Below are 56,479 nucleotides of genomic sequence, written 5' to 3'. Positions count from 1 at the left end.
TTTACCGAAGAAGCAGACACATAAATATCCGACGAGGTAACCGTATCAGTGAGTTCCACTTTTCGGTATTGATACACATTGTTTTCGGATGTATTTTCATATATTTCCTTTTGACCTTCCGTGCTGACCACTTTCCAGTATAGGTTAGCGTTCAAGCCACCTTGAAAACTGCCTTCCTCCACCCTGTAAACTTCCCCGTTAATGGCTATATAACCTTCTTCCCAGCTATAAGTCGTCGGATGTCCGGCAATAGCGATAGGAGGCGGCACATTACACCCGGAAAGAATGACATTGCCGTATGTACTGACTATTCCTTTCACAGTGTCCGCAAATGCGCTTTGCATAAAGTCCAAATCATCCAAATAAAATGGCTGCCCGCCTTCTTTAAATAACAGTTTATTCATATTCGTATATTTTAAGGACGTAGGTTCGTCCGGCTGGTTTATAATAGTCTATCAAATTTTTAATTTCACCCTCATACGCTGACAGGAACGACGGTATGTTCACCATGTAATTCCCTGAATAGTTTCCTTCACCGCGCTGCTGGATATATTTTATTTCCGCCCCTTCGCTCCGTTTATGCAGATAGGACGGTATTTGCTCTTCCCTACGGTGATACAGGTACGACTCCTTTCCCGCAATATCGGTGATGTATATTTCCCTGTTTTTTAAGAAAAACCTGTCGTTTAGAACTTTCTCGATATATATCACCTGACCGTTTATATTCAGCTTGTCAATAGCCTGTTTACGGTAACTTTTAAACAGGGTGTAAATGAAGATTAAAGGGAGAAGGAAGATGGATATAATTGCAAATATCTTCCTTTTCCTTAATGATGGACGAAGCACATACTGCGCGTATTTGATAATGTCAAAATCATACCACATAAGTCAGAGAAGTTTCAAGGCTGTTCAGGATGAAGCACCCGGCTACAGCCGTATAGTTATTATTTTTAATTACGTTATATTCCGTAGCGGATGCCGCTTTTGCGGCACATTCTCCAAGTTCGATATCCAGTACTCCTTCAACCTTCTGTATCGCGTCAACAAGTTTTGTCTTATTGAATTTACCTCCATACTCGATGCCTTTCAGATAATCGTTGATGGCGGCAAGTACTGGCTTGCTGCCATCCGTCAGGCGGACACCGGAAGCATTGATAACCATCGGGTCGACTTCTATGGTGGCGTTGATACGGATGTCATCCGCTTTCATTGATTGAATAGAGAGAATCACCCCGGCAATCTTAATCGAATTCATATAGCTTTTAAATGCCGTTAGAACGTCCCCGGTCAAAGGACATGGAAGCCCGCCTTCGTCTCCGGACACGAGTATCTGAATACTTCCCCCGCGATCTTTGACCGCCACATACTTGACAAGCTGTTTGGCTTCGTCGATAGCGGAATACCGGAACTGGTATTTTTCCAGATCATAGACCAGCGGATCACCATACTGAAAAGCCAGCGCACTGCTATGATACCAGCGCACCGTCGGTATGATATTAGCGTCAATTCGTTCCTCTACGTCCGTCTTGAACTGGTCAAACATTTGCTCTATGACGTGCGCTGTTGCCGCAAAAATGTAGAACAGGGTGCTTTCTATTGACACGGGAGAAAACACCGAATCAAAGTCGGCATCACCTGTGATACCATATATGTCCCGGATAATGCTGTTAGACATATAGGCATCCGTCATTTCTTTCTTTATTTCTGCGATTGTTCTAGCCATTACTTAAATTGTTCGGTAAATTGTTCAGTGAAAATTCTCAATCGTATTGCATTCGACGCGGTTTCAGAAGTAGCCGGGCAAACGGAGTTCCTCCGGCAGTAATCAGCTAGTTCACTGTTATACACCTTCTCCGGTATTTCGATTTGCTGTCCGGCTTGAAGGGAGTCTGTTATGCTCATATCGTTTGCCTTTGCAAGCATAAATACCGCTTCAATTGTACCATATTCCTGCACGGCTATATCCAGCAGGGTTTGTCCGGCTTGTACTACTGTTTTCATCTTACATTTTTATAAATAAAAAATACAAATGCAATAAAAAAGGCTGCTATTACGGCTTTTGCCCACGGAGGAATGTACGCGACCTTTTCAACGATCTTTGTATCATTCTTCTCCTGTTTCTCTAATTGTTCCTTCAATGTCAGCAGGGTTTCCTGAATTTCTTGTATTTGCACCTGTAACTGTTCGTTATATGTTTCTTTCTCCTGCTTGGTTGACGTTCCTGTCGCTGTTTCCGTAGAGGTCGGGTATTGTTTCCCTGTGCTATCCGGTGGCGAATAGTTCGTCTTCTGCCAGTTGAATTCCATTTGCTGCATCATCTCGATAATTCGCTCAACGTTCTTGTTTACGTCGACCTGCGCTTTGTCTGTAGAAACTTCTTCCTGTTCCGTCTGTTTCTGTTCCGTGTTATCCTGATGGACGGTCGTGTCAATTTTTGACGAACGACAGGAACAGACAGATAACACCACGATTGAGAATAAAAAAACGAGTATCTTTTTCATTACGGTCGAACGATTACAGGTGGTAAAAATGAGGTAAATTCACTCTTTACGTCGAAGCAGGGACATTCTTTCATCCACTCGCATTTTTCGACGATGCCGTTCCCGTTTTTGTCCGGGCTGGTATCGCGATGTCCGAGGATATCAATAATGTCGTGGCGATGACAGATGTCCTGAACGAGCTCGCGCATGGCTTTCTTCTGTGCGTCTGTCCGGGTATCCTTTGCCTTACCGTTTTTATCCAGTCCCCCCTCATAGCAGATACCGATTGAACATCGGTTATAACTGGTATTCGTACCGGGAACGATAAAGTTGTCATGTGCTCCGACTTCGTTTTCCGCCCGCATGGGGATCACGCGACCGTCTTTCCGGATATAATAGTGGTATCCCCATTTACCGAAGCCACGGGCTACATGTGAATCGTTGATTTGTTTCTCTGTGAAATCCTTGTCCTCGCGTGTTGCGGAACAATGGATGATAATGTATGTAGGTTTATTCATCTTTCTTTTCCTCCTTATTTTCTGTTTCTTTATCTAATGTTTTTTTGATAATATCCAGCATCTGCTGTTTTGTTAATGCTGACTGTAAAATGTTTACTACATCTTCAGCCGACCGTTTTGTTTTATCTTCCGCTTTCTCCCAAATGCTACGGAATTCCACTGCCAGCAGAAATGCGGTTACGACGGAACAAAAGACGGGAAGGCATTTCAAAACAGGAAGATGTACAAATTCAAAAAAATGGCAAACATAGAAGGTTGAGTCTAAACATAGAGCAATAGTCAAGCTTCCGAAATACAGAATAAACTTACTAACAGTTCTTTTCATGCCGTACGAATTACGTTTTTCTTTACGCAGTTTCGCTTTATGCCATCCTGATGCAAAATCCCACCCCATTGCGATTGATGTCACTATACATTCAAATAAACCGATGATTAACAGGGTTGATATGCCATTGAAGTTATCAAATATTTCCATGTTAGAATAATAGTTTAATAATCCATATTGCACTCCATATCAATAGAATTATGCTAACTGCAAGGTATGCGCCCCGCATGGTAGCCCGGATGTCTGCCGTGTCCGGGACATCGTCTTTTGACTCTTTCCATTTTCCGGCTAGATATGCCACGACAGTTCCCAATACCATGCCGCCCAATACACTAAGGAAACTCACTCCAAACAGGAAAACGGATGCTACTACGCATACGGCTAAAATGAGCATCCCAATCAGTCCGTGAATGATTTTGTCCACTCCGAACTTTTTAATCAAATCGTTACTTGCTTTCATTTTCGTTAATTTTAATCGTTAGTAATTTCAATATTTATTTTGTCCACCAGTTCCGAATAGTCAATGCCTGCTCGTTTCAGGTGGATTTTCATTTGTTTCTCAATGGCTGTTTTATCAGCCTTTGACCGTATATACCGGATCAGGTTCGCGCCCAGCACCGGGTCTTCTTTCAACTCTCCCTGATTCAGTTCCAGCACGGTTGCCGCATTCTGAATCAGCGTGTCACCGACCACGAATCCGGTCAGCCCGTCTTTTCCCGTATGGGGAACAATCCGGATGTCACCGTCCTTGTCAAGTAATAGTCCCTTCATTGCTTCACCTTTTCGTTTTCAATATCCCCGACCTGTGTCTCTTTCAGTGATTCTGATGTGTAGGAGGACAATGCCGTTTTCAAAGCCGATCCCCCGTCGTTCGGTACGGGCGTCCAACCGGACAATCTCTGTTTCAATGAATTGATGTCCTTTTCAATCAGGTTCAGCCGTTCCGTCAGCTCCCCGACTTTTACCAGTCCGCCCAACGTCCCGCCATTCAGCACTATTTCGTCCACTTCATTTGCGGAAATCAGGAAGGCGTCAGTCTCCTGTCCCTCGACGATTCCGACCAGACAAGTCGTTCCCGGTTTCGGATAGATGCATAATGCCCCCATTCCCAACTGGACGTCATAATATTCAAGCCGATCAATGACTCCGGTCACGTCCATTGTCCCGTTGTCCTTATCAACCGTGTCAACCGTTACCCAGCGCAGTTGTGCCTGTCTAACCCCTTCGCGCCATTTTTCAAGCGCATCACGTAACTGTTCGTCCGTTGTCATTCCGCGCGTCCTCCCAACTCTAATTTTTGCCTGTATGTAGCATCGTCACTGAAATCCTTTGTCACTTTCTCAACATAATAGTATCCGTTCATTTCCGGTGTCACCTCACTTTTCAGATCAACCGTCATACCATGATGTACGACAGGTATTCCGAACAGTTCGACACCCCCGCGATACTTCTGCTTTTTTAGGCTTTCGTAGAAATCTTTGGCGAACTTCTTCAGGTCTTCGACCTTGATGGACTTTCCCTTCTCATTGTAAGTAAGGTTATAAACCTCGCTTCCTTCCGTTCCGGCTTTTGCTTCCAGTTTCTTGCCACCAGCCCCGATGCTGACTACCTTGACCTGAAATTCACCGTTGGTTTCGTTCAAGTCCTGGCTGACAGCGTTTCTTTCCAGTACGATTTTTACCTTTTCGGTATCGACCTTTTCGGAATACACATTTCCGCAATACAGGGTTTTGCCGATGAAATAGCAGTGAAGGTTGGTTTTCTTCCGGATGTCGTTCAGAATTTCCGCGACTGTCTTGGACGAATACCGCACCGCACCCAGTTCCGCGTCATAGTTGGTTTTTACCTCATAGCCTTTGGCGACGTCTGCAAGCAGTTTCTTCAGTGTGACATTTTTTGCGGAATAGGACACTGTTTTTCTTTTTAGGTTATACATTTCGTCTTCGCACCGGATCGTCACGGGAACACCCCAGCCGATCAGCGATATATATCCTTCAAATTCCGTGTACAGGTCGGAATCATATCCGAGTTCAATCTTCACCTGATCCCCGGCAGACAGCAGTTCCTTCAGGTCTTTTCCCGCAAAGTATCTGATACGTCTCGGAAGGACTATTTCAGCGGAGTCCGTCAGCATCTTCCATGAACTTTCAATGTGAACCGATGAAACCGTATAGATGACCAGTTCCCCGCGTTTCATGTTTGCCGGGAATGTGATCCGGCTGCACATCATATAACTCATAGTGTCAGTTCATAAGGGTTATCACTCGTTGCTTCTATCGTGAACGGGACTACGCTGCTGTTTCCCTGAATCGGGTTGAACGAAATGTTATCAATGACAATGGAGTAAATTTCCTTGTTGTTGAAGATGCTTCCCGTAACTCCGACCGCTTCCGTCACTTTACGGAACTTGCAAAGTGCGTTCACTTGTTCGGCAACCGTCTTATAACCTTCCCGGTTCTTGTCTGCTATGCAAAATCCCCGAATATTGATTTTCCAGTCGTCGAGCCCGTAGACCTCCTTTACAGTTCCGTGAACGCCCAATACCTTCGTCTTTGAGCAGTTCATTGAACGTGAAAAGTCTACAATCGTTGCATACGGCATCGGAAAGCTAGCCATATTCATCGTTCCGCGTGATCCGTCCGGATTATAGGTACTGTATTGCTTGTTACCGTCAAGGGTAAACGTCCCGATGACCGGAGTCCCCATCCAGCTGTACGCTTCGGCTTCGGCATCCGGGATGGTTGTCACCCCGGTGTATTTCCCCGGATCATAATCCTGCAGGGTTCTTCCCCACGGAAGATAAATCGGGGATGAGATTCCGAAAACTTCCGTGAACAATGCACCAATATTTAACGCTGTATTTCCTGTCATAACTTTATCCTATTGCTGGTACTGTATCGGTTATCACCGCTAATATTTCCCGTTTGACCTTATCCGCAACATCGCGCATGTTCGCACCTGCCGCAACCCTGAAATGATTGTTGAATGTCACATTCATAGTGATATTCCTTACGCTGCTTCCGCCTTTTCCGCCAAGACCCACATCCTTCCCGGAAGTTCCTCCGGTTGCGGTTACAGTGGTCGGTTTGTTGACTGCCGCTGGTGCGGTGTCCAGTTGGAACTTGTCAAGTCCGGGGACTTTGTCTTTGTTACGCCAACTTTCACGTCCTTTTTCCTTGCCTTCTTCCCATGCCCGACCGATTGCCACAGCGTTGTCAAACACTTCTTTCTTTACCCGTTCAAATACGTCGTTGATACTCCAGTCATCTCTGAACCAGTTAACCGGATTCAGGATTTCAATGATTCCCATTTGGATGGTATGAATCGTCTTGAAAAAGGAAAGAAAGCCAGTTTTAAGGACTTCCCACAATCCAAACAGGAACACACGGACTCCTTCAAACTTATTATAAAGGAAAGCCACGAAAGCGATGACAGCCGTTATGATTGCGATAATCCAGCCGATGACAGGGATGCCCATGATAGCGACGGAAATTAGCCGACTATTAATGATTGTAGACAATGCCATCTTAGCCATCGACGCAATCCATACTCCGGCAATCTTTGTTATTCCAAGTGACATGATCTGCGAAATAGACCATGCGACAGTTCCAAGCGTGACAAGCGCGCCTACAAAGATTCCTACAACTTCAATGGCAGGGGCGATAGGTTCCACAAATTCAAAGAAACTGATTTTCAGGTCGTCAATAAACGCTTGCATACGTTTCTGCTTTTCGGCATAAGTATCCATTTGTTTATTTGCAATGTCGACCGCAGAAGTAGAACCCTGTATCGCTTCCGTCCATGTGTCAATTTGGTCTACACCCTCAATCAAAGCCATCGTTGAAGCAAGGTTTTCACTTCCGAACAACGCGGACATGATTGTGGCGTTATGCATGACCGGAGTCAGGGCACGCAGTCGGTCGGTCAGTGAAAGGGACTGGTCTTGCATCGTTTTTATATTGACCCCTGCAGCTTTCAGTTGTTTGATCGCGTCCGTAGTCGGAGCCTGTAATTTGACTATCGTGTTACGCAAAGCGATACCGCCTTCAGAACCCTTTTTCCCAGATTTGTCAAGCAACTGGATCAGGGAGTTTGTTTCGGCAAATTCAACCCCGAATGTTTTTGCAACATTACCCGTTTGTTTCAATGCTTCCGCGACCTCCCTGATTTCGGCAGAACCTTCGACAGTTCCTGCCGCCATGATGTTCATATAATCCGTCATAGTTTGTGCGGCTTTCATCGGATCATCAAGGGAAACCTTGTATTGGTTCATTGCGGTGGACATGGCGGCTGATGCTCCGGGAACATCATTTGACATCGTCTTGCTAAGTGTCATTACATTGTTCGACATGATTTCAAGCGCGTCCGGTGCTTTTTTCAGTTCCGGAGTAATCTTTGAAAGCAAGTCCTTATAAACGACCATAGCGTCTGCCGCATCGGTACCGAACGCTTTTGCCGTGTTACGGGCTTTGGTGGCGAGAACGTCCAGTTCCTTCCCCTCCATGTTGGTGATACCGGACATTTCGGCAACAGCGGTTTCAAACCGGATACCCGGTTCGATGGCATCATTAAAGGAATCACGGATATTGTCGACACCTTCTTTCAGCTGGTTGAGAAAGAACATTCCTTTTCCCAACCCTTCCAGTTTTCCGGCTGCTTTTCCCGATGTCTCCCCAAGACGTTCAACCACTTCTTCCGTGTCATCAATCACCCGTGTAGCTTCTTCGGCTGCATCGGTTGCTGCGTGTAGCGGAGACGTGATCCTGTCAACCAGTTCCAATATCCATTGAGTCACTTGCATTGTCTTTTGAGAATAATCGGTTTACAACTTTAGCGAATGCGTTGTGCATTACTATTTCAATTTCTTCCAGCTCCGTTTTCCGCAACATGCGGTATTCGGCATAGAGCCGGAGCCATTCATCTTCGTCCAGTTTGTCCGGGATGTCAAAGCCATATACTTTTTTCAGGATGGCATCTATTCCCTCGACAAGACCGAACGCTGATGAATATTCCTCTATGCTTTGCTGATAAAAGCCGCCTGTCCGGCGATCAGTTGTCCGATGGCGGTCAGGACTGAAGTATAGACAGCGGAATCTTCCAACGCCTCCATATTGCCTGCCGCCACGCAGTTCCGGATCAGGATGTCATTTGCTTCTTCAAGATCATCCTTTTTCTTTGCCATAGCCAGCAGGATATTTTTATTCGGACGGACAATCAGGTAGTCGTAGCGTTCATCCTCGTCCACTTGTACGGTGACATGCTTCAGGCGTTTCCCGTATTTCAGTTTCATTCCTGCATGTTCTTCTTCTGTGAAATCAACTATCAAAGCTTTTTCCTCCTTTGTCAGTTCCTCGTAAGGTTTCCCTGTCTTGATTTTCTTTTCTTCTACTTCCATTTTAAAAGTCTTTTAAACGGTTATTAAACTACATTGCCACATTCCAGTCGATATGGCTGGGAAGAAGGGTGAATTGTGTGGCAATACTTTTATCACCCTGTTTAACGTCGACACCATTGTCCATAAATTCGACGTTCCGGATCACGTCTTTCATGACAAGTCCTTTATACTCATACATGACCGGAATATCAAACGGTTCAATATCCGTAAGACGCTTCCCCGCACCGAGTGCTAACTGCAAGGCATTCACCTCTTCTTTCAGAAGGGTGATCGACGCTTCAGCCTTGTAATTCCCCTCACCGCGACCGACAGGAAATTCTCCAGCACCGTAGATGTTTTCTTTCTCTTTGCTATCCTTGTAGGAAAGGGCTGTGATGCCCTCTACCTGACGACCGAGCATAACGACCTTGACGCTGTTCCATCCGGCTATTTTTCCGAACTTGTTGATTAATGTTCCTAACAATGACATATTTTCAGATTTTATTTGTGAAACCCAAGTCAATCTCAAACTCATGGACAATACCGTCTGCAACAAGTTTTACCTTGATATTGAAAGGCTTGTCGCTGACAGCCATTTGTTTTGGATTGATGTAAATGTCGAAGTCCGCGATATCCTCCGAATTGACCATGCTTTCCAGCGCGGATTTGACAAGCGCGTCCCAACTGCTGATAGTGGTGTTGCTGATGTATCCGGTTGACGGGTCAGCCTTCACTTTGCCTCTTACACGTGGCAACAAGGTATTGCGGATGATTCGTGCCGCCTTGTTCCAGACAGCGTTATATTCAATATATGCATAGTCGCTGCCCGCTTTCGTACAAGTACATGAATTGCTGAAAAAGAACCCGGCATACCCTTGAAAGCTGCCGACGAAGTTATATCCTTTGTCAGTCAGTTTTTTCTGGTCGGATACGCTCAACTGTGAGAAGGGTTTGCCATTGCTCAAAGCTGCATCCAGCCAAAGCCCGTTCAGTTTGTCAGTCAATGGATAGTCCTTTGTCCCTTTTGCCGTCCGTGGGTGGTTTTCAATATCAACGCTGCCCATATTTTCATGTACGTAGCGGACAGACAGCATTCCGAGTGCACTGCCCACGGCAGCGTGTGTCCGGTATGCTTCGTCCTTTGCCGCCCATGCCGGGTCTTGTGCAATCACGACAGAGACGTTTTCAGCATCCAACTGCCGGAGGTCGACAGCGTCGGCAATGGCATTGATATACTTGCCGACACCTTCCAATATCACCGCATCGATATACAGGTGGTCTTCCCTGAATTTATTGACCATCTTCTGTGCCTCTTGTACGGCTACGGTAATTGTTTCGTCCGCAGTCAGTGAGCAGATACCGATGGTGTTTACTCCGTTGATGGTACGTACCGCATTAACAAAGTCTTCCTTCGTCAGCAGGCTTGACACCTTTTCAGACTTCGGAACCAGCATAAAATACAGTGAACGTTCCGGAGACAGGCGGAAGACTTCGCTGGTATGGTAATGCACCAGTTCCTTGTTTTCAAGGTCGATGTCAGCGTCCCATCCCAACGCTTCCAAATCGGTGATATCGTTCAGGGCTTCCGGCTTGTAATATTCAAGTTTTCCGATCTCCGAACCACCGACTACGAGCAGAATGACGCGGTCACTGGTATCGGTATCCCGTACCAGCCCGCCATTTGCTTTGTTGATGATTACTCCTGTAAAATTTCCCATAAAATAATTCGTTATACGGATTTACCTGATAAAATTGCACCAACACCAAAATCTTCGATACGGTCTACAATACCGTAAGTTTGGGTACGGTATTCGGATGTAGGACTCTTGCTGCGTGTATCGGTCGTTTCCGGACGATACAGGGATTTTACGGATTCGATGTGGTAATACGTATTCGGAGCATAGAAGAAAGTGCTTGCCTGAAAGTCCGTTTCGGCAGACGGTTTTGTGCCTTCCGCCACCTTCTTTGCTGTTTCCGCATTATAAAACGGGCAGTCGTTATTCTCAAAGAACTTGATGCCCATGAAGCCTTTCGGTTTTCCGGTTACCGGATCAAGGTAGAAATTACGGTCATAGAAGTACTTGGACGCATCCTTATCCAGCAACAAGTCACCCATATGCAGTGGGGAAAGTACTATGTACAAGGCATCGGTAACGGGAAGGTTCCATGTTTTTGCGAGCGTTGCAAAATCGACCAGATCCTTATAAGACAGTCTCAAACGACCGTTAATATCTTTCTCACCCGTTGTCCGGATAACAGGCATTTCTTCGTTTGAATCATCCTCCGGAGCCAGTTTGTGCAACACATGGTTGCGGATACCGACTTGAAAGGCTTCATTGTGCTTCACACGGATAGCAGCGCGCTTGTCAAAAGCGAGATAACGGATTTCGTCATCCGTACAGGAACTGGGTTCCGTATCGTAGATTTCCCACGGTACGATATAATTCTTTCCGGTCATTTGCTTCGGCTCGAAATCTTCCGTGTTATTTACGCGAAAGCCGACATTGTTAATCAGTTTGTTTCTGCGTACACCGTCCGCAGCCAAAGCTCCGGCAGGAACAGAGCCTAAAACTTGCATGAAGTCCGCCCTGTAATTGCGACGTTCGATCAACAGTTGGGGATCGACGTACTTGTTCAAATAAAGACCGTCTACTGGTTGTGCCATATTCTTTTTTTTAAATGGTTAGTATTTTATTTTCCGTCACGTTTCACGTAGTCGTTCAAAAGACGTTCGTATTCAGCCGGATTCTTTTCCATAAGGTTTTTCAAGGCTTCCGGATCGTTTTGAAAGTCTTCGAATTTCTTGTTTGTGGTATCCGTCAGACTGGGAGCATGAACTTCCGGCATTTCCACGGGTTTGATGGCGTCGAGCAGCTTCTTTGCGGTATCGAAATTGCTGGTCAGGTTCGCTTTCCAGTCATCACGCACGTCGGCTGTGATTCTTTTTTCCTTGATCGCACTGTTTAGGATGTTTTCGATTTCCTGTTCCTTGCGTGCCTCCTCCTGTCTTTCGAGCATGTCGACGCGGTCTGCCTTACGTTTCCACACGTCTACCTGTGCAATGAATTGTGCTTCCGTGGTACTTGCGTCCATTCCGAAGCGGGTAGTCAACATTGTTAAATCCATGTCATTTTTTGATTTTTCGTTATTAATAGAGTCAGTAATCTCAATTTCACCTGTGTAGCCGCAATTGGTAATCATTTGTGCCGTAGCCTTATCGACCTTTGCCTTGCCTGTAACTTCCGTCACAAAGCCGTTTTCCTTCGCTTCCTGCGCGCTCATCCAGTAGTCTCCCTTCTCCCAGGCATCCCGGATTTTTTTCTTGTCTGTGCACTTTGAAAGAAAGGCATTCAGATAGTGCTCATTCAGTTTGCGCATGACCTCCAGAGTCGATTCAATATCAGCGACTCTCCCGCATGCCCCTCCGCTGACCTGATGGATCATGAAAAGCCCGTTGGCAGGCATGGAGAACGATGTACAGTTGATAGCGATGTAGGTTGCCGCACTGGCTACCAGTGCACCGCCTTCACCCGTAATTTTGCCGGGAAACTTCTTGATCACGTTCACGATTTCGTTGGCTTCGAAGCATTCACCACCCGGACTGTTGATATAGATGTGCACGTCCTTGATCCCTGATTTGATCAGTTCCTCAACTTTGGAAGTGAATTCAGCTTCCGTTTCCCTCCATTTTGATATTGTGCCTTTGAGTTCGATCCGGGCACGTCCGTTTTCCGCTGTTGCAGTCAGATTCATTTTCGCGATATTTAAAATTCATGCTGCAAAATTGGAAAAGGAAAGGCGGGTACGGAAAAAGCGTTTTCAAGTTGGAAAAAAAACAGTGTTAACAAGGACGTATTTTTTCCAACTTGGAAAGAATACGTTCCAACATGAAAAGCCATTTTCCACAGGTGATGATGAAATATGACCTTTGCCCCAGTAAACGAAAGGAAGCGATATGCCAAGTAAAGAGTACTACCGTAAATTGAAGAAGGAAGCGCACGACCTTTATGTACGTGAAGGAATGACGTGCAAGGAGATTTCCACACGCATAAACGTGTCGGAAAGGTCTGTTTCAAGCTGGATTAATGAGAATGACGCACTTTGGAAAAAAGAACGTCAGGCATCTGTTATTTCGTCACAAAAACAGGGTGACAACCTAAAACAGATTATCAACATTCTTGCAGACCAAAAACTGGAGCTGCTGCGCATGATTGACGAAGCCATTGCGGAAGGTGATAGCGACAAGGTGCTCGAACTACGGAAACAGGCGGCTACACTTGACAACAGTGTAGCGCAATGGGGGAACCAGCTCAAAGAGGTGGACAAAAAGAACCGGATTACGCTCGCTATTTACATTGATGTCATGAGCCGGATATTTGATGCGATGAAGGTGTACGATGCAGACCTTTATTTTAAAACACTGGACTTTCAGGAGAACCACCTTTATGAAGCCGCAAAAATGTTGGGATAATGAAAGTCGAAGATAGCAAAGCCCTCAAGGAGTATCAGGAGAAGTTAAAACGTGCGCGGTGCACGGGCAACCTGATTGATCCGGACGAATCGCTGACAGTTCGGATGAACCGCATACAGCGTGCGAAGCGGGATGTCAAGTATCTTGTCGAAACCTATCTTCCCCATTATGCGACCGCAGACTGTGCGGACTTTCAGATCGCTCATGCCAATAGGGTGATGAACGATCCAATTTATAAAGGATATGCCGAATGGGGACGCGGACTTGCAAAATCGGTATGGAACGATGTGATCATTCCCCTATGGTTATGGATCAATGGCGAGACGCATTATATGTGTATCGTTTCCGACACATTTGACCGCGCTTGTGACCTGCTGGAAGATTTACGTGCGGAATTCGAGGCAAACGAACTTTTGAAACACGACTTTGGCGAGCAGTATAATCCGGGATATTGGGAAAAGGGAAACTTCGTAACGATGAACGGCTTTATTTGCAAGGCGTTCGGTGCGAAGCAGAAGGTTCGCGGGCTTCGTAAAGGCGCACACCGTCCTGACCTGTGGATAATTGACGACTTGGAGACACCGCAGACCATCAAAAACAACCGGATGCAGGATGATTATGCGGACTGGATCGAAGCGGACGTGCTGGCAACCATGACGGGAAAGCGCAGACGTCTGATAGGTGCTAACAACCGTTTTGCATCCCGGATGGTACAGACGATTCTCAAACAACGGCATCCCGACTGGGACTGGCATCTGGTGAAGGCTTATGATCCGGTAACGTATGAACCAGCGTGGAAATCGATGTATTCCCCCCAGTTCTATCGTCAACAGGAAAAGGACATGGGTATTCTCGCGGCACATGCGGAATATAACCACGTACCGCTTGTCAAGGGTAAAATATTCAAGCCCGAAATGGTGAAGTGGGGAAAGCTCCCTGACCTTCACACGATGAATGCGATCGTGGCACATTGGGACATTGCGTATGCCGGGACAGATACGAGTGACTTTAACGCATGTAAGATTTGGGGACGGCATAAAAATGATTTTTGGCTGATAGACGGATTCGTAAAGCAGTCAAAGATGAAACTCTGCGTACAATGGATGTGCATGAAGCAGGCTGAATTCAGAGCAAAGGACATTATTTGCTTTTGGCAGTACGAGTCCCAATTTTGGAACGACGAAGTCAAGCGTATCATAGGGGAAGCCGAGACGGAGACAGGTGTAGAGTTGAACCTTGTTCCGGTACAGACGCCTAAAACAACGAACAAGATACTTCGTATGATAAGCATGCATCCATATTATCAGAATTCCCGGATGCATGTCAACGAGGAACTGAAAGCAAGCCCGGACATTACTGTCGGCTTGAAACAGTTGTATGCTGTTGAACCGGGCATGACAGAGCATGATGACAGCCCGGACGCTGACGAACAGGCTGTGAGGAAACTTGAAATATATACTGATCCTCCACAGCCAGAGGACGAGCCCGCGACACGCCCGTGGAAGGCGGGAAGATATAAACGTAAATACACTTGGTAACTATGAAGTATATCAACATGGATGACCTGACGACCGTCATACAAAATCGGTTGCTGGTTGAAAGTATCGAAAAAGACGAGGAAGTTTTGAACGGGATTGAAGATCTTGTCATCAGTGAAGTGTCCGCCTATATAAGCGGTCGTTATGACGTGAAAAAGATATTCGGTATTCCCCCAATACGAACGGGGTTATTAATCCGGATAATATCCTGCATTACCGCTTTCCGTGCGGTAAGTCGGAACGCAGCCCGGAAAACGGGAAATAACCCGTTATCAGACATGAACGACTGGGCTGACCTTATACTTGCCAAGTTACGTGACGGAATCATGTCACTGCCACCTGAAATTCCTTTGGTAACAGATGAAGAAGGCAATGTTGAATCTCCCATTCTGTTTGGTCATACACGGAACAACGGATGGTTTCTTTAAATAGTTTTTAAACCGCTTTTAAAAGGTATGTTATGTACAAGAAGTTAAGAGAAATATTCAACTGGTTTCAGCAGAAAGCAATTCGTCGAATGAGTCTGAAGAATGTACTTAATGAGTATTATTTTCGGATGGATAGCAGTGGGACACAATCTTCGTCAAGTGCTGCTTATAAAAGGCAGGCTGTCGTCTACCGGGAAAAGACCATTGATGATTGGATTATGGCGGTAACTTCGGCAACCGATCCGGATGATCCGCGACGTGGCTTGCTGTACAGGTTCTACCAGTCATTGTATAATGACGAACATTTACAAACGACGATTGACAATCGTGTATTACCTGTACAACAGGCAGAATTCAACCTTGTCGATGACAATGGCAATGAGGACGAGGAGGCAAAGAAACTGCTGGATCGTCCGTGGTTTCACCAGCTTATCAGAATTTGTTTTCTACATCAGTTACAGGGAGTATCGCTTGCCGACATTTCCCATCTTGATGAAAACTTGGAAATCAGCCATGTAGAAGAAGTTCCCATGTCCAACTATATCCCGCAACAGATGATAATCGTCAAGGAAGAGTCAGACAAAACCGGATGGTCATATAAGGACGGTGCACTTGAACCCTATTATGTCCAGTTCGGAAACGCATGGGCTTTGGGGATGCTCAATGAACTGTCAATTATCATCCTTGCAAAGAAACTGGGTTTGGGATCATGGATGAATTACATTGAAAAATATGGCATTCCTCCTGTTTTCGTTACTTCAGACCGACAGGATAAAAAACGGTTGGACGAATTATTCGAGATGATGTTGGATTTCAGGAATAATTTCTTTGCAGTCCTGTCCGGAAATGAAAAGGTCGAGTATGGGAAAGAAGCCGGAGGAAATACAACCAATGCCTTTTTACCGTTAGAGGAACGATGTGACAACCAAATCAGTAAACGTCTGCTTGGTCAGACGGGTACAACTGAAAACGGGGCGTGGGAAGGTACGGCAGAAGTCCATGAACGTGTTGAAAAATCACGGCACGAATATGACAAGATGATTTTCCAGTTCTATTTTAACTATATTATCATCCCTAAACTGGTAAAAATAAGCCCGGTATATAAACCACTTGAAAGGCTGAAACTGAAGTGGGACGACACGGAAAGTTTGTCTATCACGGAATACATCGAAGCGATCAACAAGCTGGCTTATACCTTTGAATTTGACCACGAAGAGGTCGCAAAGAAAACGGGGCTTCCGATCATTGGTCAAAAGAAAAATCCCGGTGGTGAGCAACAGGGAGGAACATTGCCGAATCAGCCAAAAACAGACCCTCAAAAAAAAAGGCCGAACCGGACGATGAAGCGGTAACGTCACCCGTCATGGAAGCCGGGGAGTATGATTTCAGCGGCATCATCGGCAGGGTGATGAAACAAGTTTATGAACGAAAAGTCAAAACGGGAGATATTGATGAGGAGTTATTCAGGAAGACATACGGGGAACTGAATAAGAAGGCGGCTGAAGGATGGGGAAAAGACGACTATAATGATCCGGAACTGGCGGAAGATACCCAGCGGATACGTGACAACTTGTTCAAGTTCTCCGGAGCGAAGACGTATCAGGAAATTAAGGAGATGAACGATGCCCTTTATGATGATAAGGGGAAAAAACTTTCTTATGAGGACTTCCGGGAAAAGGTTATGGCAATTCATAAAGACTATAATGAAAATTACCTTCGCACGGAATTTGAAACGACAGAAACAAGCTGCAGACGCGCCAGTGAATGGCAGGAATTCAAGGAGAATGCGGATATAATGCCTAACCTGAAGTATGTGACTGCAGGGGATGAACGGGTAAGAGAATCACATAGGATACTGGATGGTGTCGTAAAACCTATTAACGACCCGTTTTGGCTGCAGAACTACCCGCCAAACGGATATCGGTGCAGGTGTTATGCCGAACAAACGGACGAACCGGAAACGCCTGCTACGCCTATTGTGACGATACCGGATGCCTTTGCGAACAACGTAGGGCAATCCGGTGAGATATTCACGGTCGCACATCCTTATTTCTCAATGCCTGATGGGCATTTGGCAAAAATCAGGAAGGAGACGGAACGGAGCAAGTTATACGCTCCTTACCATCGTGATCCGGAATCGAAAGTGATGATCAGCGATTTTGCTGATCCGAAAGACTTGGTTAAGAATGCCGAAAGCGCGCGTGTCATTTCAAAGGAACTGAAAATGAAGATTAAAATCCGCCCGCACATTAATGAGGACGGTGTGAAGAACCCGGAATATTTGATTAACGAAAAGCTGGCAGACCTGAAGAATATTCAGGGATTAGGCGGAATTAAAAACGGGCTGGACAGTTCGCGTAAGCAGCAGTGCGAATTCACCGTTTTCAATCTTGATGCATTTGAAAGCATTAAACCGGAAATGGTGCAGAACAAACTGAACGGGATATACAAACTGTATGGGGACAAGTTCTCCGGACAGCAGATGATATTCATTTATTCCGGGAAGGCGGTAAAGGTGTCTTGGAAAGATGTAAAAACCGGAAAAGTAACTGAACTCTTAAAAGAACTTCAGGAGTGACAGCCGAAACTGACACTCCTGAAGGGAGTTCTTGACCTGTTACAGCCGCGAACATTGCAAATATACAATTTTATTTTGAAATACAAATGGAAAGGACTGAATTACCTGATTTTTTCAAAGAATTATCCACGCTGGTAGAAGATGCGCACCGCTATGCGAAAGTTGCGGGTGTGAACTTCTTCAAGCAGAATTTTCGCAGGCAGGGGTTTCTTGACACATCACTGACACCGTGGGCAAAGAGATCGATCACTATTGGTTCGGATCGCGGTGTATTGATACAAAGCGGAAAACTTCGCGACAGTATCCATGCAGTCAGTCGAGGGATAGACCGCATTACTTTTCAGACTGATCCGCTGTCGTATGCCAATATTCACAATGAAGGCGGGTATATTGTCGTGACGGAGCGAATGAAGCGTTATTTTTGGTTTTTGTATATGAAATCGACCGGAACTATGCAAAAGAAGAAAAACGGTGAATTACGGCAAAATAAAGCCAATGCGCGGCTGTCTACAATGGCTTCCTTTTACAAAGGTATGGCACTCAAAAAGGCGGGCAGTAAAATAAGGATTCCAAAACGTCAGTACATGGGTGAATCTGCCACATTTATGAAGCAGCTGGACGCATGGATAACATCGGAGATTGACAAACGATTCTCAAATATTTAATCAATATAATTATGATTTGGACAGACTGTTACAAAGAACTGGTTGAAATAATCCGGGGCAAAAATGAGTTCCTGGCATCTATCCCGGATGAGTATTCCGAGCTAAGGGAACAGATGGAAAATACACCAGAGATTGAACATATTGACATGTGGCATGAGCAGGTCAGTTTTCTCGATGAGGAACATCCGTTCCCGTCTCCGGCTGTATTCATTGAATTTAATACACTGGGCATCGAGGACGAAGGGTTACTCGTTCAACGGCTTCACACACAGATTGATTTCCGGCTATTTTACGAAACCTTTTCCGATACCTGTGAAGGTGCGGCAATGCAGGAAGAGGCGTTGTCCTTCCTTGATCTGTTGACATTGCTGGGGATGATGCTACACGGGAAATCGGGGAAGAACTTCGGCACGCTCCGACGTACCCATGTCGGACGGGAAGAGTCGGGGGGTGCAGGAAACTTGTACCGGATCAGCTTTGAATGTGAAATTATGGATTATACCACAATGGAACTTGCAAGCCATGCCGATATGAAAGACCGTGAAATGAAAATTAGCAACGGGGGCTTACCGGAGAAGGCGGAAGACGAAGAACCGCTGTACCATCTATGATACAACGCCTAAAAGCTAAGGCTTAGTTGACTTATATCATCCTTTTTTGAATCAGGCTTTTTGCCCTCTTTTAATTGCTCGTAATATGATAAATTCTCCGATATATAAAAGATTCGTTTATAGATGTAGTTCTGATCAAGGAAGAACAGGTCATGACTCATACGCAAAAGAACATCCTCTAAGCGGATGCGCTTTTTATCATAAAGAAGATAGAAAGTCTCTACCATCTTCCGGTCACGTATTTTGGTCATTTCAGGATTCCGCATAAAAAAACATTATTATAGCGCAAATATACGGATTTCCAATGATTTGTCAAAATTGAATATAAGCCTGCGGGGGAAAGGCTATAAAAAGCCCCCAGCCTGTTAGTAAAGACGCCAATCACATACTAACAAAATGCGAGTAGACGCACAGCCGGGGGCAAAGACCCTTGCTGCGTCTACTCGCATTTTTGCTTTATGTGATTGGCATTGCAAAGATAATCAAATTTGTATTATGAAAGTCATAGAGATATTAAACTTTAATCGGGAGCTCTTGAAAAAATTGCAGGATGCCGGAATACGGCTTGAGGATTGTCGCTATATCGATCTGTATGCGGATTATATGAAACTGTTAGGACATGGTGAGAAAGTGTCTTATATAGTCGCAGCATTATCTGACAAGTACCTTGTCAGTGAGAGAAAGGTATATAGTCTTATCAAGCGTTTCCAAAGTGACTGCAAAACGTTTGCAGTGTAAACGGCTTCATGTATCGTGCCGGATTGACAGCCCCGGAGTACTTTTGTCCCGAACTCAAAATTATTAGTTATGGGAAAATATACGTATAAACCGCAATATGGCGTTATCGTCATTTGCACAGATGAAAAGGAACAGCAGGCTATTTATGAACGCCTGAAAGCTGAAGGTTTAACTTTAAAGGTAGTAAGTGTATGAGAGTAGAAGTACGACACCATTGCAGCGATTTTGACAGCTATCGCGCTGCAAGGGTAAAGAGCCTTTTCAATGCGGAAAAAGGTTGTGATTGGGAAAAGGTAGCTGAATTGCCCATCGAGGACAAGGAATGGCAAATAGGTTTGATAGTCGGACCGTCAGGAAGTGGAAAAACCAGTATCGGAAGCAAAATCTTTAACGAGCCGATTTATGACCTTTACTCCGGTTGGGACAGCAATAAACCTATTATTGACTGCATCGCTCCGGACGGGGATTTTAATACAGTCACTGGAATGCTTTCGGCTGTAGGTTTGGGTGATGTTCCGGCATGGTTAAGACCTTTCAATGTACTGTCGAACGGTGAGAAATTCCGCGCTGGTTTAGCTCGCCTGGCTTGCGAACGTCCGGAGCGTGCAGTCGTTGATGAATTTACGTCCGTGATTGACCGTCAGATCGCGAAAGTGGGTGCAGCAGCATTCTCAAAAACTTGGAGACGTGGCAAAGGTAAGATTGTCCTTCTGTCCTGTCATTATGATATTATTGAATGGTTGCAGCCGGATTGGGTGTACGATACTGCGGAGGCACGGTTTTATAGCCGTGACTGTCTTCGGCAACGTCCAAAACTCGAACTTCAAATTTATAAAGTCAGGGGAACTGTATTCCCAAGACTGTTTAAACAGCATTATTATTTAGACTTGCCATTGCCCGTTGCTGCGGAATATTTCGTGGGTTTCATTGGGAACGAGCCTGTGTGTCATTTGGCGGTAGCCCCCCTTTTCACAGCTGGCGCATATCGCTCAACTCGCTTGGTGGTGATGCCCGAATGGCAAGGCATCGGGGTTGGTACTAAATTTTTAGCTGCAGTATGCGAATACCACCTGAAGGGGAATGGACGTTGCGGGAAAAAGCTACCTGTATTTTTCCACACTTCACACCCCCAGTTATGCGGAGCTTTACGGCACTCAAAGAAATGGGTACAAACAGGAGCCAGTCTTTATGGCTCGAATAAAGCGAGAAGCGCAAGTTCGATGGCAAAGTCCATGCAGAGAAAGGGAAAGTCTGATAAATGTTCTACCGGATACGGAGGTCATTTCAGGGCAGTACAGGCATTTAAATATATTGGGGAATATGATCATCAAGATATTAGGAAATAAGGACTCACAGGCTTACAAAATAGCGGAAGCCTGTGTACGCGAGAAAGGTCACCGTGTTTGGAACGAAAGCACCGGAGTGTATGATTTAGCCATTGCCCCGCTTCTGACGGAAAAGGTGTCGGTGGAAGTGTTGAAAGAATCGCTTTACGGGACATTGATATTTCACCCGTCACCACTGCCGTATGGACGTGGCGCGTCTTCAATCAAATGGGCTTATAAACGCCAAGAACCAATCACTGCCGCCACATGGTTTTGGGCAGATAACGGACTCGATACGGGTGATATATGTGAACAGGAAATAATCAAAATAGATTATTCAGCCCGCCCGCGTGATTTTTACGAGCGTGATATTCTGCCCGCTATGGAAAGGACACTGGTACGTTGCTTGGACAACATTCAAATGGGATATATACGAAAAATACCGCAGGTGGAAGGCTATTCAAGCTATGACAAGCGGTTATAAACATTCATCCAAAAAGAGTATGAGTATGTTAAAAGAGGAAATTACAAGCACAACTGCCAGATATACAGTAAATGCACCACAATGGGTGACTACATCCACGCAAGCACCAGAGTTTAAGTCCTTTTATAAGACCGTCTCCGGAAATGAAGGGAATAAATGTAATTATCCGACACGTTTAGACCTTTATGGCTGTGGATGCTTTCACGACTGTTCTTATTGCTATGCAAAGTCGCTTCTTAATTTCAGGGGATTGTGGCATCCTGATAACCCGTCCGTTTCCCGGACGGACAAGGTAGAGAGGAAAATCTGTAAATTAGAGCGGGGAACAGTTGTGCGTTTGGGTGGAATGACTGACTGTTTCCAACCTTGTGAGGCTGTTTACAGGGAAACCTATAAAGCAATTCAGAACCTGAACCGACAAGGGGTACATTACCTTATCGTGACAAAGTCCTCAATGGTGGCAGATGACAGATATATCCGGTTGATGGATAGAAAACTGGCACATATACAAATATCTGTGACTTCTACGGATGACACACTTTCACGTACATTTGAAAAGGCGTGTCTACCATCTGCACGGATTAAAGCTATTGAGAAGCTGCAGGAGCAAGGGTTTGATGTGTCTGTCAGGTTATCCCCATTTATCCCTCAATTTATTGATTTTAAGGTTCTGAATAGTATCAAATGTGATAAGATTCTGGTGGAGTTCTTGCGGGTAAACACATGGGTGAAGCAATGGTTTGATATTGACTATTCCGAATACACCCTGAAGCATGCCGGGTATAATCATTTGCAGCTGGAGCGAAAAATCGAATATCTAAATAAGATTTCAGGATTCAGGGAGATTTCAGTTTGTGAAGACGTGGATAGTCATTTTCAGTACTGGAAGGAGAATGTAAACTACAGCCCGAACGATTGCTGTAATTTGAGACTATAAAGTTTAGCCGCGCAAAGTTTTTTTTCTTGCGCGGCTTTTTTTTGAATAGATAATCATTTGTAGAATATATATTTTTCTTCACAATAAATACAATGATTTTCCTTGCAATACTTCTCAACTGCTTTGCGCGTTTTAAAGTCTTTTATTTTTCCATCTTTTGATTGAATATGTTCCACATTAAAGTCCTTGTCTATCTTTAGAGGAACAAACCTTGTTTGAGTATTAAATCGCTTCATTTTTTTAGTTATGATTTTATTTCTTTTTCCATTAATCTTAAAATCCTGTTGAACTCACTACGACTCATATTGGTAGGCGCAAAAGATGCTTTTACCTCTTCAAACGGACGGAGAGAATGTTTTAATGTTTCTTGAGCTTTCTCCCTTGCCTTTTGGGCACACATTTCAATATATTCTTCATCTGTCATATTGTAGTCAGTAACAGTATCTATCACCGTTGAAAATCGGCATAAAAGCCCATTTTTTGTCTTGTTATAAAGCTCATATCTAATTGGGTTTGAGGGTTATTCAGTAGCCTTTTTGATAGCATTACATAATACATCATAGGCAGGTTCTTCTACGCAGACATATTTTAGTGCTTCTTGGCACGCTTTGAATAATTCAGGAGCAGCCGCTATTAACTTGGCTCTCTCTCGTTGCTTTTTCGTTCCATTCTCATGTCCACCCAATGGAAAAGCTACAATAGCCAAAGGGAACTCAATAGATGTATCTTCTTTTATAAAGATTGCACCATCAGGAAAGTCGGGAGTAATTGTTTCAACCGTTTTCCATTTTATCAAAATTTCTTTTTTACTCATAATTGATTTTCTTTTGATTATAAGTATCGTATCTCTTTTAAAACCCACATGACTAAATTTTTCCTCTGTGGGCTGATATAAAAATGTTCTTTTCGGAATACAAATCGACAACCTGTATTAATACTGGGAATAATGTATATATCAGTATCTATTTCTGTTGGTGACGGAAGTCTTTTTATCGCTTCGTCAAAATCCTGTTGGTTCATTTTTTTATTAATATTATCAAAAGCCGATCTTTCCCGGCTGTTATCCCTTTGTTTTAAAACTCCACAATAAGCCAAAACCGATAAGGAGGTAAATATACCTATTACTGATATTAAATATAGAATCAGTAGATACTCTAAGGTGTTATCTTTTTTCACATCCAATTTAATCTTCTACTATTTTATCATCTGTTAGCAAACGTTTCATTGCCCGGTCTCTTTCCGCTTTTGAAGGATAATTGTCCCCATACCTTTTCCAGCTATCCGGATTTATATCGCTTTTAAAAGTGATATGCGGCTGGGGGTAATCATGGCGACGCAGGATTGTATATCCGGCTTTGCATAGTTTTCTTTGGTCTTTTGCATTCATCTTTTTTCTAATTAGAATTAAACTTGATTCTAGCATAACGATAGAATCGTATATAACCAAACAGGTAGGAAGGATGCTCCGTATTATCCGATATGGTGATTTGTACATTATAACCTTTTATCCGTAAAAAACGGGCGGCAATTTCCTCAATAGTGTATGTTTTTGCATATATATCCCAATCACTAACGGTCAATACCGTTTTCACATTCCCACTTTTCAGAATCCTTTTGAAATTTCTGATAGTGCGTATTATCTCCTTCTTTTTGTTCATACTTTAGTTTTATCCTCTTTTAAAATAGTTTTATAGGCTTCTTCCATCCGTTCAATCTCTTTCATGCATGCCAGCCATCCAGGAAAGCCCCCAATGTTTTTGTCATCGATATAGCAATGGGCATATATCTTTTTCCCGCCTTCCCCATATTTGGCAACATTTTCAGGATCATGGTCATTTACACGGTCAAATGGTATTTGGCGTTCCAACAGCCAGTTGATGGCATTCAATAACTGATCACCAGTACGGCACGTCCAAATAATGATTTTATGTCCTTCATCATGTAATTTCCGGAGCGATTCGCCAGCGTATGGTTGCTCCCCGTCAATAGCCGGGAATTTCCCCCGGCTAATGGTTCCGTCAAAGTCAACTGCTATAATCATAATCTACAGAATGAAGGTTCAATACGACGCCATACTCCGTTCTCGTCACGCTTATGGAAATAGTAATTAGTTGCAGTTTTATACACGACATTGCTTTCTTTGAACAACTGCATGATAGCCGCATATTCTTCATCAAAACGTGACTCCAATTCATATAATTTGCTGATAGACTTATAGTCCAAATCTCCCTGACGGTTACGTTCGAGAAGCGTCATCGCCATTTGATACATCGGATCATCGACTCCTTTTTCCGAATGGGCTATATAATTCTTCAGGTAGTCAATCAGCCTTTCGGCAGCGAGATCGGCACGTTCATCAAAACTTTTCACTTTATTGCTTTTTACCTCCAGTTTGAAATTCCCATCTACTACTGAAAAGGTGGCGGTCTCTTCACCCTGACGCATACGGAGCTGACCGTATTCCCGCATCACGTTACGGAAAGCTTTGCTTTCACCTACAATCCAATCATAAAAGCCCTGAACGTCATTCACTACTGGCATGAGTTTACTTTCCACATCGAACATGAATTGATGCCTCAATGCTTCGTAGGTTTCTTTCCGCTGGATGGACTCTGTTTTTTCTTCCTCTTTCAGTTTACGCAACAGTTCCGCCTTTTCTTCTTTTGACAATTTACTAATATCCATACTATTAACTTTTAAATGATTAATTACAATTTGATTTTATATACTTCTTTCAGTTCCCGTTCCTTGTTTTCCGCTTCAATATAAAGCGATGACCTTTGGTCTACCAACTTCGCAAATGTATTGCGATCCATATTTCCGGCATACAATTTCTCGTGTATGGCATCCAGTTCACCGGGAATCTTGTCAAGCCGATCCAGTAATTCATTAATCCGGTTAATCCGGTGTTGTTCCGCACTAATATCCGCCATCTTCTTTCTTTTTTAATATTGACTCCAGTTTCGGTATCAACAGGAGAAGTTCTTCCCCGTCCAGTTCGCGAAACTTCTTTCCAGCTATCCGGACATCAAGGAAAAACGCATTTACCGCTCCCCAGTCCGTTGTGTCGATTCCGATCCGCTGCACTCTCTTCAGGACAGCCGACCTGCGTCTCCTTATTTCCCGTTCGGTGATAGTCAAATCCCGGTTTTCTTTTTTCGCACCGTTCAAATAGCCGCAGAGATACATTGCTTCGCTGTATGTCAACTCTTTTGTGGTATTTGTCCGTCCGTCCGTTAGGTCTAGCAGGATAGCCCGCTTTTGTTCGTCATCAATGCCTTGTGCGCTGTATATGATATGCAGGCGTTTGATAAGGCTTTTACTGATAGGTTTCTTCGTCTTCTGTTCCATCATTATCGCTTTTAATATTTTCAATCCAATGTTTTTGATACCCTTCCGCCCATACTATGTAATATCCGCGTGAACCTCCTTTGCCACGTCCGATAAATGTTGCTTTGAAATGTTCCACGTAGATTCTTTTAAAGCTGTCACGTTTCACGTCATAGGCGGTTTTTCCTTCCACCTCGCGCCCGTCCACATGCGAGATAAAGACAAATATCTTTCGCGGATACTTCTTGCGTAGGCGGATTATTTCGGGGGCTTTCGCTCCCCCTTGCTGCTCGAAGTATTGTATGGAATCTATCATTATCACGTCCGGGCTACGTTGCTTTGACAAGTATTCGTCCAATTCTGTAATGGTGGCTTCATCCGAATAGATTATATTATTTGTTTTACTATGAATGCCGACACTAAGAACAGAATTCACAAAGTCGTCGCACGCACCCATTTCCAGTGTTAAATAAAGAACCCGAAGCCCCATTTCATCAAATTTGCGTGCCAGTTGTAGAGCGAAAGAACTTTTTCCTTGTCCCGACTTTCCGTAAATGATCCAGCAACCGGACTTTTCCGGACGACCGAATGCCAGATACCATTCACCGTCAAAATCAATATATTCATGTCGGATGTCTTCTAGGTTCTTTTGACTCCAAACTTTCATGCCAGTTCTCCACGCTCGATTTGTTGTTTGATTATACGGTCTTCGATCATGCCGGACAGTTCGCGCAAATCATCGGTAAACCAAACAAATTTTCCCGCTACAGGCTCTTTTTTCTCTTTGTTCAACTTGCCCCAAATGGTTTCCTGTTCCTCTGTATCATTGATCCCGTTTGCCGCGCAAATGGCTTTGACATCTTTCTTTGTAGCTCCTAGCAACGTGATATAGTTCCGGCAAAATCTACCGTCGATTTCGTCATATCCTTCTATACGACCAACATAACGCTTGATATTACGTTCCAGCGTCTCTGTCCCGGCTACGATAGCCCCCATACGGTGTAAAGTGTCATCATATAGAGGTATAAGCGTACAGAGAGCACTGTGCGCCAGTTTTCCGGCATCATCAAGTATTAACAAAGGGGATTTTCCAGCCATACGGTTAATGTGTGAAACAATTAAGTCCATCAAGTCATCGTTATCCATATAGCGCGTTACTGTTTCTCCCATACATGTAGCTAACTTGGTCAGGAATTTACGGGCTGTCCACTTCCTGCATTTCAGATATATGACTGAATTATCAGCACTCATGTTATAAAGGTCTATGAGGGATTGAGTTTTTCCACTGCCGGAGCGTGAAGATATGCACATCCATTTGTGATTCTTTTTTGCGGCAACGAACGCGGTGCGTACCTGCTGGTAACTGGTGACGCTTTCCACTACATTCCAGGCGTTTTCGTAATAATTAAGACCGGAAGCAATCTTTTCTGCGATGGAGTCTTCATTCGCTCCATACTTGCCGCTTCTGAATTGGGACATGGCGGTGTCCGATATTCCACACTTCCGCGCCAATTCCGTTGCAGATGATCCGCGATTGATTAACTTCTCTATGTACGTTTTTAATGCTTGATTATCCATGTTGTATATCTTTTAAATTGTTTTTAAATCATCTTGAAAAATTCATATCCAGTGGGTTGTAATCGTAATCTTCATCATCCGTTCCGGTGGAAGCCATTACTACACTTTGTCGGGTGATATGTTGAGTCACTTCCGTGAAATCCGCGTCCGTGGCATCATCCCTCATTTTCGACCGGACATCCTTATGCTGCCCTAAACTGTCAGTAATCAAGTATCGGTCAAGGACTGTTGCCGCAGCTATTTCAGGAATACGCTGACAAATGGTGGTGATTCGCCTGTCTACGTCTTTCACCTTCTCCTTTACCGTTTCCACCATTTCATTGTTGAACCTGTCGACACGTGTCCGGTATTCAAAATGTTCCGGTTTCTGATCAGCCAAAGCCATCGGAACTTTGATATCACGTTGCAGTACGTATTGCAATGTCCCAATCTCCTTGTCTACACGACCGGACTTCAGGCGTTTTGCGTTCGATACAAGCACCTGACTCATATCGTCCGGGTCAAAGCGTACTATCCAGTCTTCGTTGTAATGGTCGCGGAGGGAAAGGTCGAAGCTGTCGAAGCAGATTCGTTCACCCATGAACTCGATAAACAGCCCCGAACCCGTGATCTTATTCGTGCGTCCGGTGGTTTCCCCCATGAGCATCAGATATTCCTCAATCCCGAAAGGCATTTTACGGGCTTCTTCGGTGCGTTCCCATGCAGTGCGGTAAGCATCTATCTTCTTTGCCCGTTCCTGCGCTATAATAGCTTCTAATTGTGCAATAACGGTGGATTCATCCGGGATGAACTTGTGGTTCTGGTTTAATACTTCCAAATTAGGCTGGTTATCCTTGTCGGCAGTAATACCGAAGCCTGACCAGTTCGCCTGTTTTTGGCAGTATTCCACATTCAGGCGTTTGAAATAGGGTTCTACTATTTTGGACTTTGCATTTCCCAAAGCGGCTGGTGTATAATACTTGGTCATGGCTTCATAGAAGGGAACCATCACCTTCTTTTGATAATTGTCGCTTTGTAGCTGTAAAGGCTTATAGCGTTCTCCAAACAGCTCTTTGGTATGTTGTATTGCGTTTCGTAATGCTTCACGGATAAGCGCGGGTGACTCATGATCACCAATGGCGTATCCGACCGGATATTTTTCACAGGCATCAAGTACGACTACCATCGTTTTCCGGTTGGTATAAGTGGTGTACATATATCTCTTTTCCTCACCGTTTTTCTTTACCGTTTTGGGAGTCTTTTTCTGATAGAATAGTTCCGCATCCCATCCGTCCAGCGTCCAGTAAGTAAGTGCTTGTGTCGGGGCTTCACGGTGTATCTGTTTCATGCGTGTGTTTTTCAGAGCTTTGTCCCCCTTATTTCCCGCCATTGTTGTGAGAGCAAATTTTTGTCTCCAGTTCTCAACGGTGGTAGGACTGTCAATCGGTTTCCAATCCATCAGGGAAGCCACTTTGTTGTATTCTTCCATGATTTGAACATTATTCAGATTGTTATGCATGCTGATTAACTTATGCATCACCGCCTTCGCATCCTCGTTCATTACGACTGCCGCGTATTTGTTGCCATACGATTTATGAATGACACTGCGATAGCCTTCTTCTTCGCTGATCCGTCGTGCCGCTTCATATTGTTCGCATTTACGTTTCAAAGCCTTCCAGTTCTTTGGTAGGTTATGAGGAAAAATATCACGTCCGTTCGGGTCTTTCAGTGTCAGCAGGTCATTGCTCAATTTACAAAGTTTCTCCCAAACGTTAATCCGTGTACTTCCGCCACCTATTGAGTTGGCTTTACGACCATCGCGAAGGGATAGGATCGCGTTCATGATGCGCACATTAAGGGTATATTCGTCAATCTTTGCGGGGGGAAGTTTCTTGTCACCATCATAGCGATATTTCACACTGAAAAACTCGTAGGCGGCATTGCTGTAGACAATTGCATCTTCCAATATGGATTTCTGTGTTTTAGCAGCAATTTCCGCACGAGGATCACCCTTACGTACAATGTACTCCTTTTTAACGTCCTTTCTCATGGTTTCAAAATCTACTAGGGCAGGACATCCGGGAATACCACGACGGAGTACGATAAGTTGCCCGTTCCTCGCCATCGAATAGTATGTTCCTTCAGGAATGAACCCATCTTCACTCCCAACTTGCGTTTTGGGATTGAAGATGATTAATTCATTCGCAAACACGCAAATCCGATTATTAAATATCTCAGCCATTATATTAATATTATTATTTGTGCAAGTTCCGGCACTGCCCCGGAATTGTAGCTACTTCCCAATCTTTCTACTATTACCAATTGAAATACATGGCAAATTCAAATTAATAGTTGCTATCCTGAAGGAAGTTCTATTCTTGCGTTCTGTTATTGGTTATTCGATCTTAGTTCTCGTTCTATGACAATGATTACAGAAAGGATTGTTATCACAATAGCTGCCCACATATTTGATGGTTCAACCTCTATCTGGTCAACTAATGCGATAGCAGTGACTATGCCAACTCCTACCATCACGTTTTGAATAAATCTAATAGTTTTCATATCGCAGATAAATTATTGATTGATAATACTTGTGACATTTCCGCGAGAATCTAAAACCTTCACTTTGGATGATTCATTACCTTCGGTATATTTAATACCGCCATTTTCTTGTGCCATTTTGCGAATTGCTTCTGCATTCTTTCCGTTCCGTTTGAAACGGAGTATTTGACTAAGATTTGCGAGAGATATTCCAAATGTTTCTGCAATCATCTTTCGTTTTTCAGTGTCTCTTAATTCAATTATTTGTTTCATACCTTTTTATTTTTGAGTTATTATTCATACATTTGAGCGCTGTTAATCTGTAACACGCTGCAAATATAATAGAGATATTTCAATTATGAAAGAAAATACGAGAGATTTTTCAGTATTAAAGCAGAGGATTCTGCAATATTTAGATTTTAAAGGGATTACAAAGTATGAATGTTATAAAAACACAGGCATAACCAATGGTGTATTGAGTCAACCGAATGGAATGTCTGAAGATAACTTATTGAAATTTCTCTCATATTATAGCGATATCTCTACGGATTGGTTGCTTGCCGGATGTGGCTCAATGCTGCGTGATGACAATCAAACGAAAATTTCTAAAATCATTCCAATAGAGTCGGAATTTGAGTCAATCCCTATCGTTGATATATCTGTAGCTGCAGGTTATGGATGTGAAAATCCTGATTTTATAGAAGTTGTGGAAACTATTAGGCTTCCTTACAATATGCTACATAGGAATAGAAAATATTTCTGTGTTAAAGTACGGGGAGAAAGTATGTCTCCGACATTATTAGATTGTTCATATCTCATCTTAAGATTATTGGATCGAAGTGAATGGAATGAAATTAAAGACAATCATGTATATGTGGTAAGCGACAGAAGTGGACGTGCTTACGTGAAACGCATAAAAAACAGATTTCATGAACATGGTTTTATAGTTTGTACCTCTGATAATGTTGATAAAGCTAATTACCCAAACTTCAATTTGATGGAAGATGAGATTAATACTATACTATATGTGGAATGGTATTTAAGTGCAAAGATGCCTAATATTAACGCGACATATTATGATAAAGTAAACCATTTAGAAGACGATGTGGATGCTTTGAAAAGTCAAATGTCCCTACTTATGAAAAGGTTAACTTAATATCAAATATTATTTTTTTGTTATAAACACATGTATTTCAGTATGTTATTAAAATATTCACATCCCTAAAAGTTGTATTATAGGGTATAACTCAATGCATATACTAGTATTATAGGGTAAAACTCAACAATAAAAATACTTCTTTTTTAATGGGTGTTTAATGGGTGATATTCACATTTTGTTCTCATTTTCTAATGGGTGTTTAAAGGGTGATGGCATGGGTATAGGCTATTTTAACAATAAATTAAATCTTTTCCATAAGTCTGTATTTATCACGAAATAAACAAAAATACATCTTATTTTCTTTGTTTATTTCGTATATTTGCAATTAGAAAAACTTCTATATAGTAACTATATGGAAGTTTTAGTATTATAAATATCTAAAAGTAAGGTCATGACTAAAGAGACTAAGGTTATACATGTTCATCTTATTTTCAAAAAAACAAGCCGATTTTTTGGTTCTATATCAGCAATCTATTCTGAATTTACTGCTGAAGAGATAGGTATTACGGAAGAAACCCTACGTCACAAGGGGTTGTCTGATGGTGTTTCCTTCGCTACTAAAAAAGCGATCATACAACAAGGAGTACTTATTCGAAGTGCGCGAAAATAGCATTTTTAGCCGCTGTAATGTATTTCTATATCTAAATTAATTAAAGGCTATATACCCCGTCTAAATGGAGTGTATAGCCTTTATTTAAGCCTAAAATAGAAGTAGCATATAGCTTTTCCTTCACCTTTTCAATCTGTCTCTAATTATTTCCCCTATTTACATCACACTCCACCGGAATGAATATAGAAGCAACGGAAGCAAAATGGAAGGAACGGAACTTTTTGTTTTCTTCCCCAATATAGTGCGCGGCATTCGCCAATCACCGATGTACAGGCGGTTTCACGTACTTCACCCTACATCTCATTCATGCCACATTTTGTATTGAGCCCCGTATATGGACAAACTGAGAAAGGAGATGCAGAATATTTACGCATAAAAATCAGACTATGAAGGAGGAACTTCCACCAAACACGTATCCTATCAATGCCAAAGACATGTCTTCCGCATTGATTATAAGAAAAGAAAAATCATTAAATCAATTTTAAAATTTACATTATGAAAAACTTGTATAAAATTTTAGCGTCATCTATCGCTATATTTGCATTTTGCGCATGCTCACAAGAAGAAATGCCAGTAAACCAATCAGATAATAATCAATCTGAAGTAGTCACCCGTTCGGCCACAGGTATTAAAAACATCGTTTATATTGAAGTAAATGATATCAATCCTCTTAATGCAGGGTCATATATTATGGATGATGCTCCATTTTTCGATTATGTAATTCTGTTCGCTGCCAACATAAGAGGTGTAGGCTCAGACGCTACTTTATATAACAATCCAAATGTACAGTACATTTTGGACCACAAAGACACTCTGATTAAGCCTCTTCAAGACAAAGGTATCAAAGTTTTACTCGGTCTATTAGGTGACCATACAGGACTCGGATTCGCAAACATGAATTCAGCTCAGACTGAACAGTTTGCTACCGCCGTTGCCAATGCTGTTAGTCAATATGGATTAGATGGTGTAGACTTTGACGACGAATGGGCTGAATACGGAAGAAATGGTTATCCATCTGGAAGTACAGGCTCTTTCTCCAATTTGATTACTGCGCTCCACAACAAAATGCCAAACAAAACTATTACAGCTTTCAATTACGGCTATGCCTATGAGCTTACAAACGTAAATAGTTATATTAACTATGGTATTTATGCATACTTTAACTCTGCATCATGGAGTACAGGTTTTGGCATGCCGAATAGCAAATGGGCACCTTATACCATCAACCTTAACAGTGCCCCATCTGCTAGTAGTGCCCAAATTTATGCAACACAAGTTGCAAATAAAGGTTATGGTGCTATCGGTTACTATGACCTTAGAGCCAACAATATCGTAAGCGTATTGAATGGTGTTGCAAAAGGAGCTTTCAATTCTACTTGTACTTATGACGGTAATTCTTATCCAAAGAATTATTAACCAAAAGCTTTAAAGCATCACACTTGATGAAGTATTAAAATACACTTCTCCCTCTTTCAACAAAAGAGGGGGAAGTAGTTTAAAGTGAGAGAGTAATGTATTTCTTCACATGTTCCTTTTTAGTAAAGGAAACATGTGAAGAATTACTCATACAACATTTATTAGATAATATATCCTTCGGAAGCTACTCACTCTTCTAACGCTCATATAATTAACTGGAGGGAAAGTTACGTGCAAAAAAAGAAGAGAAGTAGCAACCGAGGATAATCAGATGAATGCTGTGACATTTTTGTATCTAATCTAATTATTATAAGGGGAAAAGCAAAAATGTCACAGCATTACTAATCAACACTTTAAGCCCACAAAACAGTTCTTTTTTCTACAAGTTTACAAAAATCATCTATATACTTTTCACTTTTTCATAGGAGAAAACTGCACTTTTTTTCATTCCCCCTATCCAATCATAAAGAAACAATAAAGTTACAGTGGAGTAATCAGACAGGCAGACTTGTGCAACAAGTCTGCTACAGTTATGCATCCCTGTAGCTACACAAGTGCAACAGAATAAAACATAAGCAACAAGCGGCTAATAGCTGGCAAGAATTCATTAATTCATATGGTAGAATGCTTTAAACCAACCTGATAAATATAAGAAAAGATATATAGCATTATACCAATTTATTAAGCATACTTCATAGAACCATACTGTAAATCTACGTATCAATCTCCCAAACCAGGAATAAAAACAAAGAATTCCATGACTGTTTTGATCTAATTATGATTTTATTAAACATAAATTAATAATAGACAGAACCTTCAATAAGCAAGCATTATCATTTTCTACGAACAATAAATATAACATTGTATTAAAAATATACAAGTTTTCAATACATTTTATCGCAAACATCATACAAAAGAGCAACAAGTCCCTATTTTTAATCAGATATTATATCAATTTTTTACAACTATGACGTATATTTACCTCATAAGAACAAGCAATATTATATTATAAAAAAATACGTATATATTATCCAAGAACCCAAAAATGAGAGAATCTAAATTGGTACTAAATGGAAGTTATTCCAAAAGTACCCAACACAAAGCGCGAGCACCTCCTGAGGAGCGCGCATTACTTACAATATATTTAACATTTATATTTAATAAAAAAATAATCAAATAATTATTGTTACTTGGAGGAAATTTGCCCTATTCCTTTCAAAAGGGTTCAAACATTAGAATTAAAACTCTACATATATACTACGCATTCCCGATATCAGCCTTCAAAGAACAAATAATTTAGAGATCATGTTATTTGAACTTATTGATATACAATCATGAAACCATAATACAGTGCATTTTTCTCGCTTCAAACTCGAACGAGAGGAATAAATCAATTTCGCCAAGTGACGTTACTAAAACAACAGATTAATATGAAATATTTAATTATAACGTCATTATACACTTCTATTATCGTGGTTACAACCACCCAAAGTGAATTATTACCAATTTTATTTTCAACAGCAGGAATACTTTTATTGTATTGGCTCTTGTCTCATTCTCTTGCCATGCGGAAAGAAATTGCTTTTTTAAAAGAAGAAAATCAGTATTTCATGGACTCTTTCCGAAACATTCGTACCCCGATCACATTGCTTCATACGCCTTTAAAGTCAACCTATAGTAATAACTGCCCGGACATTATCAAAAAGGATCTGTCACTGGCTATCCGCAACATAGATTGCCTTAATGATCATTTAACCAGATTAATGGATCTGAAGCAAATAGCCACTCATTCCAAAAGAATGAATATTACGGAACATGAATTAGGAAATTTCCTTAAAAATAAAATATCTTCTCTGAAAGATCACGCAGCAAACAGACATATTAAATTAGAAATCCAAACAGAATTCAAATATGCAAGCGTATGGATAGATCAAAGTAAAATATCTCCCGTAATAGAGAAATTTATAAAGAATATAATAGATCATACAGAATATTCAAAAAAAGTTATTATACACGCATCTTTATGCAATAAATATTGGAAAATAAAAGTAAGTTATACTGGAAATGAAAACCTAATGAAATGTTATAAATACTCCGGTAAACATCTTATTAAACAAAAACAGAATCTAAATATTACTTTGCAAAAAGTGCTTTATGCAAAAAACTGACAGAAATATGCAATGGAGAAATATTAATCAATAATTCATGTCATACGATCACATTGCGTTTTCCTGTAAAGCCCTCTTATGAAAATGTATCCGAACGCAGTTTGGTTCATATAGAGAAGAATATAGAAGAAGAAAAGATTGATGCCTTATTCCACAAAAGTTCGCAGAAAAGAAATTCGTCCAGACCTGTCGTGATTATGGTCGACAGTAACGAAGAGTTCAGATCCTATCTGGAGACCTGTTTATCAGAGGAATACATAATCAGAGGCTTTGAAAACGGAGCGGACGCATTGGGATATATCAAAGGGGAACATCCGGATCTGGTAATATGCGATACAGTGCTCAACGGAATGGGCGGTGATGAACTTTCTTCAAGACTGAAGACGTCTAAAGAAACATCTATTATACCAGTCATCCTTTACGGATCGCATATAGATGCCGACCAACGCAGTAAAAGGGAAGCGTCATTGGCAGATACATTTATGCATACCCCCTTTCATGTGGAGGATTTAAAAATAGAGATTTCTGTTCTTATCAGAAATAGCCGCCTTCTTAGAAAAGCATTCCTGCACAAAGTATTCGGAGAGCATTTTCTGCAAGTACAACCAGTAGAAATCATAAAGGAAGCTACTGAGGGGGCTAAAAACTCATTGATCAATGAAGTGAAAGATTATATTCTGGAACGAATAGAGAACGAAGACCTGACTATTGATGCAATTGCTTCACACTTAAGAATGAGCAGAACTAAATTCTACAACAGGTGGAAAACGCTGACCGGTGAAGCTCCCACTGTCTTTATTGAAGCTATTCGAATGGAGAAGGCACATGAATTGTTAGAAAGTGGGAAATATCCTGTCGGCACCATACCGGAAATGATCGGATTGAAAGATGTAAAAAACTTCCGCAACAGATATAAAGAATACTTCGGAATTACCCCTAAAGAATCTATCAAGAAAAAATAGTCGGAATAAAACGAACATATAAAAATATGTCCGGAGGTACTCCAGCGCGATATTTACGAAGAAATCGACTGGAGTACCTTTTTCTTTTTCATTTGCTTGATGCAGTATTCCGTTATTTCCGGTATTTACTCTATGTACGTACACCTTAATTTTGAGAATTAATAATCTAATTTGTTTAACAAGTATGAAAACTTTAACTAAAATGAAAAAAGTATGTTGCTTAAGTCGTTTTGTTTTATTGGTAATGGCATTGGGGATGACTAGTATCTTTACTTCTTGTAGTAGTGATGATGATGAAAATATTCCGGTATATTCTCTCAAAGATGTAGAAGGCACCTATTCCGGCAAAATGCAGACAACCTCTATCGCTCCTTTGGAAAATGCAGAGAATGAAGCTGGAGACGGAGTCACCGTAAATGCCGAATTAAAAAATAATCATATATTAATCAGCAAATTCCCGGTAGAGGATCTGATCAAAAGCATTATCGAAGACCCGGACGCAGCCGAAGCCATCATCAAAGCGGTAGGAGATGTAGAATACAAAATCCCTTATCAGGCAGCTTTCAATGATAATAAAGACAACATCTTACTTCAAATGTCACCTGAACCCTTGGTATTGGAAATCGCAATGGAACCACAACCCATAAGAAAAACTGAAGGGGAAGAAGAAACTCCTAAACTCACCGTAAAAGTGACAATCAAAGCTGACGAGAAAGGCAGTTATGCTTATGAAGGTCAGAAACTGAAGTTTGCTATTCAGGCAACAGAAGTTACAGTAAATGAAGAACGGTTTGATAAATTTCCGGCAACGACCTTTTCTTTTGATATGACTAAGAAATAAGGTGACTGTTTAATTATTTACAGAATAAAATGTAAAAGAGAGTGTGTCTGCGAAAGAAGACGCACTCTTTTTTTTATAGACGAAAGGCATCATCCGTTCTATGAAAAGAGTAGGATAAAAAACGGTGGATGACAAACGATGCCCGGTTTTAACCGTATCATTCGTTTATCATCCACCGCTTATTACCGGGTGTTTTTAACTTACCGCTTCACATTCTTTTTTCTCTTTCTTCTGCTTCTGCGATTTTGTTGTTTCCGACGGCTGTAGCGTTGCCATCTCTTATAAATCATCCATCCGCTCATCAAAGCTACGACAACAAAAATCAGAATAGTAATACCTACCCCCAGATTGTCACCTTTGATGCGTGACCAGATATCCAGTACCTCTTTAGTTTTATCTCCGAAGTCACGAATCATAGCGCAGCGTTCCACCACCTTACGGTCGGGATATTGAATCTTGTCAATCTGTATGCTGTCGGCATCCGGACCAAAGAAATAACTTAAATCCGCATAATAATCCAGAGTCGTATCCACTTTCTCTTCCAAAATCTCCGGGGTAGCGATAGAACTCACATATCCACAGAAATCCATATTACGCAACGCAATGTCCGGACGGCACATAAAGTTGATAAAGTAGCTGGCAGCCACCGGATTCTTCGCATATTTAGGAATCACCCAGCCATCATACCAGATATTACTTCCTTCTTTCGGAACCACGTAGTCAAGGTCCACTCCTACCGCATTCGCCTCTTCAATCGCCCATATCGCATCGCCACTCCAGGTCATATTCAGCCATGCTTTATTCTTCGTCATCATCTCCTTACCGAAGTCCGCTTCCCAACCGGCAATATTCGGTTTCATAGCTTTCAGATACTTTTCGGCTACCTCCATAGCACGTGGCGAGTAATCATTCATCAGGTCTTCCACCGTCACCGTCCCTTCTTCCAGCTCTTTGGCATGGGCATAGATAACGGCTGTTCCATAAGCGTCACGGTAACTGTCTTTCATCAGAATCTTTCCTGCATATTTCTTATCCCAAAGACATTCCCAGGAGAAAGCGTCGGAATCGGGAACGTATGCCCGGTTATAAAGAATACCTGCGGTCCCCCACATATAGCAGACAGCGTAACGGCTTGCTTCTTCACCCGGCTGACTCAGTTTATTAATCTGTTCGCGAATAAATGGTGACACATTATTCATGTAATTAGGGGAATGGGCGAAAGTGGTGTCAATAGGCAACAACAGATGCTTTTTCAGCATTCTCTCAATGATATATTCCGAAGGACAAACCACATCAAAATCCTCATGTCCCTTTTCTATTTTCGTCAACATGATCTCGTTGATGTCGAATGTCTGATAGACGATGTGGATATCTTCACCTGTCTGTTCTTTATAGTACGACTGGAAATCTTCGAGTACACCTTCTCCTATATAATCTGCCCAGTTATAGATCTTAAGGACTCTCTCGCGTGACTCACCGGAATTGTAGCAACCGCTCAGAAAACCAGCCAGCACCAGCAAAAACAAGTTAACAGAAACTATTCTTTTCATTTTATTTACGTAGCAGCACATTTTCATGATTCTTTCTTCTTCGTTTTTCCGGCACGGTAATTAATCACTATCAGTAAAGCCAGCACCACCACAAAAATAATGGCGGACAACGGGCGAAGTTCAGGAGTCAGACCTCCCTTGCGGGCATCAGCATAGATATAGGTGGAAAGCGTTTCCAGCCCTTGATTACCGATGGTAAATACAGTTACGGCAAAATCATCGATTGAAAGTGTCAGTGCAAGCATAAAGCCACTGATCATTCCCGGACGAATCTCCGGAATGATTACCTTCCGCAAAGCCTGCATAGGTGTAGCTCCCAAATCGAGGGCAGCTTCATAAATGTTCGGATTCATTTGTTTCAGGCGCGGCAGAACGCTTAATACGACGTAAGGAGTACAAAAAGTGATGTGCGCCAGTACCACTGTGGTATATCCCTGCGTGATTCCGAGAGATACGAATAAAAGGAAAAGCGATATACCGGTTATGATATCACCGTTCAGAATAGGAATACTATTCACAAAACCAATCGCCTTGCGCGAGCGTGCTTTTAAGTTGAAGATGCCGATGGCAGCGATGCTGCCCAACAAGGTAGATGCCGTGGCAGCCAGCAGCGCAATGGTAATGGTATTGATCAGGGCATTCATCAGAGAATGATGGGCACCTGTATTAAATAGCGATGAATAAAGTTTGGTCGAAAAACCGGTCCAGTTACCTAATACCTTCGCCTCGGTAAAAGAGTAAATCACAATGATCACAATAGGGGAATATAGCAACAGCAGTAATACCCACAGGTAAGTCTGAGCGAATATCTTCTTTACCATAGCCCACCTCCTTCGTTCGTATTATCCTTATCATCGGTACTGAACAGTGAAGTCGCAGCTATCAGCAGCAGCATGATCAGCGAAAGTGCTGCCCCATAGTTCCACATACTGTTATTGATATTCTCCTGAATGGTAGTACCAAAGAGTTTGATATTGTTCATCGTCAGCAGTTCGGCAATGGCGAATGTCGAAATGGTCGGCATAAACACCATCATGATACCGCTCATGACTCCCGGCATGGAAAGTGGGAGAACTGCCTTGAAAAAGACCTGTACAGGATTAGCCCCCAAGTCCTGTGCCGCCTCAATGTAGCTATGGTCCATCTTCTGCAATGTGTTATAGATGGGATAGATCATGAAGGGGATAAAGTTGTAAACCATACCGAAGATCAGTGCTCCCTCCCCCAGCGGAACGCTGAAAAAGTCGAATAAAGCGACAGTGGCAAGGGTACGTACCAGAATATTCACCCACATGGGCAGGATAAACAACACCACCATTGTTTTGGAACGGTTCAGCTTGCTGTTGCTTAATATCCAGGCTGCGGGATATCCCAGCAGGATACAGATAAGAGTCGTAATAATGGCAATACCTATGGAATAGACGAAGGTATTGATAGCTTCGGGATGTTCGAAGAATTTCTGAAAATTGGCGAGTGTCAGATGACCGTTATCATCGGTAAACGCATACACGACAATTAGAACCAACGGTATGACCACAAAGATCGCCGAGAAAATAATGTAAGGAAGAGTCCAGCTCTTACGTGATGACAAAAATACTATAAACTTCTTATTCACTTCCTTTCCTGTTAATCGGTTATTTTAATTACACGAATCGCATCCGGAGGGATAGTAATACCCACACGGTCTCCGTCATCCCAGACATCGTTCGTATCCACAAACACATTCTCGTCCCAGTCAGACCATACAGTCAGATGGTAATGATCACCTTTATAAAGGATGAACTTCACTTCTCCCGTCAGCGTACCGTCTTCTTCGTTATCCTGCAGGATCACTTTATCAAAGTCTACTTCGACCTTGACATCCGTACCGGATTCCAGCCCTTCCACAGAAGCACATTCGAACGTACAGCCCAGGAACTCTACATGAGTAGCATCCTGCAACTTTCCTTCAAAGGTATTGCATACACGTTCTTTCTTCATAATATGAATATCAAACGGCTTCACCAGCAACCCCACTTCCGCACCGACTTCAAAATGATGATAATCCTGAACAAGGAACTCATATCCGCCACAAAGCACAGTCATTTCATAGTGTACCCCTTTGAAGATCGAAGTCTGTACCACACCGGTCAGTTGCGCCATCTCCGAAACCGGGAAAATATAAAGGTCTTCCGGACGAATAACTACGTCCACCGGAGTATTTTCACCGAAACCTTCGTCCACGCATTCAAACTCCGTACCACAAAAGCGTACCAGTTTATCATGAATCATCGTTCCGTTGAGAATATTACTTTCTCCGATAAAATCCGCAACAAATGAATTGATCGGCTCATTATAGATATCAATCGGCGTACCGATCTGCTGGATTTTTCCTTCGCTCATCACGACAATCGTATCACTCAATGTCAAGGCTTCTTCCTGATCATGAGTTACGTATACAAATGTAATGCCCAGAGATTTATGCATTTCTTTCAGTTCCATCTGCATATCCTTGCGCATTTTGAGGTCGAGCGCAGCCAACGGTTCGTCGAGCAGCAACACTTCCGGCTCATTGACAATGGCACGGGCAATAGCTACACGCTGTTGCTGGCCACCGGAAAGAGAATCTACATCCCGATACTCGTAATCCGTCATACCAACCATCTTCAATGCGGCTTTCACCTTCTTGCCGATTGTCTGTTTCGGCGTCTTTTTCAATTTCAAGCCGAAAGCAATATTGTCGTATACATTCAAATGCGGGAACAGGGCATATTTCTGAAATACCGTGTTCACCGGACGTTTATGGGGTGGAGTCTGTGTGATTTCCTTACCCGATATTCGGATTTCGCCTTCCGAAGCTGTCTGAAAACCGGCAATGAGACGCAACAATGTCGTTTTTCCGCAGCCGGAAGGTCCGAGAATCGTAACAAACTCGCCCTTTTTCACGTTCAGAGTTACATCATCCAAAGCTGTTTTGTCGCCAAAAAACTTCGATACATGGCTAACCTCAATGATGGATTTGTCTTCTTGCATATTCATACTAAAAGTTTGGGCTGCAAAGGTACACATTTCTACGATTTCCACCTACGTGTTAATCTAATATAACAGTGTTTTTCGATGCCAGACAGAAAAAAAATCTATCTTTGCATAAATATTTATTCACTAATTTTACAAAAGCATGAAAAAGTTAACTTATTTAGTTATTGCGACGGCAGCGTTGGGTATGGTAGCTTGTACCGGAAACAAAGCCGGATACGTTATCACAGGTACAGTAGAAGGCGCTGCTGACGGCGACACTGTTTACCTTCAGGAAGCAACAGGCAGAAATCTTACAAAACTAGATACCGCAGTCATCTCTAAAGGTACTTTCACCTTCGAAGGCACGCAGGATTCTGCAGTAAACCGTTATGTCACTTGCGAAGTGAACGGAGAACCTCTGATGATTGATTTCTTCCTTGAAAACGGTAAAATAAACATTGCACTGACAAAGGACAATGATTCTGCAACCGGTACTTCCAACAATGACGCTTACCAAGCTATCAGAACTCAAATCAATGATATCAGCCAAAAGATGAACGCTATCTACGAAGCGATGGGAGATTCTTCTTTGAGTGACGAGCAGAAAGAAGCCAAGCAAAAAGAAGGTGCCCGGCTGGAAGAAGAATATGATAAAGTAATCAAAGAAGGTGTACAGAAAAACATCACCAACCCGGTAGGTGTATTCTTGTTCAAACAGACTTTCTACAATAACTCTACTGAAGAGAATGCAGCTTTGCTGGAACAAATCCCGGCTAATTTCCAAAATGACGAAACAATCGTAAAAGTTAAGGAACAGACTGAAAAACAAAAGAAGACTGCCGTAGGTACTAAGTTCATTGACTTCGAAATGCAGACTCCGGAAGGAAAAACTGTGAAACTGTCTGATTACGCAGGTAAAGGTAAAGTGGTACTGGTAGACTTCTGGGCTAGCTGGTGTGGTCCTTGCCGTCGTGAAATGCCTAACCTGGTAGAAGCTTACGCTCAGTACAAAGGCAAAAACTTCGAAATCGTCGGTGTATCTCTTGATCAGGATGCTGCTGCATGGAAAGAGTCTATTAAAAAACTGAATATGACCTGGCCGCAAATGTCTGACCTGAAGTTCTGGCAGAGTGAAGGCGCACAGCTTTATGCAGTGAACAGCATTCCTCACACTGTTCTGATTGATGGCGACGGTACTATCATTGCCCGTGGTCTTCATGGAGAAGGTCTTCAGGCTAAATTAGCAGAAGTAGTCAAATAAATGAAGCTGATAAGAGACTTCACCTGATGAAGTAACACTTGTGCCATACCGTTGTCACACTTGTGCCACCATGTTGGCACAGTTATGCCACGCCGTTGGCACAGTTGTGCCAATAGGATGGCACAACATCCGACAAGGTATCTTATTCCTGTTAACGCAGTAGGTAAATCTGATCCAAGTACAGGCACTTTTGCCGAAGATACTGATCTTATCCACGCCGTTACATTGAGATATAAAAAGATAGCCCCTGCAATTTCGATCGCTCGAATTGCAGGGGCTTCTTTTATATAGGGACGTCAAGCAGGGAAGCGTCACTTCCCTACTCCGTCAAGCTATCAGATAAACCAACGCACGTAGCAGAAGTCCTGACGGTGCGGAAGTTCCGGATTCTTCGGGAACATACGGTAAGACACCTTGAAGCTACCGGCATTTGACAGGCTATGTTTAACCTGGAATGTGTAAAGGTCGCCTTCTTTCTTGATAACGCTGAACGGTTCTACAGAGTAAACGTGTTGTTTGCCATCCGCAGTTGTATAAGTAGTTACCAGTTCAAGCCCTATAGCATCATTCAAGCCTTTTTCGTCGATTACGTAAGTAATAGTATATTCTTTTCCGCTTTCGATATCACCGGCTTTCAAATCTTCCAGCTTGTCGCAAGATACGATTTCGATAGAATCCCACTTGGCAACGACTTCTTCTTTCCATGCAGCAATTTCTTTTGCTTTTGCATTGTCATTAGCAGACAGCATATGGAAACGTTTTGCCAACTTATTGTAGAACTTATTGTAGTAGTCGTCCAACTGGCGCTTCATCGTATAGTGAGGAGCGATCTGAGCGATAGAATTCTTCACTACCTTGATCCAGCCTTCTGAGTAGCCTTTCTTGTTACGAGCATAGTACAACGGCAGGATTTCTGTTTCAAGAATGCTATAGATAGTAGCAGCATCCAACTGATCCTGATGTTCCTGATTCTGATATGTACGTTTTTCAGTCAACGCCCAACCTGCACCTTCACGGTAACCTTCCAGCCACCATCCGTCTAATACAGAGAAGTTGACAACACCGTTCATCAAAGCCTTTTCACCAGATGTACCGGATGCTTCCAACGGACGAGTCGGAGTATTCAACCAAATATCAACACCGGAAACCAGACGACGTGCCAACTGCATATCGTAGTTTTCGAGGAAGATGATCTTACCCAGGAATTCCGGACGACGGGAGATTTCGATAATACGTTTGATCAGCCCCTGTCCTGCTCCATCGTGCGGGTGAGCCTTACCTGTAAACAGGAACTGTACCGGATAATCAGGATTGTTCACAATCTTAGAAAGACGTTCCAGATCAGTAAACAGCAGGTGCGCACGTTTGTAAGTAGCAAAACGACGACCGAAACCGATCAGCAATGCATTCGGATTGATCTTATCCATCAATGAAACGATACGTGAAGGATCTCCCTGATTCTTCAGCCATGTATCACGGAATGACTTGCGGATATAATCTACCAGCTTGTTCTTCATCGTCATACGAGTCTTCCAGATCTCTTCATCGGGCACATTATAGATTGCTTCCCAAATCTTAGGATTCGACTGGTCGAACCAAAAGTTTTCATTGAAATATTTAAAGTACAGTTCTTTCCACTCCGTAGCACTCCATGTAGGAAAGTGAACACCGTTAGTCACATAACCTACGTGCATTTCTTCGGGGAAGTAACCTTTCCAGATAGTAGAGAACATCTCCTGAGATACTTTTCCATGCAGCCAGCTTACACCGTTTACTTCCTGAGCAGTGTTGCAAGCAAATACTGACATGCAGAAACGTTCGCCCTTATCCCCCGGATTATTACGTCCAAGGTCCATCAGGTCATCCCAGCTGATACCCATTCTTGCAGGGTAACCGCCCATGTATTTACCGAACAAACCTTCGTCGAAGTAGTCGTGACCGGCAGGAACCGGAGTATGAACTGTATAAAGAGAAGAAGCGCGAACCAGCTCGATAGCCTGATCAAATGTCAGTCCGGTAGCTACATAGTCGCAGATACGCTGAACATTGATCAATGCAGCGTGTCCTTCGTTACAATGATAAACGTCTTTTTTGATGCCCAATGCTTTCAGTGTCAGGATACCACCGATACCCAACAGGATTTCCTGTTTCAGACGGTTTTCCCAGTCGCCACCATAAAGCTGGTGAGTAATAGGACGGTCGAATTCGCTGTTCATTTCATTATCCGTATCCAACAGATACAAAGAAATACGTCCTACGTTTACGCGCCATACGTTAGCATGTACATAATAGTCCAGATAAGGAACATCCACTACCAACGGCTGACCATTCGCATCCATCACTCGGTCGATAGGAAGCTGACCGAAGTTTTGTGCTTCATAGTTAGCAATCTGCTGACCGTCCATAGACAACGTTTGAGTAAAGTAGCCGTAACGGTACAAGAAACCTACTGCACAAAGATCTACATTGCTGTCAGAAGCTTCTTTCAGGTAGTCGCCAGCCAATACACCCAAACCACCGGAATATATTTTCAGGACGCTGCTTAAACCATATTCCATGCTGAAATAGGCTACAGACGGACGATTCTCATCCGGCTTCACATCCAGATAATCTCTGAATTTTGTATAAACATCATTCATTCTTCTCAGAATTACCTTGTCTTTTGCCAAAGCTTCCAGCTTCTCATAGCTCATACGTTCCAGCAACAACACAGGATTCTGTCCACATTCTTTCCAAAGTTCCGGATCTAGATCTCTAAATAGTTCTGTCGCTTCAAAATTCCATGCCCACCAGATGTTGCGTGAAATTTCGGACAATTTCTCCAACTCAGCAGGGATACGTGATTTCACTGTAACCTCTTTCCAGTTCGGAGTATTCACATTACTAACTTTAATTTTCATAATGTTTTTGTTTACTTATTGATGAATAAAATGTTTTTTTAGCTTAACTGACGCTTCAGAGCATTGCGCAGAGCAATGTCATAAGCCTCATAATAATATTGAATGAAGTGCTTCCACAGTGCCTGCTCTGCAACATCTGCCGCACGTTTGCGGATTTCCTTCACTTCTTTTTCCGATTTATCCGCAAAGAGCGTAATCGTATCCTTGATACCATCCGCCACTTCCGAATCATTATAGTCCGAACGATGCAGCACTTCTACTCCATCATTGATGCCATGCTGATTCTTCAGACTGTTCACCCAAAGGCCAAAGCCTGCCAGATCAGTAGTAATTGTAGGTACACGGAACGCTACACTTTCCAAAGGAGTATATCCCCAAGGTTCGTAATAGGAAGCATAAACGCTCAAATCCTGTCCCAGCAATATATCATAATACTCTTTGTTCATAATACCATCACGACCGTCCAGATAGCAAGGTACGAAAATCACCTTTACTTTATCTTCGGGACGATTGCCCATTCCTAAATACTTCAGCATATCCAATACCTGGTCATGCGTCATATTGTGCAGCCAGTGAGTGATGAAAGGAACTTCAAGCGGTGTGTCGAACTTTTCTTTGCTTTTCAATCGCGCCTGCAAATCCTCACGGGGATCTCCCACCCAACCGGGTACATTGATGAATGCCAATACATTCTTATGCAGGTTTTTATCTCTGTTCAGACGGTTCAATGACTCCAGAAAGACATCGATCCCCTTGTTCTTGAATTCATAACGACCACTGGTACCGATGATTAACGTATCATCATCCAGATTTGTTCCCAACAATTTATTGGCTACGTTCAACATTAATGAGCGCGCACGCTTACGTTTTCCGGTAAATGTATTGCCTTTGGGTACGAAATCGTCTTCGAAACCGTTCATCAGTACTACATCTGCCGGTTTGTCGAGCAATTCCTTGCACTCGTTATTGGTGATTTCACTTACTGTCGTAAAACAGTCTACATGATGCGCCGTCTGCTTCTCGATGGAATGCTTCGACTGCATATTCAATTCCTGTGCCATCTGATCGCCATTATACGCAAACAGATAGTCATACAGCGGCTTATGATTGCCGGCTATCGAACGTCCGATGGAAGTAGCGTGGGTTGTAAAAATAGTAGCAACTTCGGGGACAGCTTCCTGTACATAAAGTGCTCCCATTCCGGTCATCCATTCATGTGCCTGATATACCACCTTATCCGTTTCTGTCAGGTTGTAGCGGTAGAAACTTTCTACTACTCTTCCAGCAGCGTACGAAAACATAGAAGCCTCGTCGTAATCGCCATAAGCGTGCAACGAGTCTACTTGAAAACGATTCCACATTTCTGTGTATATATCGTTCTTCTTTTCAAAAAAAGGTTGGAAATCAACAAGAATGACAATGGGTTCACCGGGTATATTCCATCGTCCTATACGGACGGAAAGATGATCGTTTTCAAGTGCATGCGTTTTCCAGGCAGCGCACAGATTATCCGACTCGATGAATAGAGGGTTCTCTTTTCCTTGCCACACATCAGGACCTATGAAAAAAAATTCTGTCGCGGAATTTTTCCTGCAATGTATTCGCCCGTGTCGACAATACGGTGTATATCCCTCCCACTTTATTACATACTTCCCAGCTGGACTCGAAGATATAATCGGGGGTTAATAAATCTTTTACCATATAATATATTAAAACTCTTTTTAGTATGCGAGTGCAAAAGTACGCATTATTCTTTGAAAAATAATACTTTATGCGAAAAATATGAGTTAATAAGAGGAAAGAAAGGTTAGCCCGCCATGAAAAAAGAATATCCCCTTGCGAACGCAAAGCTGCATTCACAAGGGGATTGAAAGATCTTTATTAAAAAATTTTTCCTTGAAAAATTTACGCAAGTGCACTACCGATCAAGAAAGTGGCAGCCAAAGCAACGATAGCGTAAAGTTCCGGGAATACGGCAAGAATCAATGTATTACTAAACACGTTGTGTCCCTGGCCGATAGCAGCGATACCGTTTGCACAAACCTGTCCCTGACGGATAGCCGAGAACAAGGCTACCAATCCCAAAGCGATACCTGCACCGAGAACTGCCGATGCCTGGATAGCAGTGATTTCAGGAGTCAGGATACCGAAGATAGTCTGGAACATAAAGTAACCGGCAAAACCGTACAGACCCTGTGTACCCGGAAGCGCAGTCAATACCAGGAAGTTACCGAATGCACTATCATTCTTTTTCAATGCGCCGATAGCAGCGTTACCTGCAATAGTTACTCCGTAAGCACTACCAATGCCTGACAAACCAACCATAACCGCGATGCCAATGTAGGCAATAAACAAATTCATTTCCATAATCTTATTCTATTTTTATTGTTTAATTCTTAGTTTATTATTTCTCAATGTTTTATTCTAAATTTCTAAAAGGCTTGTACTCCTTGCCGCCTCCTTCATAACCGGAGTTCTTGAAGAACTCTACAAATGTCAGACGCATCGGGTGAACCATTGCACCAAGCACATTCATAAAGATGTTGATTGCATGACCGATCACAAAGATCAGCACCATTACGATAGGACCGGCAATCACGTTATCCGGACTCATACCTACTGCCAGACTGTTGAACACTCCCGCCAGAATACCTCCGGAAAGTCCGAGGGCAAACAGACGAACGTAGGACAAAACATCTCCCAGCAGACCGGTAGCCATGTTATATGAATCCCACAAACCAAGTCCGATATTCATGAATATGTTCTTTCCCGGACTGTTATAGAGGAATATCATCGCACCGGAGATACCCAGAATAACCAAATGCACTGTACCTCCCATTGGCAGCACATTCGGCAACAAAGCCGAAACAGCCATTGAAACCAACAGGATAATCCATCCGATCGTTGCCACTGCATATTTGAAACCAAACTGAATCGTTTGATTGACTGCTTTTAGCACCATACCGAACAAAATCTGAATAGCACCCAAAATCAATGATAACTGGAACATATCGTTGTTATCCATCAGCACCGCGTGTTTCAGACGTTGCACGATAGGCCAGTCCAGATCATAAATGTTCGCTCCGAAGAATGTACCTGTCAGCAACCCGCAGAAGAAAGTTGAAACAGCCAATACTTGTATCAGCGAAAGAATCGACTTCATTGACGGAGTCACCTTCTTTGCCAGTAAGCGATATGCCGTAGCTCCAAGGAACAGGAAAAGTCCATATCCGGAATCTCCCAGACAGAGTCCGAAGAAGATCATAAAGAACGGGGCGAAGAACGGTGTCAAATCCAGTTCATTATACTTCGGAAGCATATACAGTTTACAGATCGGTTCAAACCAAGCAAAGAATCCCTTGTTATTCAATCGAATAGGGACATTATCACCCGGCATCGGATCGGTAATCTCATAATATACATGTGCGTCATTCAGATAGGCTTCTATCTCCACCTTACTATAGGCAGGAGCCCATCCTTCAATCAACATCAGTTTATCACCGGCAGCCTGTTCAGAACTCAATACTACTTTCGAGAATTCAATCTGTCCCTGCAACTCCCTCAAAGCAACCTTCAAGGAAGGTACATCCGTTTCAGAAAGTGTTACCAACTTCTTTTCGTTCTCTTCGATAGCCTGCTCCGTTGTATTATACAACGTTTCAAGATGTGCCAGCGAATAGGCGGGAAGTTTTGCCTGCTCAACGTCCAGATCTACTTCCTGACCGGCTTTGGTGACAGTCACAAAGAATACTTTGGAAGAAATACGATTTATGATCATCGCATTGTATTCCGTCTCCCATTCTTGCTGGTAGTTTCCTTCCGAACAGCTATAGAAACCGATTACATAGCCGGCATCTTTCAACTTCCGGACACTTGCCGGATCGAAGTTGCCCCATGCCTGCAATGCTTCCTTTTCTTTGGCATAGCCCTGCAATTGCTGAGACAATTTGCCGTGTTCAGTCTGCAAAGCATCTACTTCATCCAATACCTGCAAACCACGAGCAGCTGTCCCTCCTTCCGTTGCGATCACAGCATCTTTCTCATGCTTCTGATTCTGAAGCAATTTCAGAGTAGCTGTCAGACGGTTGGAAAGACGGATATTCTCTTGCAGTTCCGTATTGTCGGCAGCACCTTGCTGTTTCTCCACGATGTGGACTACACCAAGTTCGCGCAGACTGTTCAGGAATTCTTCGTATTCCTTATGATAAACCAGGAATGTGAGTTTCTTCATTTTTGTAATCATGCCTCTTCCTCCTTCCTTTTTTCCTGATGGGACTTCATGATCTTTTGCGATGATTTCGACAAGTTCTCTTCATCTTCCATAAATCTCTTGATCTTTCGCAATGCATCCTGATAGCCCGGTATTTGTACCTTCTCAAAAAGATTCACTTTCTGAGTGGTCTTTTTCCTCGCATGTTCTAGCAGATTCAGCTTGGCGAGCATAAACTCACGTTCAATTGCCGTATGCGCAAGTTCCTCCAGCAGATGGATACCGTCGGCATACCATTTGGGAGCGTTAAACATACTGTACGGACGTATCTCGAAATCGATATTTTCGAGAAGCGGTACACGTACACCCGCAATCTTTTTCACGCCAAGATGAACGTCATTCACCTTTATCAATGAAGCGTCAAACTCATTCCAAAGGGCGAACATGGCTTCATAGGCTTGAATTTGTTGTTCGAGCCTATCCTCCAGATCGGCAGCTTCCGTTTTACAGCGCTTCACTTCCATGCGGAGGGCGCTTTCCTTATTCTTGATGATAGGAAGCGTACGCACCCGCACTTTCAGTTGCTTTTCGAGCTGCTGAAGAGAGGTTTTGTTATATTGAAACTTTATAGCCACGTTGTTTTTGCTAATTATTGGTTATAAATTTAGTTGCTGATTATTCTCCTTTCGGCCAGTACTGGTCAACAAGTTCCTTCTTGATATTTACTTCTTCCGGACGGAAGTATTCGCCGAACAAACCCCAGGCCACATCCAGCATTTCAGTAGTATCAAGGTTAACATCAATAGCCAGCAACTGGTTAGAATAGTCCTTCGCAAAAGCCAACGTACGTTCGTCGTAATTTGTCAGGTCGAAACCGTTTTCCATCTTAGTCTTCGCATTTGCAGCATCGGCATACAGACGTACAGCGGCATTCATCACCTGCGGATGGTCTTTACGTGTCTTCTTACCGGTTACCAGCTGTTTCAGACGGGACAATGAACGGAACGGGTCAACAATAACCTTACCGATATCACTGTCACGACGCAAGAACAACTGTCCTTCTGTGATATAACCCGTATTATCAGGCACAGCATGTGTGATATCTCCACCGGACAACGTTGTCACCGCAATAATCGTAATAGAGCCACCGGAAGGGAACTGCACCGCCTTTTCGTAAATCTTCGCCAAATCCGAATAGAGCGAACCCGGCATAGAGTCTTTGGACGGAATCTGATCCATACGGTTGGATACGATAGCCAACGCATCGGCGTAGCTGGTCATATCGGTCAGCAGTACCAATACTTTCTCGTTATTGTTTACGGCGAAGTATTCAGCGGCAGTCAGTGCCATATCCGGAATCAGCAGACGTTCTACCGGAGGGTTTTCCGTCGTATTCATGAAGCTCACAATACGGTCGAGAGCACCGGCGTTGGAGAATACATTCTTAAAGTAGAGGTAGTCATCGTTCGTCATACCCATACCGCCCAGAATGATCTTATCTGTTTCAGCACGCAATGCCACGTTTGCCATCACCTGATTGAAAGGCTGGTCGGGGTCGGCGAAAAACGGAATCTTCTGACCGGATACCAGTGTGTTATTCAAGTCGATACCGGCAATACCCGTTGCAATCAGTTCCGACGGCTGTTTACGGCGCACCGGATTCACTGACGGACCACCGATTTCCACTTCCTGTCCTTCAATTTCCGGACCTCCGTCAATCGGATCACCGAAAGCATTGAAGAAACGTCCTGCCAACTGCTCACTCACTTTCAACGTAGGCGATTTGCCGAGGAACACCACTTCGGCGTTGGTAGGAATACCTTCCGTACCTTCAAATACCTGCAGAGTGACATCGTCACCGGCAATCTTAACCACCTGTGCCAGTTTACCGTTCACAGTGGCAAGCTCGTCATACCCTACTCCTGTCGCTTTCAGCGAACAAGTAGCCTTGGTAATCTGAGTAATCTTGGTATATATCTTTTGAAAAGCTTTTGTTGCCATCTATATATTTACAATTTAGCTATTTACAATTTACTATTTAACGCTTCTTTCGGCAATCAATTCTTTTAATTGCTGCTGGAATCCTTTGTACTGCTCAGATTTGAACTTCGAGTAGTTCATCTGCTTGCATACATTGATCATCCTTTTGAAGTAATCCATTACTTCATTGAAATTGTCAAATTCAAATTCTGTATGGCAGATGTCGATTATCATATTCAGAATTGCTTCCTGACGTTCCATCGGAGTCACCGAGTCAACCTCATCAAAGGCATCCTGTTGCAGGATTACGAAGTCGATCAATTCGGATTTCCAGAAGATTACGTGGTATTCCACAGGTACACCGTCATCACCCAGAATGTTAATCTGCTCGGCGATTTCCTTACCACGCTGCAAGCGGGTTTTCAGTTCATTCACCTTGCCGATCCATTCGTCATTGATATGCTCCTTGATATATTCTTCAAATTCCGGATATTCGATATATTTGGAATAAGAGTCAATCGGGTTCACGGCCGGATAGCGTTTCTTATCGGCACGATCCTGTTCCAATGCGTAGAAACAGCGGGCTACCTTCTTTGTATTTTCCGTTACAGGCTCTTTCAAGTTACCACCGGCAGGTGACACCGTACCAATGAAAGTAATTGAACCGGTTTCGTCGTTACCCAGTTTCACATAACCTGCACGACCGTAGAAGTTAGAAATAATAGAAGAAATATCCATCGGGAACGCATCCGGTCCGGGCAATTCTTCCATACGGTTGGACATTTCGCGCAACGCTTGCGCCCAACGGGAAGTAGAGTCAGCCATCAGCAATACCTTCAGTCCCATCGAACGGTAATACTCAGCCAAAGACATTGCTGTATATACAGATGCTTCACGGGCGGCTACCGGCATGTTGGAAGTATTTGCAATAATAATGGTACGCTCCATCAATTTGCGTCCTGTATGCGGGTCCACCAATTCCGGGAATTCTGTAAAGATTTCCACTACCTCGTTGGCACGTTCACCACAAGCCGCAATAATTACGATATCCGCTTCCGCCTGTTTGGAGATAGCGTGCTGAAGCACCGTCTTACCTGTACCGAAGGGGCCGGGGATAAATCCTGTACCACCTTCCACAATCGGGTTCAACGTATCGATTACACGTACACCGGTTTCCAGCAATTTGAAAGGACGCGGCTTTTCTTTGTAATTCGTCATAGCCCGTTTCACCGGCCATTTCTGAATCATCGTTACCGGGATGTCATTTCCTTCTTCATCTGTCAGGATAGCAATGGTATCTTCTATCTTATAATCTCCTTCGGGCATAATGGTCTTTACGGTAGCCGTTCCGTTCATAGTAAACGGAGCCATAATTTTCAGCGGCTGGAAGTTTTCGTCCACCTGTCCCAGCCATGCGGAAGCTACGACTTTATCACCGGCTTTCACCATCGGAACAAAATGCCATATACGTTCTTTATCCAACGGATATGTATATTGTCCTCTTTTCAGGAAAACACCGTCCATCTTGTCAAGGTCGTTTTGCAGACCATCGTAGTTCTTCGATAACATACCCGGACCCAAGGTCACCTCGAGCATGTGTCCTGTAAATTCGGCTTCGGCACCCACCTTCAGTCCACGGGTGCTTTCGAACACCTGGACATATACGTTTGCACCTACCACCTTAATCACCTCCGCCATCAACTTATCGCCACCGGTAGAGATATAACAAATCTCATTCTGAGCTACCGGTCCGTCAACGACGAGGGTCACCATGTTGGCAATAACGCCACTAACAGTTCCTTTTGTTGCCATATATTTTTTTAAATTTATTATCTGAATTCTGCGGGAATCTGTACTTCATTCTTCAGCGATTCAATGATGCTTCGGAACAATTGATTTCCTCTTTCCTTATCCAATGAAATCCAACGCTCAATCATTTCCAGTTTCAGCAAGAAAGCGAAAATACGTTCAATGGTGAAATAGTCGAAGAAAATAGCATCCTCCATCCAATTCCACCGCAGAGCATCCAGTTTCTTCTCACGTTCCACCAGTTCCGTGATCTCACTGATCTTCACCAACGATTCAAAAACATCCACCTCACCGGACAATCCGAAATCGCGGGCGCTGGATGTACGCAAGGCTTCGCATACTTCCGTGTTTCCTACGATATGGGCAGCAATATCCCATTTGAATTTACGAGCGGTAAATGCAACAAGAATATTATTAATGTTCAGATTGAATTCAAACCAGGAAGAGACGAACTTATTTCCGCATTTCATGGCGTACTCATAATATAAAGCAGCCAGATGATCTTCCTGCAACACCATGCTTTCGGCAGGTGTATTCAGATAATCGGAAATAAAAACAGACAGATAAGAAGGAAATTCTTTAGGGCTGATTTCCCCGCCTTCTCTCAGAATAGAAATATATTCGGTGAGTTCCGCAGCAGAGTAGTTTCCACGTTTGTCTATTTCCGCCTCTTTGTCTTTGAGGAGTTTCAGCACGTTGGCATTATCAAACTTCAGATAGAACAAGTCGATCAACTTTTGGTCTGAAGCAGACAATCCGCTGTAGATTTCTGTTTTAAAATCGGCTACTGTATAGCTCAGTTTACTGTCCTCCAAAGTGAGTTCCGGCAAACCGGCTACCAAGTAATAATATTTACTACTCATAGTCGCTCCTTTTAAAATAGCATTTCTACTAACTGAGGACGCAAGAACGCTTTGAAGTAATTCATGAATTCTTCTTCTCCGAAATTCACCTTATACGAACCGTCCGCCGGAGAAACTGTGAATAAAGTTTTGATACCGTTCACTTGTTCGATCTTCACACCTTTATCCAACAGAGCTTTTGCATGGGCTGCAAAATACTTTTTCAGTGATTCTGCGTCGGCCGTAGAGATGACAATAGGTTCATCTACACTCCATTTGGATGCCAGCGCAACGATAAACGCATTCAGATAATCCTTATCCTGAGCGAAATCCTTCACAGAAGCGGTTATCAACTTGTCAGTAACCATCGTGGCAATCTCAGATTTAAGTGCGTTGACAGCCTGACCGGAAAATAGTTTTAACTCTGATTTTGTATTATCTGCCAGTTCATCAGCAGATTTACGAGAGGCGGCAACAATTGATTCCGCTTCTTTACGAGCATCCTCAATGATCTTCTTTGCTTCATCCTGAGCATTCGCGATAAGTCTTTGCGCTTCTTCGTTTCCTTTTTCCACGCCTTCACGATAAATCTTATCGGTCAACTCTTGAATTTTGTTTTCCATATTAACAGGAGTATTTAGTATTATTACTGTATTAATTATGTTCCTTCAATAGATTCTCGCCAAATTTACAAAAATCAATTTGATAAAAAAGAGAAAGATGCAAAGAAATCGACTCTCTTCTTATAAAATCACACTTTTACACCAATTTTATTCCGCTTTTCTCACGGTTATATTACTAAATGACACCTGTCTCAAAATATTATAACGAATAAAGCATCAACAATGAATTATTTTTGCCTTGATTTGATATATTCTTCTTCTTTTCCTGTAATCATACCAAGCCCAATACCTTTAATTACAGTTTTTCTCCGCTGATAGATCCCCAGATATCTGGATTCAACTTCATACGTAATTTGTGGATAAAAAACAAAGTCCCACAGCCTCTCCCTATAGATCGGGTTTATCGTGTCGGGCATATTCAAAGACTCTTTCCATTCCTTCAGTCGAGCCGGACTGCTTTCCGACGAACTACCGGCTGTACCCAATACCAGACAACCAAATAAATAAGTCTTTTCGATCGTTTCCTTATAATTATTCAATCTGTTTTCCGGTATAGTATCCAGTATATTATTACTTATCTCTACTTCCCGGAATCCATCTAAGTCCGGCTTTGAATTACAGCCGGACAAACCAGCCAACAGACTTAAAACAGCAAAACACTTTATAGTTTTCATTTCCTTTCCGTTTATATTCAATGATTCAATATAATCTCACCCTTCTGTCTCAAAGTAAGCTCAAGTTCCGCATCTTCAGCTAAGGGATTCCAAAAGATACGCTTACGAGAGCCGAAGAATCGGACAGGAAAGTGTATAAACAAGAAATCCCCGCCAGTCAATAAAGACTGGCGGGGCTTCTCTAAAAATGGCGGCTACCTACTCTCCCACTGTTACGCAGTACCATCGGCGTGACGAGGCTTAACTTCTCTGTTCGGAATGGGAAGAGGTGGAACCCTCGTGCTATAACCACCTGAATTTCTTCAATTGACAATGGACAATTGACAAATGACAATTATCGCAGCTGTCATGATAAGTTATGACATGATAAAAAGTAAAATTCAAGTATCTGTTAATCTAATTGTCAATTGTCATTTGTCAATTGTCAATTAAAAAAGCTAAACGTATATATCGCGATCCGCACCGTCCGAAAGAAAGTGAACGGGCAATTAGTAATGCTCGGCTTTGATGTTACCACCTTTACACCTGCATCCTATCAACGTCATCGTCTTTAACGACCTAAGAAATCTAATCTTGT

Annotated in this window: 62 protein-coding genes, 2 rRNA genes and 2 pseudogenes (1 of these 66 cut by a window edge); 18 read left to right on the top strand and 48 right to left on the bottom strand. The window is 42.8% G+C overall.

The window, feature by feature from the left end; translation table 11 throughout:
* The 18 genes from HMPREF9007_RS05155 to HMPREF9007_RS05240 all read right to left on the bottom strand — a co-directional run.
* Positions 1-404 carry the 5' portion of a hypothetical protein gene (locus tag HMPREF9007_RS05155; RefSeq protein ID WP_004303245.1) on the bottom strand. 370 nt of this gene lie to the left of the window's left edge, so the window shows 404 of its 774 coding nt (coding positions 1-404); it begins with the start codon at positions 402-404; its stop codon lies beyond the left edge, outside the window.
* Entirely contained in the window at positions 397-885 is a 489-nt protein-coding gene (locus HMPREF9007_RS05160) for a hypothetical protein (RefSeq protein ID WP_004303246.1), read from the bottom strand. The genes HMPREF9007_RS05155 and HMPREF9007_RS05160 overlap by 8 nt, the downstream gene beginning before the upstream one ends.
* A complete protein-coding gene (locus HMPREF9007_RS05165; RefSeq protein WP_004303247.1) occupies positions 875-1,723 on the bottom strand; it encodes a hypothetical protein in 849 nt (282 codons plus the stop codon). Before HMPREF9007_RS05165 ends, HMPREF9007_RS05160 begins: the two co-directional genes overlap by 11 nt.
* Positions 1,723-2,001, bottom strand: coding sequence for a LysM domain-containing protein (locus tag HMPREF9007_RS05170; protein ID WP_004303248.1), 279 nt, complete (start codon positions 1,999-2,001; stop codon positions 1,723-1,725). The genes HMPREF9007_RS05165 and HMPREF9007_RS05170 overlap by 1 nt, the downstream gene beginning before the upstream one ends.
* Positions 1,998-2,501: a hypothetical protein gene (locus tag HMPREF9007_RS05175; RefSeq protein WP_004303249.1), complete on the bottom strand. Its 504-nt coding sequence runs from the start codon at positions 2,499-2,501 to the stop codon at positions 1,998-2,000. The genes HMPREF9007_RS05170 and HMPREF9007_RS05175 overlap by 4 nt, the downstream gene beginning before the upstream one ends.
* Positions 2,501-2,998 (bottom strand): N-acetylmuramoyl-L-alanine amidase, encoded by a 498-nt coding sequence (locus HMPREF9007_RS05180; RefSeq protein WP_004303250.1) that lies wholly within the window; start codon positions 2,996-2,998, stop codon positions 2,501-2,503. Before HMPREF9007_RS05180 ends, HMPREF9007_RS05175 begins: the two co-directional genes overlap by 1 nt.
* Entirely contained in the window at positions 2,991-3,473 is a 483-nt protein-coding gene (locus HMPREF9007_RS05185) for a phage holin family protein (protein ID WP_004303251.1), read from the bottom strand. The genes HMPREF9007_RS05180 and HMPREF9007_RS05185 overlap by 8 nt, the downstream gene beginning before the upstream one ends.
* A 1-nt stretch (position 3,474) precedes the next feature.
* Entirely contained in the window at positions 3,475-3,783 is a 309-nt protein-coding gene (locus HMPREF9007_RS05190) for a hypothetical protein (protein WP_004303252.1), read from the bottom strand.
* Positions 3,784-3,794: 11 nt separating this feature from the next.
* Complete coding sequence (locus HMPREF9007_RS05195; protein WP_004303253.1) at positions 3,795-4,094, bottom strand: hypothetical protein; 300 nt, start codon at positions 4,092-4,094, stop codon at positions 3,795-3,797.
* On the bottom strand, positions 4,091-4,594 hold the full coding sequence (locus HMPREF9007_RS05200) for a hypothetical protein (RefSeq protein WP_004303254.1): 504 nt from the start codon (positions 4,592-4,594) through the stop codon (positions 4,091-4,093). The genes HMPREF9007_RS05195 and HMPREF9007_RS05200 overlap by 4 nt, the downstream gene beginning before the upstream one ends.
* Positions 4,591-5,562 (bottom strand): hypothetical protein, encoded by a 972-nt coding sequence (locus HMPREF9007_RS05205; RefSeq protein ID WP_004303255.1) that lies wholly within the window; start codon positions 5,560-5,562, stop codon positions 4,591-4,593. Before HMPREF9007_RS05205 ends, HMPREF9007_RS05200 begins: the two co-directional genes overlap by 4 nt.
* A complete protein-coding gene (locus tag HMPREF9007_RS05210) occupies positions 5,559-6,194 on the bottom strand; it encodes a DUF6046 domain-containing protein (protein ID WP_004303256.1) in 636 nt (211 codons plus the stop codon). The genes HMPREF9007_RS05205 and HMPREF9007_RS05210 overlap by 4 nt, the downstream gene beginning before the upstream one ends.
* 4 nt (positions 6,195-6,198) lie before the next feature.
* Positions 6,199-8,124 carry a phage tail tape measure protein gene (locus tag HMPREF9007_RS05215; RefSeq protein ID WP_004303257.1) on the bottom strand — a complete coding sequence of 642 codons (1,926 nt, stop codon included), beginning with the start codon at positions 8,122-8,124 and terminating at the stop codon, positions 6,199-6,201.
* Between the two features lie 213 nt (positions 8,125-8,337).
* Positions 8,338-8,718 carry a hypothetical protein gene (locus HMPREF9007_RS05220; RefSeq protein WP_004303258.1) on the bottom strand — a complete coding sequence of 127 codons (381 nt, stop codon included), beginning with the start codon at positions 8,716-8,718 and terminating at the stop codon, positions 8,338-8,340.
* Positions 8,719-8,746: 28 nt separating this feature from the next.
* Complete coding sequence (locus HMPREF9007_RS05225; RefSeq protein WP_004303259.1) at positions 8,747-9,187, bottom strand: hypothetical protein; 441 nt, start codon at positions 9,185-9,187, stop codon at positions 8,747-8,749.
* Between the two features lie 4 nt (positions 9,188-9,191).
* Positions 9,192-10,415, bottom strand: a complete 1,224-nt coding sequence (locus tag HMPREF9007_RS05230; RefSeq protein WP_004303260.1) for a DUF2586 family protein — start codon at positions 10,413-10,415, stop codon at positions 9,192-9,194.
* 11 nt (positions 10,416-10,426) lie between these two features.
* Positions 10,427-11,362, bottom strand: a complete 936-nt coding sequence (locus HMPREF9007_RS05235; protein WP_004303261.1) for a hypothetical protein — start codon at positions 11,360-11,362, stop codon at positions 10,427-10,429.
* 26 nt (positions 11,363-11,388) lie between these two features.
* The gene (locus tag HMPREF9007_RS05240) at positions 11,389-12,450 is read right to left on the bottom strand and encodes a Clp protease ClpP (protein ID WP_004303262.1); all 1,062 of its coding nucleotides are present in this window, start codon (positions 12,448-12,450) and stop codon (positions 11,389-11,391) included.
* 202 nt (positions 12,451-12,652) lie between these two features.
* Here HMPREF9007_RS05240 and HMPREF9007_RS05245 point away from each other — a divergent pair, with 202 nt between their 5' ends.
* The 7 genes from HMPREF9007_RS05245 to HMPREF9007_RS05275 all read left to right on the top strand — a co-directional run bounded on the left by HMPREF9007_RS05245 (position 12,653) and on the right by HMPREF9007_RS05275 (position 18,988).
* Entirely contained in the window at positions 12,653-13,168 is a 516-nt protein-coding gene (locus HMPREF9007_RS05245; RefSeq protein ID WP_004303263.1) for a DUF1804 family protein, read from the top strand.
* Complete coding sequence (locus HMPREF9007_RS05250) at positions 13,168-14,706, top strand: hypothetical protein (protein ID WP_004303264.1); 1,539 nt, start codon at positions 13,168-13,170, stop codon at positions 14,704-14,706. The genes HMPREF9007_RS05245 and HMPREF9007_RS05250 overlap by 1 nt, the downstream gene beginning before the upstream one ends.
* Positions 14,707-14,708: 2 nt before the next feature.
* Positions 14,709-15,134 carry a hypothetical protein gene (locus HMPREF9007_RS05255; RefSeq protein WP_004303265.1) on the top strand — a complete coding sequence of 142 codons (426 nt, stop codon included), beginning with the start codon at positions 14,709-14,711 and terminating at the stop codon, positions 15,132-15,134.
* 32 nt (positions 15,135-15,166) lie between these two features.
* Entirely contained in the window at positions 15,167-16,486 is a 1,320-nt protein-coding gene (locus HMPREF9007_RS05260) for a DUF935 family protein (RefSeq protein WP_004303266.1), read from the top strand.
* 11 nt (positions 16,487-16,497) lie between these two features.
* Entirely contained in the window at positions 16,498-17,712 is a 1,215-nt protein-coding gene (locus HMPREF9007_RS05265) for a phage minor head protein (protein ID WP_008763005.1), read from the top strand.
* A gap of 86 nt (positions 17,713-17,798) precedes the next feature.
* Complete coding sequence (locus HMPREF9007_RS05270; RefSeq protein WP_004303268.1) at positions 17,799-18,377, top strand: hypothetical protein; 579 nt, start codon at positions 17,799-17,801, stop codon at positions 18,375-18,377.
* A gap of 11 nt (positions 18,378-18,388) precedes the next feature.
* Entirely contained in the window at positions 18,389-18,988 is a 600-nt protein-coding gene (locus tag HMPREF9007_RS05275) for a hypothetical protein (protein ID WP_004303269.1), read from the top strand.
* A gap of 8 nt (positions 18,989-18,996) precedes the next feature.
* Here the strand turns inward: HMPREF9007_RS05275 and HMPREF9007_RS05280 are convergent, their stop codons facing one another.
* Positions 18,997-19,254, bottom strand: coding sequence for a hypothetical protein (locus HMPREF9007_RS05280; RefSeq protein ID WP_004303270.1), 258 nt, complete (start codon positions 19,252-19,254; stop codon positions 18,997-18,999).
* A gap of 229 nt (positions 19,255-19,483) precedes the next feature.
* Here HMPREF9007_RS05280 and HMPREF9007_RS05285 point away from each other — a divergent pair, with 229 nt between their 5' ends.
* The 5 genes from HMPREF9007_RS05285 (at position 19,484) to HMPREF9007_RS05300 (ending at position 22,472) form a co-directional block, all read left to right on the top strand.
* Positions 19,484-19,726: a hypothetical protein gene (locus tag HMPREF9007_RS05285; protein ID WP_004303271.1), complete on the top strand. Its 243-nt coding sequence runs from the start codon at positions 19,484-19,486 to the stop codon at positions 19,724-19,726.
* A 69-nt stretch (positions 19,727-19,795) separates the two neighbouring features.
* Positions 19,796-19,921 (top strand): hypothetical protein, encoded by a 126-nt coding sequence (locus HMPREF9007_RS27845; protein WP_004303272.1) that lies wholly within the window; start codon positions 19,796-19,798, stop codon positions 19,919-19,921.
* Positions 19,918-21,072, top strand: coding sequence for a GNAT family N-acetyltransferase (locus HMPREF9007_RS05290; RefSeq protein WP_004303273.1), 1,155 nt, complete (start codon positions 19,918-19,920; stop codon positions 21,070-21,072). The genes HMPREF9007_RS27845 and HMPREF9007_RS05290 overlap by 4 nt, the downstream gene beginning before the upstream one ends.
* Positions 21,047-21,535: a formyltransferase family protein gene (locus HMPREF9007_RS05295; protein WP_004303274.1), complete on the top strand. Its 489-nt coding sequence runs from the start codon at positions 21,047-21,049 to the stop codon at positions 21,533-21,535. The genes HMPREF9007_RS05290 and HMPREF9007_RS05295 overlap by 26 nt, the downstream gene beginning before the upstream one ends.
* Before the next feature lie 25 nt (positions 21,536-21,560).
* A complete protein-coding gene (locus HMPREF9007_RS05300; RefSeq protein ID WP_004303275.1) occupies positions 21,561-22,472 on the top strand; it encodes a radical SAM protein in 912 nt (303 codons plus the stop codon).
* Between the two features lie 244 nt (positions 22,473-22,716).
* On the opposite strand, the gene HMPREF9007_RS0125360 is transcribed toward HMPREF9007_RS05300, so the two are convergent.
* The 13 genes from HMPREF9007_RS0125360 to HMPREF9007_RS05360 all read right to left on the bottom strand — a co-directional run bounded on the left by HMPREF9007_RS0125360 (position 22,717) and on the right by HMPREF9007_RS05360 (position 30,173).
* A complete protein-coding gene (locus HMPREF9007_RS0125360) occupies positions 22,717-22,896 on the bottom strand; it encodes a hypothetical protein (RefSeq protein ID WP_277754697.1) in 180 nt (59 codons plus the stop codon).
* 96 nt (positions 22,897-22,992) lie between these two features.
* Complete coding sequence (locus HMPREF9007_RS05310) at positions 22,993-23,286, bottom strand: hypothetical protein (RefSeq protein ID WP_004303278.1); 294 nt, start codon at positions 23,284-23,286, stop codon at positions 22,993-22,995.
* A gap of 17 nt (positions 23,287-23,303) precedes the next feature.
* Positions 23,304-23,648: a hypothetical protein gene (locus tag HMPREF9007_RS0125355; RefSeq protein ID WP_129593480.1), complete on the bottom strand. Its 345-nt coding sequence runs from the start codon at positions 23,646-23,648 to the stop codon at positions 23,304-23,306.
* 7 nt (positions 23,649-23,655) lie between these two features.
* Positions 23,656-23,859 carry a hypothetical protein gene (locus HMPREF9007_RS05315; protein ID WP_004303279.1) on the bottom strand — a complete coding sequence of 68 codons (204 nt, stop codon included), beginning with the start codon at positions 23,857-23,859 and terminating at the stop codon, positions 23,656-23,658.
* A gap of 7 nt (positions 23,860-23,866) precedes the next feature.
* Entirely contained in the window at positions 23,867-24,130 is a 264-nt protein-coding gene (locus HMPREF9007_RS05320) for a hypothetical protein (RefSeq protein WP_004303280.1), read from the bottom strand.
* Complete coding sequence (locus HMPREF9007_RS05325) at positions 24,127-24,513, bottom strand: hypothetical protein (RefSeq protein ID WP_004303281.1); 387 nt, start codon at positions 24,511-24,513, stop codon at positions 24,127-24,129. Before HMPREF9007_RS05325 ends, HMPREF9007_RS05320 begins: the two co-directional genes overlap by 4 nt.
* Positions 24,510-25,157: a DUF3164 family protein gene (locus HMPREF9007_RS05330; RefSeq protein WP_004303282.1), complete on the bottom strand. Its 648-nt coding sequence runs from the start codon at positions 25,155-25,157 to the stop codon at positions 24,510-24,512. The genes HMPREF9007_RS05325 and HMPREF9007_RS05330 overlap by 4 nt, the downstream gene beginning before the upstream one ends.
* Before the next feature lie 23 nt (positions 25,158-25,180).
* Complete coding sequence (locus HMPREF9007_RS05335; protein WP_004303283.1) at positions 25,181-25,405, bottom strand: hypothetical protein; 225 nt, start codon at positions 25,403-25,405, stop codon at positions 25,181-25,183.
* A complete protein-coding gene (locus HMPREF9007_RS05340; RefSeq protein ID WP_008763003.1) occupies positions 25,392-25,826 on the bottom strand; it encodes a hypothetical protein in 435 nt (144 codons plus the stop codon). The genes HMPREF9007_RS05335 and HMPREF9007_RS05340 overlap by 14 nt, the downstream gene beginning before the upstream one ends.
* Positions 25,792-26,469, bottom strand: a complete 678-nt coding sequence (locus HMPREF9007_RS05345) for an ATP-binding protein (RefSeq protein WP_004303285.1) — start codon at positions 26,467-26,469, stop codon at positions 25,792-25,794. Before HMPREF9007_RS05345 ends, HMPREF9007_RS05340 begins: the two co-directional genes overlap by 35 nt.
* Positions 26,466-27,380: an ATP-binding protein gene (locus HMPREF9007_RS05350; protein WP_004303286.1), complete on the bottom strand. Its 915-nt coding sequence runs from the start codon at positions 27,378-27,380 to the stop codon at positions 26,466-26,468. Before HMPREF9007_RS05350 ends, HMPREF9007_RS05345 begins: the two co-directional genes overlap by 4 nt.
* A gap of 28 nt (positions 27,381-27,408) precedes the next feature.
* A complete protein-coding gene (locus HMPREF9007_RS05355) occupies positions 27,409-29,601 on the bottom strand; it encodes a hypothetical protein (protein ID WP_004303287.1) in 2,193 nt (730 codons plus the stop codon).
* A 332-nt stretch (positions 29,602-29,933) separates the two neighbouring features.
* Entirely contained in the window at positions 29,934-30,173 is a 240-nt protein-coding gene (locus HMPREF9007_RS05360; RefSeq protein WP_004303289.1) for a hypothetical protein, read from the bottom strand.
* Between the two features lie 85 nt (positions 30,174-30,258).
* Here HMPREF9007_RS05360 and HMPREF9007_RS05365 point away from each other — a divergent pair, with 85 nt between their 5' ends.
* From HMPREF9007_RS05365 to HMPREF9007_RS05385, 5 genes and pseudogenes are all read left to right on the top strand, one after another.
* A complete protein-coding gene (locus HMPREF9007_RS05365; protein ID WP_004303290.1) occupies positions 30,259-31,056 on the top strand; it encodes a S24 family peptidase in 798 nt (265 codons plus the stop codon).
* A 394-nt stretch (positions 31,057-31,450) separates the two neighbouring features.
* Complete coding sequence (locus HMPREF9007_RS05370; RefSeq protein ID WP_004303292.1) at positions 31,451-31,669, top strand: hypothetical protein; 219 nt, start codon at positions 31,451-31,453, stop codon at positions 31,667-31,669.
* A 495-nt stretch (positions 31,670-32,164) separates the two neighbouring features.
* The gene (locus HMPREF9007_RS05375) at positions 32,165-33,085 is read left to right on the top strand and encodes an endo-beta-N-acetylglucosaminidase family protein (protein WP_008763002.1); all 921 of its coding nucleotides are present in this window, start codon (positions 32,165-32,167) and stop codon (positions 33,083-33,085) included.
* Positions 33,086-34,515: 1,430 nt separating this feature from the next.
* Positions 34,516-36,215: pseudogene (locus HMPREF9007_RS05380) on the top strand (helix-turn-helix domain-containing protein).
* Positions 36,216-36,399: 184 nt separating this feature from the next.
* On the top strand, positions 36,400-37,056 hold the full coding sequence (locus HMPREF9007_RS05385) for a DUF4840 domain-containing protein (protein WP_008763001.1): 657 nt from the start codon (positions 36,400-36,402) through the stop codon (positions 37,054-37,056).
* Between the two features lie 200 nt (positions 37,057-37,256).
* Here the strand turns inward: HMPREF9007_RS05385 and HMPREF9007_RS05390 are convergent, their stop codons facing one another.
* The 4 genes from HMPREF9007_RS05390 to potA are packed head-to-tail and all read right to left on the bottom strand — an operon-like array spanning position 37,257 to position 41,624.
* Positions 37,257-38,606, bottom strand: a complete 1,350-nt coding sequence (locus HMPREF9007_RS05390; protein WP_008763000.1) for an ABC transporter substrate-binding protein — start codon at positions 38,604-38,606, stop codon at positions 37,257-37,259.
* Between the two features lie 23 nt (positions 38,607-38,629).
* Positions 38,630-39,427: an ABC transporter permease gene (locus HMPREF9007_RS05395; protein ID WP_008762999.1), complete on the bottom strand. Its 798-nt coding sequence runs from the start codon at positions 39,425-39,427 to the stop codon at positions 38,630-38,632.
* The gene (locus tag HMPREF9007_RS05400; protein ID WP_008762998.1) at positions 39,421-40,221 is read right to left on the bottom strand and encodes an ABC transporter permease; all 801 of its coding nucleotides are present in this window, start codon (positions 40,219-40,221) and stop codon (positions 39,421-39,423) included. Before HMPREF9007_RS05400 ends, HMPREF9007_RS05395 begins: the two co-directional genes overlap by 7 nt.
* An 11-nt stretch (positions 40,222-40,232) precedes the next feature.
* A complete protein-coding gene (gene potA, locus HMPREF9007_RS05405; RefSeq protein ID WP_008762997.1) occupies positions 40,233-41,624 on the bottom strand; it encodes a polyamine ABC transporter ATP-binding protein in 1,392 nt (463 codons plus the stop codon).
* A 139-nt stretch (positions 41,625-41,763) separates the two neighbouring features.
* Here potA and HMPREF9007_RS05410 point away from each other — a divergent pair, with 139 nt between their 5' ends.
* Entirely contained in the window at positions 41,764-42,864 is a 1,101-nt protein-coding gene (locus HMPREF9007_RS05410) for a TlpA disulfide reductase family protein (protein ID WP_008762996.1), read from the top strand.
* Positions 42,865-43,199: 335 nt separating this feature from the next.
* On the opposite strand, the gene HMPREF9007_RS05415 is transcribed toward HMPREF9007_RS05410, so the two are convergent.
* From HMPREF9007_RS05415 to HMPREF9007_RS0125350, 12 genes and pseudogenes are all read right to left on the bottom strand, one after another.
* Positions 43,200-45,764, bottom strand: coding sequence for a glycosyltransferase family 1 protein (locus HMPREF9007_RS05415; protein ID WP_008762995.1), 2,565 nt, complete (start codon positions 45,762-45,764; stop codon positions 43,200-43,202).
* A 38-nt stretch (positions 45,765-45,802) separates the two neighbouring features.
* Positions 45,803-47,465 (bottom strand): annotated as a pseudogene (locus tag HMPREF9007_RS05420) (glycogen/starch synthase).
* 204 nt (positions 47,466-47,669) lie between these two features.
* Positions 47,670-48,131, bottom strand: coding sequence for a V-type ATP synthase subunit K (locus tag HMPREF9007_RS05425; protein WP_005675599.1), 462 nt, complete (start codon positions 48,129-48,131; stop codon positions 47,670-47,672).
* A 52-nt stretch (positions 48,132-48,183) separates the two neighbouring features.
* Entirely contained in the window at positions 48,184-50,007 is a 1,824-nt protein-coding gene (locus HMPREF9007_RS05430; RefSeq protein WP_032850648.1) for a V-type ATPase 116kDa subunit family protein, read from the bottom strand.
* Positions 50,004-50,609, bottom strand: coding sequence for a V-type ATP synthase subunit D (locus HMPREF9007_RS05435; RefSeq protein ID WP_008762992.1), 606 nt, complete (start codon positions 50,607-50,609; stop codon positions 50,004-50,006). The genes HMPREF9007_RS05430 and HMPREF9007_RS05435 overlap by 4 nt, the downstream gene beginning before the upstream one ends.
* Before the next feature lie 40 nt (positions 50,610-50,649).
* On the bottom strand, positions 50,650-51,975 hold the full coding sequence (locus HMPREF9007_RS05440; protein ID WP_008762991.1) for a V-type ATP synthase subunit B: 1,326 nt from the start codon (positions 51,973-51,975) through the stop codon (positions 50,650-50,652).
* A gap of 33 nt (positions 51,976-52,008) precedes the next feature.
* Positions 52,009-53,766 carry a V-type ATP synthase subunit A gene (locus tag HMPREF9007_RS05445; RefSeq protein WP_008762990.1) on the bottom strand — a complete coding sequence of 586 codons (1,758 nt, stop codon included), beginning with the start codon at positions 53,764-53,766 and terminating at the stop codon, positions 52,009-52,011.
* Between the two features lie 17 nt (positions 53,767-53,783).
* Positions 53,784-54,626, bottom strand: coding sequence for a DUF2764 domain-containing protein (locus HMPREF9007_RS05450; RefSeq protein WP_008762989.1), 843 nt, complete (start codon positions 54,624-54,626; stop codon positions 53,784-53,786).
* 11 nt (positions 54,627-54,637) lie between these two features.
* Positions 54,638-55,228 (bottom strand): hypothetical protein, encoded by a 591-nt coding sequence (locus HMPREF9007_RS05455; protein ID WP_008762988.1) that lies wholly within the window; start codon positions 55,226-55,228, stop codon positions 54,638-54,640.
* A 227-nt stretch (positions 55,229-55,455) separates the two neighbouring features.
* On the bottom strand, positions 55,456-55,902 hold the full coding sequence (locus tag HMPREF9007_RS05460) for a hypothetical protein (RefSeq protein WP_008762987.1): 447 nt from the start codon (positions 55,900-55,902) through the stop codon (positions 55,456-55,458).
* A 185-nt stretch (positions 55,903-56,087) separates the two neighbouring features.
* A 5S ribosomal RNA gene (gene rrf, locus HMPREF9007_RS05465) occupies positions 56,088-56,198 on the bottom strand.
* Positions 56,199-56,370: 172 nt separating this feature from the next.
* Positions 56,371-56,479, bottom strand: a 23S ribosomal RNA gene (locus HMPREF9007_RS0125350); the annotation flags it as partial.

It is taken from the genome of Bacteroides sp. 1_1_14, assembly GCF_000162515.1.
In the GTDB taxonomy this organism is placed as follows: Bacteria; Bacteroidota; Bacteroidia; order Bacteroidales; family Bacteroidaceae; genus Bacteroides; species Bacteroides thetaiotaomicron.
This window is presented reverse-complemented; position numbering and strand designations above follow the sequence as displayed.

Bases quoted from the DNA above. Each gene is read 5' to 3' on its own strand.
- HMPREF9007_RS05160 (WP_004303246.1), bottom strand. From the start codon at position 885: ATGTGGTATGATTTTGACATTATCAAATACGCGCAGTATGTGCTTCGT.
- HMPREF9007_RS05165 (WP_004303247.1), bottom strand. From the start codon at position 1,723: ATGGCTAGAACAATCGCAGAAATAAAGAAAGAAATGACGGATGCCTAT.
- HMPREF9007_RS05170 (WP_004303248.1), bottom strand. From the start codon at position 2,001: ATGAAAACAGTAGTACAAGCCGGACAAACCCTGCTGGATATAGCCGTG.
- HMPREF9007_RS05175 (WP_004303249.1), bottom strand. From the start codon at position 2,501: ATGAAAAAGATACTCGTTTTTTTATTCTCAATCGTGGTGTTATCTGTC.
- HMPREF9007_RS05180 (WP_004303250.1), bottom strand. From the start codon at position 2,998: ATGAATAAACCTACATACATTATCATCCATTGTTCCGCAACACGCGAG.
- HMPREF9007_RS05185 (WP_004303251.1), bottom strand. From the start codon at position 3,473: ATGGAAATATTTGATAACTTCAATGGCATATCAACCCTGTTAATCATC.
- HMPREF9007_RS05190 (WP_004303252.1), bottom strand. From the start codon at position 3,783: ATGAAAGCAAGTAACGATTTGATTAAAAAGTTCGGAGTGGACAAAATC.
- HMPREF9007_RS05195 (WP_004303253.1), bottom strand. From the start codon at position 4,094: ATGAAGGGACTATTACTTGACAAGGACGGTGACATCCGGATTGTTCCC.
- HMPREF9007_RS05200 (WP_004303254.1), bottom strand. From the start codon at position 4,594: ATGACAACGGACGAACAGTTACGTGATGCGCTTGAAAAATGGCGCGAA.
- HMPREF9007_RS05205 (WP_004303255.1), bottom strand. From the start codon at position 5,562: ATGAGTTATATGATGTGCAGCCGGATCACATTCCCGGCAAACATGAAA.
- HMPREF9007_RS05210 (WP_004303256.1), bottom strand. From the start codon at position 6,194: ATGACAGGAAATACAGCGTTAAATATTGGTGCATTGTTCACGGAAGTT.
- HMPREF9007_RS05215 (WP_004303257.1), bottom strand. From the start codon at position 8,124: ATGCAAGTGACTCAATGGATATTGGAACTGGTTGACAGGATCACGTCT.
- HMPREF9007_RS05220 (WP_004303258.1), bottom strand. From the start codon at position 8,718: ATGGAAGTAGAAGAAAAGAAAATCAAGACAGGGAAACCTTACGAGGAA.
- HMPREF9007_RS05225 (WP_004303259.1), bottom strand. From the start codon at position 9,187: ATGTCATTGTTAGGAACATTAATCAACAAGTTCGGAAAAATAGCCGGA.
- HMPREF9007_RS05230 (WP_004303260.1), bottom strand. From the start codon at position 10,415: ATGGGAAATTTTACAGGAGTAATCATCAACAAAGCAAATGGCGGGCTG.
- HMPREF9007_RS05235 (WP_004303261.1), bottom strand. From the start codon at position 11,362: ATGGCACAACCAGTAGACGGTCTTTATTTGAACAAGTACGTCGATCCC.
- HMPREF9007_RS05240 (WP_004303262.1), bottom strand. From the start codon at position 12,450: ATGAATCTGACTGCAACAGCGGAAAACGGACGTGCCCGGATCGAACTC.
- HMPREF9007_RS05245 (WP_004303263.1), top strand. From the start codon at position 12,653: ATGCCAAGTAAAGAGTACTACCGTAAATTGAAGAAGGAAGCGCACGAC.
- HMPREF9007_RS05250 (WP_004303264.1), top strand. From the start codon at position 13,168: ATGAAAGTCGAAGATAGCAAAGCCCTCAAGGAGTATCAGGAGAAGTTA.
- HMPREF9007_RS05255 (WP_004303265.1), top strand. From the start codon at position 14,709: ATGAAGTATATCAACATGGATGACCTGACGACCGTCATACAAAATCGG.
- HMPREF9007_RS05260 (WP_004303266.1), top strand. From the start codon at position 15,167: ATGTACAAGAAGTTAAGAGAAATATTCAACTGGTTTCAGCAGAAAGCA.
- HMPREF9007_RS05265 (WP_008763005.1), top strand. From the start codon at position 16,498: ATGGAAGCCGGGGAGTATGATTTCAGCGGCATCATCGGCAGGGTGATG.
- HMPREF9007_RS05270 (WP_004303268.1), top strand. From the start codon at position 17,799: ATGGAAAGGACTGAATTACCTGATTTTTTCAAAGAATTATCCACGCTG.
- HMPREF9007_RS05275 (WP_004303269.1), top strand. From the start codon at position 18,389: ATGATTTGGACAGACTGTTACAAAGAACTGGTTGAAATAATCCGGGGC.
- HMPREF9007_RS05280 (WP_004303270.1), bottom strand. From the start codon at position 19,254: ATGCGGAATCCTGAAATGACCAAAATACGTGACCGGAAGATGGTAGAG.
- HMPREF9007_RS05285 (WP_004303271.1), top strand. From the start codon at position 19,484: ATGAAAGTCATAGAGATATTAAACTTTAATCGGGAGCTCTTGAAAAAA.
- HMPREF9007_RS27845 (WP_004303272.1), top strand. From the start codon at position 19,796: ATGGGAAAATATACGTATAAACCGCAATATGGCGTTATCGTCATTTGC.
- HMPREF9007_RS05290 (WP_004303273.1), top strand. From the start codon at position 19,918: ATGAGAGTAGAAGTACGACACCATTGCAGCGATTTTGACAGCTATCGC.
- HMPREF9007_RS05295 (WP_004303274.1), top strand. From the start codon at position 21,047: ATGATCATCAAGATATTAGGAAATAAGGACTCACAGGCTTACAAAATA.
- HMPREF9007_RS05300 (WP_004303275.1), top strand. From the start codon at position 21,561: ATGTTAAAAGAGGAAATTACAAGCACAACTGCCAGATATACAGTAAAT.
- HMPREF9007_RS0125360 (WP_277754697.1), bottom strand. From the start codon at position 22,896: ATGACAGATGAAGAATATATTGAAATGTGTGCCCAAAAGGCAAGGGAG.
- HMPREF9007_RS05310 (WP_004303278.1), bottom strand. From the start codon at position 23,286: ATGAGTAAAAAAGAAATTTTGATAAAATGGAAAACGGTTGAAACAATT.
- HMPREF9007_RS05315 (WP_004303279.1), bottom strand. From the start codon at position 23,859: ATGAATGCAAAAGACCAAAGAAAACTATGCAAAGCCGGATATACAATC.
- HMPREF9007_RS05320 (WP_004303280.1), bottom strand. From the start codon at position 24,130: ATGAACAAAAAGAAGGAGATAATACGCACTATCAGAAATTTCAAAAGG.
- HMPREF9007_RS05325 (WP_004303281.1), bottom strand. From the start codon at position 24,513: ATGATTATAGCAGTTGACTTTGACGGAACCATTAGCCGGGGGAAATTC.
- HMPREF9007_RS05330 (WP_004303282.1), bottom strand. From the start codon at position 25,157: ATGGATATTAGTAAATTGTCAAAAGAAGAAAAGGCGGAACTGTTGCGT.
- HMPREF9007_RS05335 (WP_004303283.1), bottom strand. From the start codon at position 25,405: ATGGCGGATATTAGTGCGGAACAACACCGGATTAACCGGATTAATGAA.
- HMPREF9007_RS05340 (WP_008763003.1), bottom strand. From the start codon at position 25,826: ATGATGGAACAGAAGACGAAGAAACCTATCAGTAAAAGCCTTATCAAA.
- HMPREF9007_RS05345 (WP_004303285.1), bottom strand. From the start codon at position 26,469: ATGAAAGTTTGGAGTCAAAAGAACCTAGAAGACATCCGACATGAATAT.
- HMPREF9007_RS05350 (WP_004303286.1), bottom strand. From the start codon at position 27,380: ATGGATAATCAAGCATTAAAAACGTACATAGAGAAGTTAATCAATCGC.
- HMPREF9007_RS05355 (WP_004303287.1), bottom strand. From the start codon at position 29,601: ATGGCTGAGATATTTAATAATCGGATTTGCGTGTTTGCGAATGAATTA.
- HMPREF9007_RS05360 (WP_004303289.1), bottom strand. From the start codon at position 30,173: ATGAAACAAATAATTGAATTAAGAGACACTGAAAAACGAAAGATGATT.
- HMPREF9007_RS05365 (WP_004303290.1), top strand. From the start codon at position 30,259: ATGAAAGAAAATACGAGAGATTTTTCAGTATTAAAGCAGAGGATTCTG.
- HMPREF9007_RS05370 (WP_004303292.1), top strand. From the start codon at position 31,451: ATGACTAAAGAGACTAAGGTTATACATGTTCATCTTATTTTCAAAAAA.
- HMPREF9007_RS05375 (WP_008763002.1), top strand. From the start codon at position 32,165: ATGAAAAACTTGTATAAAATTTTAGCGTCATCTATCGCTATATTTGCA.
- HMPREF9007_RS05385 (WP_008763001.1), top strand. From the start codon at position 36,400: ATGAAAACTTTAACTAAAATGAAAAAAGTATGTTGCTTAAGTCGTTTT.
- HMPREF9007_RS05390 (WP_008763000.1), bottom strand. From the start codon at position 38,606: ATGAAAAGAATAGTTTCTGTTAACTTGTTTTTGCTGGTGCTGGCTGGT.
- HMPREF9007_RS05395 (WP_008762999.1), bottom strand. From the start codon at position 39,427: ATGGTAAAGAAGATATTCGCTCAGACTTACCTGTGGGTATTACTGCTG.
- potA (WP_008762997.1), bottom strand. From the start codon at position 41,624: ATGAATATGCAAGAAGACAAATCCATCATTGAGGTTAGCCATGTATCG.
- HMPREF9007_RS05410 (WP_008762996.1), top strand. From the start codon at position 41,764: ATGAAAAAGTTAACTTATTTAGTTATTGCGACGGCAGCGTTGGGTATG.
- HMPREF9007_RS05415 (WP_008762995.1), bottom strand. From the start codon at position 45,764: ATGAAAATTAAAGTTAGTAATGTGAATACTCCGAACTGGAAAGAGGTT.
- HMPREF9007_RS05425 (WP_005675599.1), bottom strand. From the start codon at position 48,131: ATGGAAATGAATTTGTTTATTGCCTACATTGGCATCGCGGTTATGGTT.
- HMPREF9007_RS05430 (WP_032850648.1), bottom strand. From the start codon at position 50,007: ATGATTACAAAAATGAAGAAACTCACATTCCTGGTTTATCATAAGGAA.
- HMPREF9007_RS05440 (WP_008762991.1), bottom strand. From the start codon at position 51,975: ATGGCAACAAAAGCTTTTCAAAAGATATATACCAAGATTACTCAGATT.
- HMPREF9007_RS05445 (WP_008762990.1), bottom strand. From the start codon at position 53,766: ATGGCAACAAAAGGAACTGTTAGTGGCGTTATTGCCAACATGGTGACC.
- HMPREF9007_RS05450 (WP_008762989.1), bottom strand. From the start codon at position 54,626: ATGAGTAGTAAATATTATTACTTGGTAGCCGGTTTGCCGGAACTCACT.
- HMPREF9007_RS05455 (WP_008762988.1), bottom strand. From the start codon at position 55,228: ATGGAAAACAAAATTCAAGAGTTGACCGATAAGATTTATCGTGAAGGC.
- HMPREF9007_RS05460 (WP_008762987.1), bottom strand. From the start codon at position 55,902: ATGAAAACTATAAAGTGTTTTGCTGTTTTAAGTCTGTTGGCTGGTTTG.